Annotated in this window: 47 protein-coding genes, 2 tRNA genes, 1 pseudogene and 1 riboswitch (2 of these 51 running past the window's edge); of the genes and pseudogenes, 27 read left to right on the top strand and 23 right to left on the bottom strand. The window is 73.3% G+C overall.

Going from position 1 to position 56,662, the window contains the following annotated elements:
- A protein-coding gene (locus ACFWAR_RS01735) for an NAD(P)/FAD-dependent oxidoreductase (protein WP_385772275.1) crosses the window boundary here: on the top strand, positions 1–1,520 show its 3' portion. It extends 112 nt beyond the left edge of the window; 1,520 of the gene's 1,632 nt are visible here — the last part of the coding sequence; its start codon lies beyond the left edge, outside the window; the stop codon is at positions 1,518–1,520.
- Between the two features lie 37 nt (positions 1,521–1,557).
- Here ACFWAR_RS01735 and ACFWAR_RS01740 read toward each other — a convergent pair whose 3' ends face one another.
- Together ACFWAR_RS01740 and ACFWAR_RS01745 are read right to left on the bottom strand one after the other, a co-directional pair.
- The gene (locus ACFWAR_RS01740) at positions 1,558–2,334 is read right to left on the bottom strand and encodes a hypothetical protein (RefSeq protein WP_385772276.1); all 777 of its coding nucleotides are present in this window, start codon (positions 2,332–2,334) and stop codon (positions 1,558–1,560) included.
- Between the two features lie 133 nt (positions 2,335–2,467).
- The gene (locus ACFWAR_RS01745) at positions 2,468–3,007 is read right to left on the bottom strand and encodes a hypothetical protein (RefSeq protein ID WP_385772277.1); all 540 of its coding nucleotides are present in this window, start codon (positions 3,005–3,007) and stop codon (positions 2,468–2,470) included.
- 245 nt (positions 3,008–3,252) lie between these two features.
- Here ACFWAR_RS01745 and ACFWAR_RS01750 point away from each other — a divergent pair, with 245 nt between their 5' ends.
- On the top strand, positions 3,253–4,623 hold the full coding sequence (locus ACFWAR_RS01750; RefSeq protein WP_385772278.1) for a M20/M25/M40 family metallo-hydrolase: 1,371 nt from the start codon (positions 3,253–3,255) through the stop codon (positions 4,621–4,623).
- A 38-nt stretch (positions 4,624–4,661) separates the two neighbouring features.
- Positions 4,662–6,176 carry a YfcC family protein gene (locus ACFWAR_RS01755; protein ID WP_385772365.1) on the top strand — a complete coding sequence of 505 codons (1,515 nt, stop codon included), beginning with the start codon at positions 4,662–4,664 and terminating at the stop codon, positions 6,174–6,176.
- An 84-nt stretch (positions 6,177–6,260) separates the two neighbouring features.
- Here the strand turns inward: ACFWAR_RS01755 and metG are convergent, their stop codons facing one another.
- Positions 6,261–7,979 (bottom strand): methionine--tRNA ligase, encoded by a 1,719-nt coding sequence (gene metG / locus ACFWAR_RS01760; RefSeq protein ID WP_385772279.1) that lies wholly within the window; start codon positions 7,977–7,979, stop codon positions 6,261–6,263.
- Between the two features lie 255 nt (positions 7,980–8,234).
- The gene (locus ACFWAR_RS01765) at positions 8,235–10,181 is read right to left on the bottom strand and encodes a hypothetical protein (protein ID WP_385772280.1); all 1,947 of its coding nucleotides are present in this window, start codon (positions 10,179–10,181) and stop codon (positions 8,235–8,237) included.
- Positions 10,182–10,513: 332 nt separating this feature from the next.
- Between ACFWAR_RS01765 and ACFWAR_RS01770 the strand changes: the two genes are divergently transcribed.
- The 3 genes and pseudogenes from ACFWAR_RS01770 (at position 10,514) to ACFWAR_RS01780 (ending at position 13,639) form a co-directional block, all read left to right on the top strand.
- Complete coding sequence (locus ACFWAR_RS01770; protein ID WP_385772281.1) at positions 10,514–11,113, top strand: RNA polymerase sigma factor; 600 nt, start codon at positions 10,514–10,516, stop codon at positions 11,111–11,113.
- A gap of 911 nt (positions 11,114–12,024) precedes the next feature.
- Positions 12,025–12,744, top strand: a pseudogene (locus tag ACFWAR_RS01775) (IclR family transcriptional regulator C-terminal domain-containing protein); the annotation flags it as partial.
- 319 nt (positions 12,745–13,063) lie between these two features.
- On the top strand, positions 13,064–13,639 hold the full coding sequence (locus tag ACFWAR_RS01780) for a TetR/AcrR family transcriptional regulator (RefSeq protein ID WP_385772282.1): 576 nt from the start codon (positions 13,064–13,066) through the stop codon (positions 13,637–13,639).
- Between the two features lie 37 nt (positions 13,640–13,676).
- Here the strand turns inward: ACFWAR_RS01780 and ACFWAR_RS01785 are convergent, their stop codons facing one another.
- A complete protein-coding gene (locus tag ACFWAR_RS01785) occupies positions 13,677–14,216 on the bottom strand; it encodes a GNAT family N-acetyltransferase (RefSeq protein ID WP_385772283.1) in 540 nt (179 codons plus the stop codon).
- 117 nt (positions 14,217–14,333) lie between these two features.
- Here ACFWAR_RS01785 and ACFWAR_RS01790 point away from each other — a divergent pair, with 117 nt between their 5' ends.
- The gene (locus ACFWAR_RS01790) at positions 14,334–15,635 is read left to right on the top strand and encodes a M48 family metallopeptidase (RefSeq protein ID WP_385772284.1); all 1,302 of its coding nucleotides are present in this window, start codon (positions 14,334–14,336) and stop codon (positions 15,633–15,635) included.
- 83 nt (positions 15,636–15,718) lie between these two features.
- Here the strand turns inward: ACFWAR_RS01790 and ACFWAR_RS01795 are convergent, their stop codons facing one another.
- Complete coding sequence (locus ACFWAR_RS01795) at positions 15,719–16,288, bottom strand: TetR/AcrR family transcriptional regulator (protein WP_354380808.1); 570 nt, start codon at positions 16,286–16,288, stop codon at positions 15,719–15,721.
- Positions 16,289–16,445: 157 nt separating this feature from the next.
- On the opposite strand from ACFWAR_RS01795, the gene ACFWAR_RS01800 reads away from it, so the two are divergent.
- The 6 genes from ACFWAR_RS01800 (at position 16,446) to ACFWAR_RS01825 (ending at position 22,900) form a co-directional block, all read left to right on the top strand.
- Entirely contained in the window at positions 16,446–17,462 is a 1,017-nt protein-coding gene (locus ACFWAR_RS01800) for an agmatine/peptidylarginine deiminase (protein WP_385772285.1), read from the top strand.
- 109 nt (positions 17,463–17,571) lie between these two features.
- The gene (locus ACFWAR_RS01805) at positions 17,572–19,242 is read left to right on the top strand and encodes an ABC transporter substrate-binding protein (RefSeq protein ID WP_385772286.1); all 1,671 of its coding nucleotides are present in this window, start codon (positions 17,572–17,574) and stop codon (positions 19,240–19,242) included.
- Entirely contained in the window at positions 19,239–20,198 is a 960-nt protein-coding gene (locus ACFWAR_RS01810) for an ABC transporter permease (protein ID WP_385772287.1), read from the top strand. Before ACFWAR_RS01805 ends, ACFWAR_RS01810 begins: the two co-directional genes overlap by 4 nt.
- Positions 20,195–21,049: an ABC transporter permease gene (locus ACFWAR_RS01815; protein ID WP_385772288.1), complete on the top strand. Its 855-nt coding sequence runs from the start codon at positions 20,195–20,197 to the stop codon at positions 21,047–21,049. Before ACFWAR_RS01810 ends, ACFWAR_RS01815 begins: the two co-directional genes overlap by 4 nt.
- The gene (locus ACFWAR_RS01820; RefSeq protein ID WP_385772289.1) at positions 21,046–22,023 is read left to right on the top strand and encodes an ABC transporter ATP-binding protein; all 978 of its coding nucleotides are present in this window, start codon (positions 21,046–21,048) and stop codon (positions 22,021–22,023) included. The genes ACFWAR_RS01815 and ACFWAR_RS01820 overlap by 4 nt, the downstream gene beginning before the upstream one ends.
- A gap of 67 nt (positions 22,024–22,090) precedes the next feature.
- A complete protein-coding gene (locus tag ACFWAR_RS01825) occupies positions 22,091–22,900 on the top strand; it encodes an ABC transporter ATP-binding protein (protein WP_385772366.1) in 810 nt (269 codons plus the stop codon).
- Positions 22,901–22,955: 55 nt separating this feature from the next.
- On the opposite strand, the gene ACFWAR_RS01830 is transcribed toward ACFWAR_RS01825, so the two are convergent.
- Positions 22,956–23,612, bottom strand: coding sequence for a TetR/AcrR family transcriptional regulator (locus ACFWAR_RS01830; protein WP_385772290.1), 657 nt, complete (start codon positions 23,610–23,612; stop codon positions 22,956–22,958).
- Between the two features lie 204 nt (positions 23,613–23,816).
- On the opposite strand from ACFWAR_RS01830, the gene ACFWAR_RS01835 reads away from it, so the two are divergent.
- Positions 23,817–25,022, top strand: a complete 1,206-nt coding sequence (locus tag ACFWAR_RS01835; RefSeq protein WP_385772291.1) for an agmatine/peptidylarginine deiminase — start codon at positions 23,817–23,819, stop codon at positions 25,020–25,022.
- A gap of 223 nt (positions 25,023–25,245) precedes the next feature.
- On the top strand, positions 25,246–26,325 hold the full coding sequence (locus tag ACFWAR_RS01840; RefSeq protein WP_385772292.1) for a BTAD domain-containing putative transcriptional regulator: 1,080 nt from the start codon (positions 25,246–25,248) through the stop codon (positions 26,323–26,325).
- Between the two features lie 4 nt (positions 26,326–26,329).
- On the opposite strand, the gene ACFWAR_RS01845 is transcribed toward ACFWAR_RS01840, so the two are convergent.
- From ACFWAR_RS01845 to ACFWAR_RS01870, 6 genes are all read right to left on the bottom strand, one after another.
- Complete coding sequence (locus ACFWAR_RS01845) at positions 26,330–27,349, bottom strand: alpha/beta hydrolase (RefSeq protein ID WP_385772293.1); 1,020 nt, start codon at positions 27,347–27,349, stop codon at positions 26,330–26,332.
- A gap of 82 nt (positions 27,350–27,431) precedes the next feature.
- A complete protein-coding gene (locus ACFWAR_RS01850) occupies positions 27,432–29,891 on the bottom strand; it encodes a penicillin acylase family protein (RefSeq protein ID WP_385772294.1) in 2,460 nt (819 codons plus the stop codon).
- 200 nt (positions 29,892–30,091) lie between these two features.
- Positions 30,092–30,179 (bottom strand) — tRNA-Leu (locus ACFWAR_RS01855).
- Between the two features lie 150 nt (positions 30,180–30,329).
- On the bottom strand, positions 30,330–31,352 hold the full coding sequence (locus ACFWAR_RS01860) for a glutathione S-transferase family protein (RefSeq protein ID WP_385772295.1): 1,023 nt from the start codon (positions 31,350–31,352) through the stop codon (positions 30,330–30,332).
- Between the two features lie 162 nt (positions 31,353–31,514).
- Positions 31,515–31,602: transfer RNA gene (locus ACFWAR_RS01865), tRNA-Leu, on the bottom strand.
- A 232-nt stretch (positions 31,603–31,834) separates the two neighbouring features.
- The gene (locus tag ACFWAR_RS01870; protein WP_385772296.1) at positions 31,835–32,776 is read right to left on the bottom strand and encodes a beta-ketoacyl-ACP synthase III; all 942 of its coding nucleotides are present in this window, start codon (positions 32,774–32,776) and stop codon (positions 31,835–31,837) included.
- A 220-nt stretch (positions 32,777–32,996) separates the two neighbouring features.
- Between ACFWAR_RS01870 and fdhD the strand changes: the two genes are divergently transcribed.
- Positions 32,997–33,830: a formate dehydrogenase accessory sulfurtransferase FdhD gene (fdhD, locus tag ACFWAR_RS01875; protein ID WP_385772297.1), complete on the top strand. Its 834-nt coding sequence runs from the start codon at positions 32,997–32,999 to the stop codon at positions 33,828–33,830.
- A 175-nt stretch (positions 33,831–34,005) separates the two neighbouring features.
- Complete coding sequence (locus ACFWAR_RS01880) at positions 34,006–34,665, top strand: SRPBCC family protein (RefSeq protein ID WP_385772298.1); 660 nt, start codon at positions 34,006–34,008, stop codon at positions 34,663–34,665.
- A 27-nt stretch (positions 34,666–34,692) separates the two neighbouring features.
- Here ACFWAR_RS01880 and ACFWAR_RS01885 read toward each other — a convergent pair whose 3' ends face one another.
- From ACFWAR_RS01885 to ACFWAR_RS01895, 3 genes are all read right to left on the bottom strand, one after another.
- The gene (locus tag ACFWAR_RS01885) at positions 34,693–35,085 is read right to left on the bottom strand and encodes a hypothetical protein (RefSeq protein WP_385772299.1); all 393 of its coding nucleotides are present in this window, start codon (positions 35,083–35,085) and stop codon (positions 34,693–34,695) included.
- A 96-nt stretch (positions 35,086–35,181) separates the two neighbouring features.
- A complete protein-coding gene (locus tag ACFWAR_RS01890) occupies positions 35,182–35,598 on the bottom strand; it encodes a (2Fe-2S) ferredoxin domain-containing protein (protein ID WP_385772300.1) in 417 nt (138 codons plus the stop codon).
- A gap of 9 nt (positions 35,599–35,607) precedes the next feature.
- Positions 35,608–36,660, bottom strand: coding sequence for a bile acid:sodium symporter family protein (locus ACFWAR_RS01895; RefSeq protein WP_385772367.1), 1,053 nt, complete (start codon positions 36,658–36,660; stop codon positions 35,608–35,610).
- A gap of 186 nt (positions 36,661–36,846) precedes the next feature.
- On the opposite strand from ACFWAR_RS01895, the gene ACFWAR_RS01900 reads away from it, so the two are divergent.
- The 7 genes from ACFWAR_RS01900 (at position 36,847) to ACFWAR_RS01930 (ending at position 46,213) form a co-directional block, all read left to right on the top strand.
- On the top strand, positions 36,847–37,707 hold the full coding sequence (locus ACFWAR_RS01900; protein WP_385772368.1) for a LysR substrate-binding domain-containing protein: 861 nt from the start codon (positions 36,847–36,849) through the stop codon (positions 37,705–37,707).
- 392 nt (positions 37,708–38,099) lie between these two features.
- A complete protein-coding gene (locus ACFWAR_RS01905) occupies positions 38,100–39,914 on the top strand; it encodes an AMP-dependent synthetase/ligase (RefSeq protein WP_385772369.1) in 1,815 nt (604 codons plus the stop codon).
- 111 nt (positions 39,915–40,025) lie between these two features.
- The gene (locus ACFWAR_RS01910; RefSeq protein ID WP_385772301.1) at positions 40,026–41,300 is read left to right on the top strand and encodes an ABC transporter substrate-binding protein; all 1,275 of its coding nucleotides are present in this window, start codon (positions 40,026–40,028) and stop codon (positions 41,298–41,300) included.
- Between the two features lie 10 nt (positions 41,301–41,310).
- The gene (locus ACFWAR_RS01915; protein ID WP_385772302.1) at positions 41,311–43,989 is read left to right on the top strand and encodes an ATP-binding cassette domain-containing protein; all 2,679 of its coding nucleotides are present in this window, start codon (positions 41,311–41,313) and stop codon (positions 43,987–43,989) included.
- Complete coding sequence (locus ACFWAR_RS01920; protein WP_385772303.1) at positions 43,986–44,804, top strand: ABC transporter ATP-binding protein; 819 nt, start codon at positions 43,986–43,988, stop codon at positions 44,802–44,804. Before ACFWAR_RS01915 ends, ACFWAR_RS01920 begins: the two co-directional genes overlap by 4 nt.
- 153 nt (positions 44,805–44,957) lie before the next feature.
- Positions 44,958–45,800 carry an aldo/keto reductase gene (locus ACFWAR_RS01925; RefSeq protein WP_385772304.1) on the top strand — a complete coding sequence of 281 codons (843 nt, stop codon included), beginning with the start codon at positions 44,958–44,960 and terminating at the stop codon, positions 45,798–45,800.
- 5 nt (positions 45,801–45,805) lie between these two features.
- The gene (locus ACFWAR_RS01930) at positions 45,806–46,213 is read left to right on the top strand and encodes an RICIN domain-containing protein (RefSeq protein WP_385772305.1); all 408 of its coding nucleotides are present in this window, start codon (positions 45,806–45,808) and stop codon (positions 46,211–46,213) included.
- Positions 46,214–46,262: 49 nt separating this feature from the next.
- Here the strand turns inward: ACFWAR_RS01930 and ACFWAR_RS01935 are convergent, their stop codons facing one another.
- Complete coding sequence (locus tag ACFWAR_RS01935) at positions 46,263–46,997, bottom strand: class I SAM-dependent methyltransferase (RefSeq protein WP_385772370.1); 735 nt, start codon at positions 46,995–46,997, stop codon at positions 46,263–46,265.
- Positions 46,998–47,032: 35 nt separating this feature from the next.
- A complete protein-coding gene (locus ACFWAR_RS01940; RefSeq protein ID WP_385772306.1) occupies positions 47,033–47,338 on the bottom strand; it encodes a 4a-hydroxytetrahydrobiopterin dehydratase in 306 nt (101 codons plus the stop codon).
- Positions 47,339–47,438: 100 nt separating this feature from the next.
- On the opposite strand from ACFWAR_RS01940, the gene ACFWAR_RS01945 reads away from it, so the two are divergent.
- The gene (locus tag ACFWAR_RS01945) at positions 47,439–48,293 is read left to right on the top strand and encodes a helix-turn-helix domain-containing protein (protein WP_385772307.1); all 855 of its coding nucleotides are present in this window, start codon (positions 47,439–47,441) and stop codon (positions 48,291–48,293) included.
- On the opposite strand, the gene ACFWAR_RS01950 is transcribed toward ACFWAR_RS01945, so the two are convergent.
- From ACFWAR_RS01950 to ACFWAR_RS01960, 3 genes are all read right to left on the bottom strand, one after another.
- Positions 48,279–48,683, bottom strand: a complete 405-nt coding sequence (locus tag ACFWAR_RS01950; protein WP_385772308.1) for a hypothetical protein — start codon at positions 48,681–48,683, stop codon at positions 48,279–48,281. The genes ACFWAR_RS01945 and ACFWAR_RS01950 overlap by 15 nt on opposite strands.
- Positions 48,684–48,840: 157 nt before the next feature.
- Positions 48,841–50,373, bottom strand: a complete 1,533-nt coding sequence (locus ACFWAR_RS01955) for a peptide MFS transporter (protein WP_385772309.1) — start codon at positions 50,371–50,373, stop codon at positions 48,841–48,843.
- 156 nt (positions 50,374–50,529) lie between these two features.
- On the bottom strand, positions 50,530–51,375 hold the full coding sequence (locus tag ACFWAR_RS01960) for a bifunctional 5,10-methylenetetrahydrofolate dehydrogenase/5,10-methenyltetrahydrofolate cyclohydrolase (protein WP_385772371.1): 846 nt from the start codon (positions 51,373–51,375) through the stop codon (positions 50,530–50,532).
- Positions 51,376–51,451: 76 nt separating this feature from the next.
- Positions 51,452–51,561: riboswitch (ZMP/ZTP riboswitch) on the bottom strand.
- Positions 51,562–51,642: 81 nt separating this feature from the next.
- Here ACFWAR_RS01960 and ACFWAR_RS01965 point away from each other — a divergent pair.
- Complete coding sequence (locus tag ACFWAR_RS01965) at positions 51,643–52,407, top strand: class I SAM-dependent methyltransferase (RefSeq protein ID WP_385772310.1); 765 nt, start codon at positions 51,643–51,645, stop codon at positions 52,405–52,407.
- Positions 52,408–52,620: 213 nt separating this feature from the next.
- Complete coding sequence (locus tag ACFWAR_RS01970; protein WP_385772311.1) at positions 52,621–54,192, top strand: RNA polymerase sigma factor; 1,572 nt, start codon at positions 52,621–52,623, stop codon at positions 54,190–54,192.
- A 118-nt stretch (positions 54,193–54,310) separates the two neighbouring features.
- On the opposite strand, the gene ACFWAR_RS01975 is transcribed toward ACFWAR_RS01970, so the two are convergent.
- Positions 54,311–55,681 carry an amino acid permease gene (locus ACFWAR_RS01975; protein WP_385772312.1) on the bottom strand — a complete coding sequence of 457 codons (1,371 nt, stop codon included), beginning with the start codon at positions 55,679–55,681 and terminating at the stop codon, positions 54,311–54,313.
- 81 nt (positions 55,682–55,762) lie between these two features.
- Positions 55,763–56,662, bottom strand: partial view of an alkaline phosphatase family protein gene (locus ACFWAR_RS01980; protein ID WP_385772372.1) — the final stretch only. The gene runs 1,167 nt beyond the window's last position; 900 of the gene's 2,067 nt are visible here — the last part of the coding sequence; the start codon falls outside the window, past its right edge; the stop codon is at positions 55,763–55,765.

A 56,662-nucleotide genomic window follows, 5' to 3' on the forward strand; every position in this document is an offset into this window, starting at 1 on the left:
GTGGCCCGGCGGCCGACGGCACGACGGTCGGTGACCCGGCGGCCGCCGGGCGCGGTACGCCGACCACGCGGCGGGAGGCCGTCGTCATCGGTGGCGGCCTGACCGGAATGCTCGCCGCCGCGGCGCTCGCCCCGTACGCCGACCGGGTCACGGTCATCGAGCGCGACGTCCTGCCCGCCACCCCCGCGGCCCGCGCCTTCCTCCCCCAGGCCCAGCACGCGCACCTGCTCTGGTCGGGCGGCGCGGAGGCCATCGAGGGCCTGCTGCCCGGCTTCTCCGAGCGGCTCCTCGCGGCGGGCGCGCACCGGATCCCGCTCACCTCGGGCATGGTGGCCCTCTCCCCCGGCGGCTGGTACCGCCGCTGGCGGCCCACCCACTACCTGTTCGCCGCGACCCGGGACCTGGTCGACTGGGCCGTGCGCGAGCAGGTCGCCGCCCTGGCCAACGTCCGCGTCGTCCAGGACACCCGGGTACTGGGGCTCACCGGTGACGCCGGGCGGGTCACCGGGCTGCGGATCACCACCGCGGAGGGCGACGAGGAGCGCCTCGCGGCCGCCCTCGTCGTGGACGCGAGCGGCCGCGGCACCCGTACCCCGCAGTGGCTGCGCGAACTCGGCGTGCCGCCGGTGCGCGAGGAGCTGGTGGACTCGGGCCTGGTGTACGCGAGCCGCCTCTACCAGGCACCGCCCGGCACCGAGAAGAACTTCCCCGTGGTCAACGTCCAGTCCGTGGCCCACGATCCGCGCCCCGGCAAGACCGCGGTCATCATCCCCGTCGAGGGCGGCCGCTGGCTGGTCACCCTCTCCGGCACCAGGGGCGGTCAACCGACCGCGGACGGCGCCGCCTTCGAGTCCTTCGCCCGCTCCGCCCGCCATCCGGTCGTCGCGGAACTGATCCAGTACGCCGAGCCGTTGTCCGAGGTGGCCACCTTCGGCCACACCGCCAACCGGCGCCGCTACTACGAGAAGTCCCGGGTCTGGCCCGAGGGGTACGTCGTCCTCGGCGACGCCGTGGCCTCCTACAACCCGGTGTACGGCCACGGCATGTCGGTGGCGGCCCAGGGTGCGCGGGCGCTGCGCCGGTCGTTGGTGGAGGGCGGCGGGCTGCGTGCGGCCGGGCTGTCCCGGCGGACCCAGCGGGCCGTCGCCGCGCCGGTGTCGGTGGCCTGGGACCTGGCGACCGGGCAGGACATCTTCTATCCGGACGCCGTCGGCAAGCGCCCGGGCGCGGCCGACAGGCTGCTCTCGCGGTATGTGGGCCGCCTGGTGCGGACCGCCACCGCGGACTTCGTGGTGGCGACCGCGCTCACCGAGGTGATGACGCTGTCGGCGCCGATCACCACGCTGGTGCGGCCCCGGGTGCTGCTGCACGCGCTGCGCGGGCCGCGGATGCCCCAGCTCACCGGCCCGCCGCTGACGGAACGGGAGCTGGGCTTCACCCGGCGCGCGGAACGGGCGGCCGAGCGGCCCGGAGCGGATCGCACCGGGCCGGTGGAGCCGATGGAACCGGCCGGGACCTGACGGTCGGCCCGGCTCGGCCCGACCCGGCTCGCCCCGGCTACTTGCCGAGGGCGAACGCCAGCGAGGGGAACAGGTCCTGGAACGGGGCCGCCGAATCGATTCCCTCCCGGCCGTAGGGGGCGTCGAAGCTCCACACCATGAACAGCAGGAAGACGATCAGCCCGCTGAAGAGCCCGGCCAGCAGCAGTTCGCGTCCTGAGCGGCGGATCTGCAGCGTGAAGATCAGCCCGATGGTGACCACACCGCCGGCGAGCAGCCCGAACCAGATCACGCCCGGCAGGGTGGCGCCCGAACTCTGGGTGCGCGAGTGGCGGGCGTCGTCCGCGCCGGCGATCTGGTCCAGCAGCGGCTGGTAGGCCTGCGCCTGGAGTTCGTTCGCCGGGCTCTGGTGGGTGACGTCGCTGCGCAGGGCGCCCAGCAGGGTGGCGCCCTGCGGGGAGGCGTTCGCGCCGGAGGTCATCAGCGGCCAGTCCACGTTGACGGTGTGCGTGACGTACGCGTCCACCTCGCCGCGGATCCGGTCGCGCACCGGCGCCGGGTAGACGTCGGCGCGCTGGGTCACCTCGTACAAGGACTGCGCCTCGCGGCGCACGTTGTCCTCGGCGGCGCCGCGCGCCTCCCAGACGCCCGCGATGGCCAGGCCGAGCACGATCGCGTAGACCACCCCGACCATCATCGTCATGTACTCGATGACGTCGGGGGTTTCGCTGGTGTCCTCGTCGGCGGCGACGCGGCGGTGCCGCAATGCGGTGCAGGCGAGGACGAGCGCGCAGACGAGCGCCATCGCGATGGCCAGGACCAGCCATTCGGACATGCGGGATCTCCCGTGGTGTGGATCGGTCGGTGGTTCGGTCGTGCGCGGGAGCCGGGGTCCGGCTCGGCGGCGGGGTGCGGGCGGCAGGGTGCGCGCGGCGCGGTCGAAGGGGCGACCGCTCGGTCGGCGCCGCTCAGCCGGTACCGCTGCGGCCGCTGCGCCCGCGCGGGCGCAGTACGGCGGCCGCGAGGACGGCCGGGGTCGTGACGACGACCAGGAGCATCATGGTCGACATCCCGCCGGCGGCCCGTCGTTGGAGGGCCACCGGACGGTACGGGCGCACGTGGAACCCGGCGGTCGGCAGCGCCGCGGCCCGGGCGACGGGCGCGGGACCGGGACCGGGCGCCGCGGGGGCCGGAGCGGCCGGTGGCGGCTCCGGCCGCGCCGCGACGGTCGCGGGCCGGGGGACGGCGGCGGGGCTCGGGTGGAGGGCGGGCTCCGGCGCGGGCCGGGCCGGGTGCCGCACGGTCGGCCCGGCGGGACCCGGCAGGGCCCCGGGGACGACGGCCGCCACCGAGGGTCGGGCCGTGGGCGTCGGCGGGGCCGCGGGCTCGTGCCGGGCGGGGACGCACAGGTCCGCGCGAGCGCCCCCGGGCGGCACGTCCACGTGTCCCTGGAGCGGACAGCAGGCGACCACCAACCCGGCCCCGGCGAAGTACTGCCAAGCGGTCACCGCGCTGCCTCCTCGTCGTGCGTGCTCCCGGATGAAGAAACGATTTCGGGACGGCTTCGACACGCGGTGGATCAGTCAAGATCGCCACTGCAGGGTCGACTTCCGGCCATCCGGACCGCGCGGCCCCGCCGGGCCCGGCCCCGTTCACCCGCGCGGCCCATTCCGCCACGGCACCGCACCCGCCCCCGGCCCATCATCGAGGGAGCAGAACCGCAGCTCAGCGGGGATGAGAGGGACGGTGCCGGGTGGAAGCGAGCAGTCGGGAAGACCTCGGAGCGCGGGTCGACGCGCTGATGGACGGCCTGGTGGCCGACCTGGAACGGCTGGCGGCGATCCCCTCGATCGCCTTCCCCGGCTACCCGCCGGAACCGGTCGAGGAGGCGCACGACCTGATCGTCTCGCTGCTGCGGGACGCGGGCGTGACGCACGTGGAGCGCATCGACCTGCCCGACACCGCCCCGGTGATCTACGCCGAGATCCCGCCCCCCGAACCGGACGCCCCCACCGTGCTGCTCTACGGGCACTACGACGTCCAGCCCGCCGGCGCCCCGGGCCTGTGGCTGTCCCCGCCCTTCGAACCGACCCCGGTCCCCGGCGGCCTGCGGGCGCGCGGCATCGCCGACGACAAGTCGAACGTGATCGCGCACCTGGGCATGCTGCGGGCGTACGGAGGCCGACCGCCCGTCGGGATCAAGATGGTGATCGAGGGCCAGGAGGAGTACGGCAGCGCCTTCGACGACTACCCGCCCAGCGACCCCGGCCGGTTCGCGTGCGACGCCATGGTGATCGCGGACCTCGGCAACCTGCGGCCCGGCACGCCCACCCTCACCACCGGGCTGCGCGGCGCCTGCGAGGTCACCGTGGAGGTCCGCACCCTCGCCGAGCCCCGGCACAGCGGGGAGTTCGGCGGCGCCGCCCCCGACGCCCTGCTGGTCCTGCTGCGGGCCCTGGGCACGCTGCACGACGACGCGGGTGACGTGGCCGTGCGCGGCCTGCGGCGGGACCCGTGGGACGGGACGACCTACACCGAGGAGGAGTTCCGTGACCTCGCCTCCGTCCGGGGCGACCTGCCGCTGATCGGTACGGGCTCGCTGGGCGAGCGGTTGTGGAGCGGACCCGCGATCACCGTGATCGGTCTGGACGCCCCGAGCGTGGACCACGCGGCCTCGGCGGTGGTCCCCTACGCCCGGGCCAAGCTGAACCTCCGCTTCCACCCGCACCAGGACCCGTTGGAGGCGCGGGCCGCACTGGTCTCGCACCTGCGCGCGCAGCGCCCCTTCGGCATCCCCCTCACCGTCACCCCGGGCGACACCGGCCCCGGTTTCGAGGCGCGCACCGGCGGCCCCGCCTACCGGGCGGCGCTGACCGCGCTGAAGGAGGCCTGGGGCGCGGAGGCCTCGTACGTCGCCACCGGCGGCTCGATCCCCCTGGTCAACGGACTGGCCAAGGCTGCCCCCGGGGCCGAGGTGCTGCTCTTCGGCGCGCAGGACAGCATGTGCAACCTGCACGCCCCCAATGAGCGCGTGCTCTTCTCGGAGCTGCGCAACACCGTGGTCGCGATGGTCGCGTTCCTGCGCGAGTACGCCGCGGACCACCGTGCGGGAGGCGCCCGGTGAGCGCCGCGAGCCCGGCTCCCACCCCCGCCGGGCCCGAGCTGGAGCCGGGGGCCGGCGGCGAACCGCCGCCCGCGCGGAAGTTCACCTTCCCCAGCGCGCTGACCATCCTGGCCCTGGTCACGGTCGCGATCTGGCTACTGGCCTTCCTCATCCCCTCCGGCCAGTACGACCGCAACGACAGCGGCGCCCCGATCGCGGGCACCTACCACCGGGTCCCGGGCACGCAGAGCTTCACCGACCGGCTGAACGACCTCTTCCTCGCCCCCGTCAACGGCCTCTACGGCCTCCAGGACACCACCACCGGGCAGGTCGGCCCGAGCCTGACGGGTGCGCTCTACGGCAGTGCGGGCGTCTTCCTCTTCGTCCTGGCCATCGGCGCCTTCATCACGGTGGTCTTCGCGACCGGCGCCCTCGACCGGGGCATCTCCCGCCTCGCCCACCGGCTGCGGGACCGCGGCGCGCTGCTGATCGCCGCCGTGATGGTGGTCTTCGCCGTCCTCGGCACGGTGGAGGGCTTCGCGGAGGAGACCCTCGGCTTCTACGGCCTGCTGGTGCCTATGATGCTGGCCCTCGGCTACGACCGCCTCGTGGCCGTCGGCGCCTCGATCCTGGGCGCGGGCATCGGCGTCCTGTGCTCCACGGTCAATCCGTTCGCGACCGGTGTGGCCTCCTCGGCCGCCGACATCTCCCTGGGCGACGGGATCGTGCTGCGGTTCCTGATGTGGATCGTGCTGACGACGGTGACGGTCCTCTACGTGATCCGCTACGCGAAGCGGGTCCAGAAGGACCCGACGAAGTCCCTGTGCGGCTTCCTGCCCGGGGACCGGGAGCAGAAGGCGACCGGCGACGAGGTGGCGGAGCCGGAGCTGACCCGGCTGCACAAGACGGTGCTGGTGCTGCTGGTCCTGGTCTTCGCCTTCATGATCTTCTCGGTGGTGCCCTGGTCGAGCGCCCTCACCGGCAAGGCGGACGCGACGCCGTACGGCTGGGAGCTGGACTGGTCCTTCCCGCAGCTCTCGGCGCTGTTCCTGTGCGCGGCCGTACTGGTCGGCCTGGTGGCGCGGATGGGCGAGGCCGCGCTCAGCTCCACGATCATCCAGGGCGCCGCCGACTTCATCTCGCCCGCCCTGGTCATCATGCTGGCGCGCGGGGTCACCGTGATCATGAACAACTCGCAGATCACCGACACCGTGCTGCACTCCATCGAGGGCGTGGTCAAGGGCACCTCGTCCGGGGTCTTCGCGGTGATCGTCTTCCTGGTGAACCTGCCGCTGGCCTTCCTGATCCCGTCCACCTCGGGCCACGCCACGCTCGCCATGCCGATCCTGGCCCCGCTCGCCGACTTCGCGGGGGTCTCCCGCGCGGTGGTGGTGACGGCCTGGCAGTCGGCCAGCGGCTGGATGAACCTGTGGGTCCCGACCACCGCGGTGACCATCGGCGGCGTGGCCCTGGCGAAGGTCGGCTACGACAAGTACCTGCGGTTCGTGTGGCCGCTGCTGGCGATCCTCTTCGTCCTGATCTGCGGCTTCGTGGCCCTGGGCGCGGCCCTGTAGCGGGCGGGCGCCGGGTACGCGAAGGGGCGCGGCCACCGTGCGGTGGCCGCGCCCCTTCGTGTCGTACGGGTCGTGCTACGGGCCTCAGGCCTCGGCGTCGCTGCCGCCGAAGCGCTCGCGGTAGGACTCCAGGTCCTCCTCGGTGATCTTCGCGAAGAGCACCGGCGGCACGGTGAACGGGGTGCCCGCGGGGACCGCGTCCAGCGACTTCGCCTGCTCCGGGGTCACCCAGGTCGCCGTGTCGTCGGCCAGCTCGAAGGCGGAGCGCATGGCGCGCGTCGAGGCGGGGATGAAGGGCTCGGAGACCACCGAGTAGAGGTGGATGAGGTTCATCGCGGTGCGCAGGGTGAGCGCGGCGCCGTCCAGGTCGGTCTTGACCTCCAGCCAGGGGGCCTTCTCGTCGAGGTAGGCGTTGCCCGCCGACCACAGGGCGCGCAGCGCGGCCGCGGCCTTGCGGTACTGGAGCGCCTCCATGTGGCCCTCGTACTCGGCCAGCAGTTCGGCGATCTGCTCGCCGAGGCGGGCCTCCGCCTCACCGGCGGCGCTGCCCGCGGGGACCTCGTCGCCGAACTTCTTGCGCGAGAAGGTCAGCACGCGGTTGACGAAGTTGCCGAGGGTGCCGCCGAGGTCCTTGTTGACGGTGGAGGCGAAGTGCTCCCACGTGAAGGACGAGTCGTCGGACTCGGGGGCGTTGGCGATGAGGAAGTAGCGCCAGTAGTCGGCGGGCAGGATCTCCAGCGCCTGGTCGGTGAAGACGCCGCGCTTCTGCGAGGTGGAGAACTTGCCGCCGTAGTAGGTCAGCCAGTTGAAGGCCTTGACGTAGTCGACCATCTTCCACGGCTCGCGGACGCCCAGCTCGGTGGCGGGGAACATCACGGTGTGGAAGGGGACGTTGTCCTTGGCCATGAACTGCGTGTAGCGCACGTCCTCGGCCTGGTACCACCACGACTTGTAGTCGCGGTTCGCCGGGTCGGCGTCCGCCCACTCCTTGGTCGCGGCGATGTACTCGATCGGGGCGTCGAACCAGACGTAGAAGACCTTGCCGTCGGCGGCCAGCTCGGGCCAGGTGTCGGCCGGGACCGGCACGCCCCAGTCGAGGTCACGGGTGATCGCGCGGTCGTGCAGGCCCTCGGTCAGCCACTTGCGGGCGATGGAGGAGGCCAGCTGCGGCCACTCCTCCTCGTGCTCGGCGACCCAGGCCTCGACCTCGCCCTGGAGCTTGGACTGGAGCAGGAAGAGGTGCTTGGTCTCGCGGACCTCCAGCTCGGTGGAGCCGGAGATGGCCGAGCGCGGCTCGATCAGGTCGGTGGGGTCCAGGACGCGGGTGCAGTTCTCGCACTGGTCGCCGCGGGCCTTGTCGTAGCCGCAGTGCGGGCAGGTGCCCTCGACGTAGCGGTCCGGCAGGAAGCGGTCGTCGACCGGCGAGAAGACCTGCCGGATCGCGCGCTCCTCGAGCAGGCCGTTCTCCTGGAGCCGGCGCGCGAAGTGCTGGGTGATCTCGCGGTTCTGCTCCGAGGAGCTGCGGCCGAAGTAGTCGAAGGACAGCTCGAAACCGTCGTAGATCGCCTTCTGCGCGTCGTGCGCCTGGGCGCAGAACTCGGCGACCGAGAGTCCGGCGGCCTTGGCGGCCAGCTCGGCGGGGGTGCCGTGTTCGTCGGTGGCACAGATGTAGAGGACCTCGTGGCCGCGCTGGCGGAGGTACCGGGAGTACACGTCCGCCGGAAGCATCGACCCGACCATGTTGCCCAGGTGCTTGATCCCGTTGATGTAGGGAAGCGCGCTGGTGATCAGGTGTCGAGACATCCTCGGATGCTCCATTTCATACGTGCGGCGTGTGAAGGATCGTGAAGGGGCTCATCGTATCGAACCGACGAAACGCCACGTGCCGCATTTTCAAGGGGTGGGCCTTACACGAAAGCGAGGGCTGTGACCTCTGCGTCACCGCCCTCGCGCTCGCGGTCATGCTACAGGAGCGCTGATCACGCCCCGGCCGAGCAGGGACCGGCCGGGGCGGGGGTCGGGCCGCGCGACCGGAGCCGCACGGCGGCGGGATCGCGGTCAGTCGCGGCCGCCGCCGGCGCCGTCGAGGGCCGTGATCCGGGCGCCGCTCGCGAGGCGGGCGGTCAGGGTCACCGGCGCTCCCTCGGGCCCGGCGGGGGCGGTGAGGCTGCGGCCGGCCGCCTCCGCGCGGACCGCGCCGGTGGCCGTGATGGCCGCCACCTCCCGGCTGCCGGCGGCCAGTTCGTACCAGTGTCCGGCGGCCGTCCTCCACCGGGTGCCGACCAGCAGGTGCTGGCCGAAGCGGCCGCAGGCGGCGGTGGAGCGGGCCCGGGCCACGTCCTGCGCCGGGCCCGCGGGCGGTCGCAGCCGCACGAGCACGTCGCCGGGCCCGGCCCAGCCGGAGGCCCGGGTGCAGGACCAGACGGCCCGGCCGCCGCCTTCGGGCAGCTCGGACGCGGCGAAGTCCCAGACGTTGACGGCCCGCACCGCGCCCCCGCGCAGTTCCCGCAGCCCGCAGGCGAGCGGCGCCCACGCGGCGCGGGCGGCGGGACCGGTCGCCTCCCTTGGCTGGCGCGCGGGCACGGCGTTGGGCCCGTCCGGCAGTGGCGTGTAGGTCAGGTGTACGGGCGACAGCGCGCCGAGGTCGGCGAGCACGAAGGAGTGCTTCTCGACGATGCGGGTGGACGAGGTCAGCGCGAGCACGGGCCATCCGGCGCAGGCCCCGGAGGCCCCGGGCACCGCGGCGGCGGCGGTGACCCCGTCGGCGGCCACGGCCAGCGGCTGCCCGGCGTCCGCCGGCCGCAGCAGGTCCAAGGTGGCGGCCGTGGCGATCCAGGGGGCCAGCAGATAGCGGACCCGGCCGCCCGCCCGGCTCACCACGAGGGCGCCCGCGGTGGTCACCCCGGCCTCGTCGGTACGGGCGAAGTCGAGCGCCCGCTCCCGCGGCCCACCGGCGGCTTCGCCGTAGCGCACCACCCGGTCGGCGTCGAGCAGGAGCACCACGGCCCGGCCCTCGACGTCCCCGGCGTAGAGCAGTTGCGGCGGCCGCCCCGGCGGGTCCGTCGGGGTCCCCGGCGCGGCGCTCACCGGCACCTGCGCGGACCTGCTCGCCCAGGCCCCCAGCGCCCGCGCGAGCAGTGCCCGGTCCCCCGCCCGCGCACCGCGGGCGGGCCAGGCGGTGAAGTCGACCCGGGCCGTGTCGGACCAGGCGGCGGCCGGGATCCGCACCAGGCGGTCCGGGTCGAGCGCCCCGGCGGCCACGGCTCCGGCGGCGGGCCGCACGTCCGGTCCCGGCGGCGCCCCGTCGGCCACCGCGACCCCGGCGACCAGGGCCAGTACGGCGGCGGCCGCCCAGCCGACCCGCACCCGGCGGCGTCGGCGCAGCAGGTCGGTGGGCCGGGTGTTGACCACGCAGGCGTCGAACTCCGTGGTCCGCAAAAGCGTTTCGCCGACGGGCAGGGCCAGGGCCAGGCGCACGCTCTCGGCCGGATCCGCCACTCCCGCGGCGGCCAGCACCCGGACCGTCCCCGCCTCGGCGAGCCCGTCCAGCCGGTGCAGCACGAAGGCCGCGCGGACCGCCGCGGGCACCCCGCCGAGCAGCCGGGCCGTCTCGTCGATCCCGCCCGCCGGGGGCCAGAGCCTGAGCCCCCACACGAAGGGGGGCGCGGGCGGCCATCCCCACCGGGCCAGGGCCGTCCCGGGCCGCCCGCCCGGGGCCAGCGCGGCCCGCAGCACCCGGGCCCGCACCTCCCCGAGCGGCCCGCCGGGGCCGGGGGGTGCGCCGGGGCCCGGGGGTGCGCCCCCCGGACGCCCCGGCTCGTCACCGGCGCGCGCCCGGGGCAACCCCCGCTGCACCGCCCGGTGCGCGCGCAGCACCCGGGCGTGCCGCCCGAGGCCGTCGGGGAGCGTCAGGTAGGCGAGCCGTACCAGGTGGGGGTACTGCTCGACGAGGACCGCCTCGGCTGCTTCGACGGCGGTGGAGCCGAATCGCTGTGATGTGCCCACGGTCCGACAAACGAGTGAATCTTGGGATGGTCACACGCCGCGCCCGGGGCGCTCGCGGGCCGCTCGCCGGCAGCCCGCCGGAGAGCGCCCCGGAAGGCGCCCCGGCTCCGCCGGTCCGCCGCCGACCGGCCCCGACCACGGGAAACGTCCGTCGGCATATGCACAACCGTCAGTTCGTCGCCGTGCCGATCGAAGTCGATCACGAAACGCTCCGCATCGGACGGGCCGTCAACTTCCTTTCCCCGCTTGGTCCGCGGCCTTCTCGCGGCCGCGCGAACGCTGGCAGGGTGGGGGCGAGCACCTCCAGTGCCACGAGGGGGAGAGGTGGAGCGGTGAGCGATGGCGGACCGGAGGAATCCGGTGGGGCGGTGGGCCTGCCCAGCCGACGGCAGCGCCCGGCGACGCCGATGAGCCAGTGGGACACGCGGGCGCGCCTGTCGTACTGGGCCTTCCACACCGACCGGCGGCCCTCCTACATGAGATTCGCGTACCTCCAGCTGGGCTCCGACACCGACGCGGAGAACGCCGTCGACGCCACCTTCGACGCGATCATGAACGAGTGGCTCCGGATGCTCCACATGGACCGGCTGGAGGCGTACGCCTGGACCGTCCTCAAACACCGCATCGTCGATCAACAGGGCAAACGCGACCGGCGGCCGCGGCCCATGGACATCAGCGCCTTCGAGGCCGCGCTCAAGGACGCCGCCGTCGATCCGTACGACGTGCTGACCGACAGCATCCAGTTCTACTCGGCGGTCTCCCGGCTGGCCGAGCGGCAGCGCGACGCCGTGCTGCTGCGCTACGGACTGCACTGCACCACCGGCGAAGCCGCCCGCGTGATGGGCGTCGAGGAAGCCACCGTCCGCTCCCACCTCACCCAGGCGCGCCGCAGGCTCACCCGGCTCCTCGGCGGAGAGGGCGGCGCGCCATGAGCCACCACGGCGAGCACGCGGACCCCGCCGAACTCCCGGGCCCCGCCGAACTGCCGGCCCGCGCGGACCGCGGGGTCGGCGACCCCGCCCGCACCCTGGAACACTTCCTGGCCCGGGCCCGGGTCCCGGACCGCTATCCGCACTACGACCTCGGCGCCGCCGAGACCCGACTGCTGCTGCGGACCCGGGCCGCGGCCCGGGCCGCCGACGCCCGCGCCCGCCCGGCGCCGCCCGGCTGGAGCGATCCCGCGCGGGACCGGCCCGTGGAGGCCGAACAGGCCCGGCGCGACCTCAAGGCGGTCAGCCTGGCCGTGGTCTGCGGGCCCGGAGCCGCCGCCCGGCTGGGCGAGTTCATCGCGACCCGGCACGGCGACCCGCCGGGCGCCCTGGTCTTCGGCTGCCTGCTGCACCTCGCCGGACTGCGGGACGGCGCCCGCTTCTGGTGGCAGTTCGCGGCCGGTTCCGGCGCCGCGCACACCGGATCCGCCGCCTACTGCCTCTTCCTCGACCACTCCCGGCGCGGCGAACACCAGGACGCCCGGGTCTGGGCGGCCGAGCTCGCCCGCTCCGGCTACCTGCCCGGGGGGCCGCGCGACCTGCGCGAGATCCGGCTCTGCGCGCAGGCCCGGGTGCTGCGCCACGTCGACCGGTTCGAGGACGTCGACCTCGGCCCGGTGCCGCTGCCCCGCCCCGGCCTGCCCGAGGTGCTGCCCGCCTTCCTGCCCACCGCCCCGGCCCGGGAGCCGGACCCGGCGGCCGGGTCCGATCCGCGGCCGACCCCCCGCGCCCGCGCGGACGGCGACCTCGCTCCCCCGCCCCTTCCGGTGCGCCACCCCCCGTCGCCCCCGCCACCGCCACCCGCCGCGCGCCGCCGCGCGCCGGGCCCCGCGGACCCGGACACCACCGGCGCACTGACCCGGGCGCGGCGCGCGCTGGCCGTCGTCGGCGTCCTCGAACGGCACCCGCTCGGCGTCGACGCCGCCCGGATCGGGCGGGAGGCGGGGCTGGCCAGCGCGGAACTCGGCCCGCTGCTGGCCATGCTGTGCGAGGAGGGGTACGCCTGCCGCCCCGCGGCGGGCGTCTACGGGCGCGGCCCCGCGCTCGACCGGCTCGGCGCACCCGGCGGGCACGGGCTCGCCGCCCAGCTCCAGCACACCCTGGCGCTGGCCCGGGACAGCGCGGGCGCCGCCTTCTACCTGAGCCGCTACGCCGAGGGCGAGGTCCGCATCACGCAGATGGCCGAGGGGCCCGGCACCCCGCCCGTCGAGGAATGGGTCGACTTCCGCGCGGCGGCCCACGCCAGCGCGGTCGGCAAGTGCCTGCTCACCCAGCTCGACCGGGACGGTCGGGCCGACCACGTGGCGCGCCACCGTCCCGCCCGGCTCACCGCGCGGACCATCACCGACAGCCGGGTGCTCTTCCACGCCCTGGACGCGCTGGCCCCGGGAGAGCCGGTCTTCGACCTCAGCGAGTACTCCCCCGGCGTGGTCTGTTCGGCGGTCGCGCTCGCCACCGGCGGCGCGGCGAGCAGTCTGGCCCTGTCCCTGCCCGCGGGGCACGCCCACCGGCTGGGCGCCGCCACCGCCACCCTGCGCCGCAAGGCGGTACCGGTGTTGCTCGCCCTGCTCCTGTCCGGCGCGATCCCCCCGGACGGGGCGGCCGCGGCGATCGTCCCGGACTCGCCCGCACGGACCCTGCGCCACCTGCGCAGCGTCTTCCGCACCCCGCACACGCGCGCCACCGCCTCGCCGGGGCCCCACCTGGTCAGCGATCCGGCCACCGAGGCGGCCTACCTCTTCGACGCGAGTCCCCGTCCGCGGGGCTGCGACGGCCCGGCCCTCGTCCTCCCCCGCACCTTCGCGCCCCTGCCGCCGCTGGGGCCGGGGGGCGACCTCGTCGTCCTGCACACCTGACCGGGCCCGCCGGTCGCCCCGGGTAGGGTGTCCGATTGTGGCTGACCGTCGAACATCGATCATGGAGGGTGCCGCGCGGGTGATCGCCCGGCGCGGTGTGCGCGGGCTGCGCGTGGAGGAACTCGCCGCCGAGGCGGGCGTGTCCACCGCGTTGATCTACTACCACTTCAAGGACCGCGCCGGAATCCTGCGCGCGACGCTGGAGTTCATCAACGACCGGGCGGGCCGCTACACGACGGAGCGCTCGCCCGACCTCCCCCCGCTCGACGCCCGCGGCGAGCTGGAGCAGACGCTCCTGCTCGAACTCCAGGACGCGCCCGACGTCCGGGAGAACAGCACGGCCTGGGGCGAACTGCGGGCCTGCGCCGTCTTCGACCCCGACCTGCGCGACGATCTCGCCCGGGCGACCCGGGTGTGGGTGCGGGAGGTCGCCGAACTGGTCGGCCAGGTCCACCCGATGGCCTCCGAGGCGGCCCTGTCCGGTGCCGCCGAGCGGCTGACGGCCCTGGTGGAGGGGCTGAGTTCGCGCTGGCTCAGCGGCAGTCTGCCGCTGGCGCACGCCCGTGACCTGATGTTCTCGGCCATCACCGCCGAACTGGACCGCCTGGGCTGAACCGCCCCGGGCCCCCGCGCCGGTTTCGACGCGGGTCTCAGGCCGCTGTCGGTCGGGGGAGGCGGAAGAGCACGTTCGGGCGCAGCGGGCCCTCGGGCGCGTCCGGGTCGTCGAAGTCGTCGGCCGGGTCGCGGGTCATGCCGATCCTGCGCATCACCGCCTGGGAGCGGAGGTTGGTGGCCGTCGTCACGGCGAGCACCTCGGGGAGCTGCAGCACGTCGAAGGCGTGGGCCAGTACGCTCTGCGCGGCCTCGGTGGCGTAGCCGTGGCCCCAGGCCGACCGGGCGAGGCGCCAGCCGATCTCCACTCCGGCGAACGGCAGCCCCGCGTCCACCTCGTCCAGCCCGGCGAAGCCGATGAACTCGCCCGTGGCCCGGACCTCGACGGCCCACCAGCCGTAGCCGCGCCGCTCGAAGCCGGCCTCGAAGCGCGCCACGGAGGCGTCGCTCCCCTCCCGGGTGAGCACCTCGCCCAGGTGCTCGCGGACGGCGGGATCGGCGTTCATCGCCGCCCACGGCTCCAGGTCGCTGTCGCGCCAGCGGCGCAGGGTGAGGCGTTCGGTGTGCAGTGCGTTCATGCCGCCCAGCCAACGCGATCCCGCGCTCCGGGACAAACCTTTTCTCGGGACCCTGCCGCCTCGGCTACTCTGCCGTAGCCGCGCGCCCGGGGGGGGGTCCGCCGGGGAAAGGCGATCATGGAGCTCGACAGCGCGGTCAGGACGATCGAGGGGCGGTCGTGCCCCGAGTGCGGGCAGGTGCTCGACGCCGCCGACGAGCGGTTCACCGTGTGGTGCGCCGCCTGCGACTGGAACGTGGACCCGGCCGTCCCGGACCCCGAGCCCGGCCGGATCGCCGCGGTGCGCCGACGGCTGGCACGGCGGCACGGCGAGGAGCTCGCCGCCACCATGTCCGGCGGGGACCCCGGTCCGGCGCGCAGCGACGCGGCGTCGCTGCTCGCCCTGGGGATCGCGCTGCTGGTGCACGGGCTGACCCTGGTGCTGGCGGTCGCGGGGGTGCTGCTGATCGCCCTGGGGTGGGACACCGGGGTCCAGCCGGTCGCGGGCGTCGTCCTGCTGGTGGTGGCCTTCGTGCTGCGGCCGCGGTTCGGCCGACTGCCCGGGCACGGACCGGCGCTCCACCGGGCCGACGCGCCCCGGCTGTTCGAGCTGATCGACGAGGTGGCCGGGGTCACGGGCACGACCGGGGTGCACGCGGTGGTGGTCGACGGCGCCTTCAACGCCGCGGTGACCTCGTACGGACCGCGCCGGCGCCGCGTGCTGATCCTGGGACTCGGGCTGTGGGAGGTGCTCGCGCCGCAGGAGCGCGTGGCCCTGCTCGGCCACGAGCTGGGGCACTTCGCGGGCGGCGACGTCCGGCACGGCCTGGCCATCGGACAGGCCCTGCGCACCCTGGCCCTCTGGCTGGACACCCTGGCCCCCAGCCGCGCGCACTCGGTGTGGGACACCCTGTTCAACGTGGTGACGTACCTCCCGCGGTGCGCGGCCTACGGCCTGCTCCTGCTGCTGGACCGGTCGACGCTGCGCGCCACGCAGCGCGCCGAGTACCGGGCCGACCTGAGTGCGGCGCGGGCCGGCTCGACGGCGGGCGCGGTGGGGCTGATGGAACGGCTGCTCGTGGCGGGGTCGGTCGAGGACGCGCTGCGCCGGGAGCGGGTGAACGCCCAGATGAAGGGGGGCGCCGCCGGGCGGGAGGTCCGGGAGGCCGCCGAGCGGGAACTCTGGGAGCGGATCGCCGTCCACGCGCGCTCCCTGCCGGCCCGCGAGTACGAGCGGCTGCTCCGGGTCGCCGCACGGCGCGGGCACGGCGTCGACGACACGCATCCGCCGACGCACCTGCGGCGCCGGTGCCTGGCGCTCGGCGAGCCGCTCCCGGCGCGGGTGGACTACGACGACGCGCGGGCCGCCGCGGTGGCCGCGGAGCTGGCTCCGGCCCGGGCCGTGGTGGCGCGCCTGATCGTCCGCGGCGACGCGTACTGACGCGGCCGCTCCGCCGGGCGCCCGGCGCTGCGTGCGCGAGACGGCCTACGGCTGCGACCCGGTGGACCTTCCCGGTCACGGCACTAGGCGGACAGTTCGTGTTCGATCGCGTCCGTCAGGAGCTGTCGGGCGTGGTCCAGCGGCAGCGAACCGCTCAGCCAGCGGACGCTGAGGCCCTCCAGGAGCGCGGTGAGCCGCTCCGCCGCGGCCGCGTGCGCGGGCGCCGTGCCCAGGGGGCGGGCGTGGGCCAGTAGGTCCGCGATCTCGTGGACCCAGGTGTGCGTGGCCTTGGCGACGTCCTCGCGCAGCTCGGGGTCGAAGACGGCGCTGGCCCGCAGCTCGCCCCAGGCCGTGCTGTTCTCGCGCACCTCGGGGGTGTCCTGGAGCTCCAGGAGCAGGACCTGCGTCAGTTCCGTGCGGGGATCTTCCGGGTCCTGCCCGGGATCGCGCTCGGCGGTGTAGCGGTCGGCGCGGTCGCTGATGAACTCCAGGGTCCGGCGGAGGATCCCCGCGCGATCGGTGAAGTGGTAGTAGATCAGCGAGGTGGACACGCCCGCTTCGGCGGCCAACTCTCCCACGCGCAGCCCGCGCACGCCGCGTCGCGCGATCACCCGCGTGGCGGCCCTGAGTATCTCTGTTCGACGGTCTGACACGAGGGATCACTCTACCCGTGGCCGGATCGATAACTCCTTGGCCAGAAGCATTGACTGAATTTTCAGTTCGGAGGAGGATGCGGGACACATCACCGTTACGTTCATCCCCACCCTCCCTTCCGCTTCCTGCTGACTGAATATTCAAACAGGAGAGATCATGACGCGTTTCCGGATGCCCGCCGAGTGGACCCCGCACGAGCGCTGCCTGATGGCTTGGCCCACCCGGCAGGATCTGTGGGGTGCGGTCTTCGACACCGTCAAGTACGAATATGCGCAGGTGGCGACCGCTATCGCCACCTTCGAGCCGGTCACCATGGTGGCCCTGCCCGGCAGCGGGGCCGAGGCCCGGGAGCTCTGCGGCGCGGGAGTGGAGGTCATCGAGCTCCCCCTCGACGACTCCTGGTTCCGCGATTCCGGGCCGATCTTCGTGCTCGGGACCGACGGGGAGCGGGCGGGCGTCGACTTCCGCTTCAACGCCTGGGGCGGCAAGCACCACCCGTACGACACCGATGACAAGATCTCCGCGGCCCTGCTGGACCACCTCGGCGTGGAGCGCGTCGACTCGCGGATGATCCTCGAAGGCGGCTCCATCACCGTCGACGGCGAAGGAACGCTGATCACCACCGAACAGTGCCTGCTCCACCCGAACCGCAATCCGGGGATGAGCAAGCAGGAGATCGAAGCGGAGCTGATCGCCCGCCTCGGCGTCACCAAGGTCATCTGGCTGCCGTACGGCGGGCTGCTGGACACCGAGACCGACGGCCACGTGGACGGCGTCTGCGCCTTCGTCGCCCCCGGCAAGGTGCTGGTCCAGCTCCCGGACGACCCCACCCACCCCGACTACGAGCGGATGCGCGCGAACCGCGCCGTGCTCGAGGCCGCCACCGATGCCGCGGGCCGCCGGCTGGAGGTCCTGGAGCTGCCGCAGAGCGCCTTCGTCCAGGTCGACGGCAAGGAGACGGAGGTCGGCTACCTGAACTTCTACATCGCCAACGGCGGCGTGGTGGTCCCGGTCGCGGGCCTGCCCGGGGACGAGGGCGCGCTCGCCGTCATCGCCGCCGCGCTGCCCGACCGCAAGGTGGTCGGCGTCCGCACGCGGGTGATCGCCTACGGCGGTGGTGGCGTCCACTGCATCACCCAGCAGGTACCGTCGGCGGTCTCCCTCACCGCCTGACCTGCTCCTCCCTCCCCCGCGTCCGGGTCCGCACGCCTGCGGCCCGCAGCGCGCCCAACCGTCGGCCCAGCCGCCACCTCCCCCGTTGAGCATGGAAGAGAGAGCACCGATGTCCCGGTCCCGACCCCTGCCCCGGTCCAGCGCCCGCAGGTCCCCGCGCAACCGCTCCGCGCTCCCCGTCGCGGCGCTCGCCGCGCTCGCCCTGATCACCGCCTGTGCCGGTCCGCCCAAGAACGACGCGGCCACCAAGGACGCCCCGTACAAGCTCTCCGCCGGCACGCCGGCCGCCGCCGGGCCGCTGGACTCCTTCACCTGGGCCGTGTACGCCGAGCCGCCCACGCTGGACTACATCTCGGCCTTCGACTACCCGCAGAACACGATCCTGTCGAACGTCTGCGAGAGCCTGATGCGGTGGACCCCGCAGCTCACCATGGCCCCGGGGCTGGCGGAGAAGGCCACCAACCCCGATCCGAAGACCTGGGTGTACGACCTGCGCGCCGGGGTGCACTTCCACGACGGCGCGGTGATGAGCGCCGACGACGTCGTGTACAGCCTCGGCCGCCAGATGAACCCCGACAACGGCGCCGCCTGGAACAGCGAGTTCGTCAACGTCGAGAGCGTCGCCAAGACCGGTCCGCTCCAGGTGACGGTCAAGCTCAAGCAGCCCGACGCCATGTTCCCGCAGTACATGGCCACGGCCGCGGGCGTCGTGGCCTCCCGCGCCGGGGTGGAGAAGGCGGGCAAGGACTACGGCACCTCCGGCAGCCTGGACTGCACCGGCCCCTTCAAGCTGGGCACCTGGAACAAGGGCCAGTCGATCGAGCTCCAGCGCTTCGACGGCTACTGGGGCACCAAGGCCAAGTCGGCCAAGGCCGTCTTCACCTTCCTCACCGACCCGTCCGCCCGGACGAACGCGCTGCTGAACGGCGAGGCGGACGGCGGCTACCTGATCCCCACCGAGAGCTACGACCGACTGAGCAAGAGCGGGGCCGGGACGCTGTTCTTCGGCGAGGGCCTGAGCACGGTCAACGTCAACATGACCAACATGAAGGGAGTGCTCGGCGACGTCCGCGTCCGGCGTGCGCTCTCCCTGGCCCTGGACCGCCGCGGCTTCGTCAAGGCGGGCCTCGGCGGCGCGGGCACCGCCACCTCCTCGCTCACCACCAAGGCCGTCTGGGCCGGGGCCCCCGAGAAGGTCCGCGACTCCGCCTTCGCCGGCCTCCCCTCGCCCGACCAGAACGTCGAGGCCGCGAAGCGGCTGGTCGAGGAGGCGGGCGCCACCGGCAAGACGGTGGTCATGGCCACGAGCTCGATCGGGCAGGACGTCTCGCTGCTGGCGACCGCGGTCCAGGACGCGGGCACCCGGATCGGGCTGAAGGTCCAGCTCAAGACGATCGCCCCGAACGCCTTCACCTCGCTGTTCACCGACCCCGCGGCGCGCGAGGGCATCGACATGTTCCCCGAGACGTACTACGACTCCGTCACCGACCCGATGGACCTGCTCAGCAACTTCCAGACCGGGGCCTACCAGAACTACGCGGGCTACAGCGACCCGGCCTACGACGCGCTCGTCGACAAGGCCAAGTCCACCTACGACACGGCCGAGCGCATGACGACCGCCGCCGAGCTGCAGAAGAAGGCGGCCGACCAGCTGCTGTGGATCCCCGTCGCCGAGTGGCCCACCGCGGTCTTCCTGGGCAAGCGGATCACCGGGGCACCGACCACCATCTCCTACCTCTACTACCCGTGGGCGGCCGACGTCGGGGCGGCCGCGCGATGAGCTTCCTCAGATTCGCCGTCCGACGGCTGGCCGAAATGGCGGCCACCCTGCTCTGCGCCTCCTTCGTGATCTTCGGCGCCATGTACCTGGCACCGGGCAACCCGGCCAGCTTCCTGCTGGGCGGCCGGTCGGCCTCCCCGGAGGCGCTGAAGGCGATCAACGCGCAGTACCACCTGGACGACCCGTTCGCCGAGCAGTACGTCCGCTGGCTCGGCCAGGTGCTGCACGGCGATTTCGGCCGCTCGATCACCTACCGCACCGACGTGTCCCGACTGCTGGCCGACCGGCTGCCCAGCACCCTGCTGCTGATCTCCATGGCGCTGGTGCTGGTCGTGGTCCTCGGGCTGCTGCTCGGCTGGATCGGCGCGGTGCGCGGCGGCGGCGCCGACGCGACGATCCTGGTCACGACCACCTTCGCCATCGGCACCCCGTCCTTCGTCGCGGCGGTCCTGCTCCAGGGCCTGTTCGCGGTGAAGCTGCACTGGTTCCCCACCGGGGGCAGCGGCGACGGCCCGCTCGACATGCTGTGGCACCTGACGCTGCCCGCGATCGCGCTCGCCCTCTACCTGATCGGCATGCTCGCCCGCGTCACCCGCGCCTCGATGCTCGACGTCCTCGGGCAGGAGCACGTCACGGTCGCCCGCAGCCGCGGCGTGTCCGAGGGGCAGGTCATCCGGCGGCACGTGTTCCGCAACGCCCTGGGCACCGTGCTCACCACCGGCGGGCTCATCGTCTCCACCCTGCTCGTCTGCACCGTCCTGGTGGAGTCGGCGTTCAGCGTGGGCGGCATCGGCCAGCTCCTCGAACTCTCCACCACCACCAAGGACTTCCCCACCGTGCAGGCCATCTCCCTCATCATGGTCGGGCTGTTCATGACGGTGAACCTCCTCGTCGACCTGATCCACCCGCTGGTCGATCCCCGGGTCTCGCTCGGTCCCGGGAGGTCCGCCGCATGAGCACCACCTTGATCCGCCGCCCGGGTTTGGCCCGGATCCGGACCGGCCGGGCCCCGCTCGCGCTGCTCTGCCTGGGCTTCGTCGCCGTCGTCGTCTGCCTCGCGGTGCTCGCCCCCTGGATCGCCCCGTACGACCCCAACGCCGTCGACCTGGGCAACGCGCTGGCCGGTCCCTCCGCCGACCACCTCCTCGGGGTCGACGCGTCCGGCCGCGACACCTTCTCGCGGCTGGCGCTGGGGGCCCGTACCTCGCTCCTCGGACCGCTCGGCGTGGTCTTCTTCTCCACCGTCGTGGGCGTCGCCATCGGTACGGCCGCCGCCTGGCGCGGCGGCTGGCTGGACTCCGTCCTGTCCCGCAGCACCGAGCTGGTCTTCGCCTTCCCCGGCATGCTGCTGGCCATCCTGATCGTCTCGGTCTACGGCGAGGGGCTGCTCGCCCCCGTCATCGCCCTGGCCATCGCCTACCTCCCCTACGTCAGCCGACTCACCCGTTCCCTGGTGCTCGCGGAGCGCGCCCGGCCGTACGTGGAGGCGTACCAGGTGCAGGGGCACTCGGGGCTGCAGATCTGCCTGCGCCACGTCGTCCCCGCCGTCGCGCCGGTGGTCCTCGCGCAGTCGACGGTCAACTTCGGCTACGCCCTCATCGACCTCGCCGGCCTCTCCTTCCTGGGTCTGGGCGTGCCCGCCCTCACCCCCGACTGGGGACGCATGGTCTTCGACGGCAACGCGGCCATCCAGTCCGGCTACCCGCTCTCCGCGATCATCCCCTGTGTGACCATCGTGCTGACGGTGGTCGCCTTCAACGTCGTCGGCGAGCGCTGGGCCGACAAGGTCGCCAGGAGGGACCGATGAACACCCTCGACATCCAGGGGCTGCGGCTGCACCTGCCGAACACCGTGCGGCCGGTGCTCGACGGCGTCGACCTGACCGTGGGCGTGCGCGAGACCGTGGCCCTGGTCGGCGAGTCCGGCTCCGGCAAGACGCTCACCTCGCGCAGCGTGCTGCGGCTGCTGCCGCCGGGCGCCCGCACGGAAGGGTCCGTACGGGTCGTCGGCGACGACGTCCTCACGATGTCCTCCGGCAGGCTGCGCGCCCTGCGCACCAGCACGGTGGCCATGATCTTCCAGGACCCGCGGGCCGCCATCAATCCGATGCGCCGCGTCGGCGACTTCCTCACCGAGAGCCTGCGGCTCACCGCCAGGATGCCCAAGCGGGCCGCCGAGGAGCGGGCGGTCACGATGCTGGACGCCGTCGGCCTCGGCGCCGACCTGCTGCGCAAGTACCCCGGCCAGCTCTCCGGCGGCATGCTGCAACGGGTCATGATCGCGGCCGCCCTCATGGGCGACCCGGCCCTGATCCTCGCCGACGAACCGACCACCGCCCTCGACGTCACCTCCCAGGCCGAAGTCGTCTCGCTCCTGGGCGACCTGCGCGAACGCTTCGGGACGGGGTTGCTCTTCGTCACCCACGACCTCGGACTCGCCGCCGCGATCAGCGACCGGGTCTACGTGATGTACGCGGGCCGGATCGTCGAGACCGGCCCCGCCGAGGCGCTGTTCGCCGCGCCGCGCCACCCGTACACGGCGGCGCTGCTGGCCTCCACCCCGCGCCTGGACGCGCCGCAGGGGCGGCTCGCCGCCATCGAGGGCCGGCCGCCCGGCCTGCGCGAGGAGCTGACCGGTTGCCCCTTCGCCGCGCGCTGCGCGTACGCCACCGAGGTGTGCGCCGAGGAGGCGCCCGCCCTGCTCCCGGTCGCCGGCGAGCCGGGGCGCGGCACCTCCTGCCATCACAGCGAGCAGCTCGCGGGAAAGGTCGGTCATGGCTGAGACGGTGGTGAAGGTGGTGACGACGGCGCGGGGCGCCGCGGCGCCCAGCCCGGAAGGAGAGCCGCTGATGAGCGGGAACACCGACGCGAACGTCCTGGAGGTCGTGGACCTGCGCCGGGCCTACGGGGGCGTGCGGGCCGTGGACGACGTGTCGTTCGCCCTGGCCGCGGGCCGGTCGCTGGGCATCGTCGGGGAATCGGGGTCGGGCAAGACGACGACCGCCCGCATCGTCGTGGGCCTGGAGCGGGCCGACAGCGGGCGCGTGCTGATCAACGGCCGGGACCGCGGCGGCCACCGGCGCGGCGCGGCCGCCCGGCTGGCCCGGGCCCGCGAGGTGCAGATGGTCTTCCAGGACCCCTTCCTCTCCCTCGATCCGCGCACCACCGTGGGCGGTGCGCTCCGCGAGACCCTGCGGTTGCACTTCCCCGGTACGGACCACGCCCGGCGGATCGCCGAGCTGCTGGAGCAGGTCGGCCTCGGCGCGCGGGAGGCGGACGCCCTGCCCCGGCAGCTGTCCGGCGGGCAGCGCCAACGGGTGGCCATCGCCCGGGCGCTGGCCGTCGAACCGGCCGTCCTCGTCCTCGACGAGGCGGTGGCCGCGCTGGACGTGTCGGTGCAGGCGCAGATCCTCAACCTGCTCTTCGACATCCGTGCGGAGACCGGGATCGGGTACCTGTTCATCACGCACGACCTGGGCGTGGTGCGCTGCGTGACCGACGACGTCATCGTGATGCGGCGCGGTCGGATCGTGGAGGCGGGTCCGACCGCGCAGGTGCTCGCCGACCCCCAGCACCCCTACACCCGGCTGCTGTTGGAGTCCGTGCCCCGGCCCGGCTGGGATCCGCGGCGGATCGCGGCCGCCCGGCGCGCCCTGTGAGGGGCGCGCGCTAGGGCGGCGGGGGCGGCCGGCCAAAGGGCGCGCGCCGCTCCGGTCAGGGGCGCAGGGCCACCGCGGTCAGGCCGTCGACCAGCGCCCGCACGGCCGCCTCGGCCTCGACCCGGGAGTCCAGTGACTGGATCGCGGCCAGGCCGTCGGCCGCGGCGGCGAGCGCCGTGCCGAGCGGGACCGGGTCGACGGCGCCGCCGTGCTCCTCGGAGAGCACCTGGAACAGCCGGACGAAGCAGTCGCGCCACCGCTGGTACTCGGCGTCCAGGGAGACCCGGACCCGCTCGTCGTTCAGCGCGAACCAGTGGAGCGCGGAGTGCAGCCGGGAGAGGTCCGGCCCCTCCGGCCGGTTCAACCGGACGACGACCCGCTCGGCGCGCTCGGCGAAGGTGCCGGGGGCGTCGACCGCGCGTTCCATCGGGGTGATCCACTCGCCCCGGATGTCTTCGACGACCGCGACGATCAGGTCGGTGCGGTCGTGGAAGTGGTAGTGGCACATCCCGTGCGAGATCCCGCAGAGGGCGGCGACGTTGCGGGTGCTGAAGCGTGCGAACCCCTCGCCCGCGAGGAGGGTCCGGGCCGCGGCGATCAGTTTCGCGCGGGTCTGGGCGCCCTTCGCCGAGGTGCGGGACCTGCTGGTCCTCGCGTCGGCCGGGCGGGGTTCGGGCGTACCGAGGTGATCGTCCTGAGCTGCTGCTGCCACGCGGTCACTGTAACGACTGCGGGGTGCGCGGCACGGGCCCGGCGATCAACTGGGGCCGTGATCCCCGCCGTTTCCGGCCCGGATGTTCCTCTTCATCATGGTTCGTCATGCACGTATCCAAAATTATTGACCGAGCGCTCGGTCAGTAATACGTTCCCGCCCATCGGCGGAGCGCGATCCGCCCAGGCTGACCGGAGGTCAGAAATGAACGACCACGCTGGAACGCAGGAAGGGGCCGGGGCGCCCCGGGAAACCTCCCGCCGGACGCTGGACCGCAGGGGCTTCCTGACCGCGGCCGGGCTCACGGCCGCCGGGGCCGCGCTGGCCGCGGTCGGCGGGGAGGCCTTCGCGGCCGTCCGTCCCGCACTCCGGGGCAACGCCGTCGCCGGGGCGGCCGCCGCCGGGGGCTTCGCCGTCCCGATCGACACCGTCCGGCACACCCGGACCTGGATGGCCTGGCCCGACAGCTCGGCCATCTGGGGGCGTTCGCTCTCCGGCGTCCAGGCGAACATCGCACTGATCGCCAAGACGATCGCGAAGTACGAGCCCGTGATCATGTGCGCCAACTCCGCCTCCGCCGCGAAGGCCCGCAGCGCCTGCGGCTCGGCCGTCACCGTGATCACCACGATCCCCGTCGACGACTGCTGGATGCGCGACAGCGGTCCGGTGTTCCGCACCAACGGCGCGGGCGGCCTCGACGCCGTGGGCCTGAACTTCAACGGCTGGGGCAACCAGCAGACCCACGCCAAGGACGCCCTGGTAGCCGGGCGGGTCGCGGCCTACGTCGGAGCCTCCTTCAGCACGGCCGGGTTCATCGGCGAGGGCGGCGCGGTCGAGACCGACGGCGCGGGCACGCTCATGGCCACGCGCAGCAGCATCATCAACCCTGACCGCAACCCGAACCTCTCCCAGGCCCAGATCGAGGCGGCCATGTGCAGCGCCTTCGGCGCCTCGAAGGTCGTCTGGTTCAAGGGGGTGCTCGGCCGGGACATCACCGACGACCACGTCGACGCCACGTCCCGCTTCCTCGAGGAGGGCAAGGGCCTGGTCCAGATGCCGCTGGCGAGCGACACCGACGCCTGGTCGAACGACGCGCGCCAGCAGTACCAGATCCTCTCCTCCACCACCAACGCCCAGGGCCACCAGGTCGCGGTCACCAAGCTCCAGGGCCCCGACTACAACAAGATCCGGTCCACCAACCCCAATTTCGTCGGCGCCTACGCCAACTACTACGTGTGCAACGGCGCCGTCATAGCGCCCCAGTTCGGCGACTCCGGCGCGGACGCCGCGGCCAAGAGCACCCTCCAGCGCGCCTTCCCCGGCCGGGTCGTCGAGCAGCTCAACATCGACAGCCTCGGCGGGGGCGGCGGCGGGATCCACTGCGTCACCCAGCAGCAGCCCGTCCCGTAACCCTCCCCCTTCACTCCCCCACCCTCCGCACTCCCCTCCTCCCCTTCTCCCTCCCCTCCTTCCTCCTCCCCTTCTCTCCTGCTCGTCCGAAGGCCCCCGGCGCACCGTCGGGGGCCTTCGCCCGTGTCACTCCGGATCGTTCCGGAGGCTCGTCCCGGGCGCGCGCCACTACCTTGTCGACGGCGTCCGCCAGAGAGTCCAGCCCGGAGCCCGGGGAGCAGCGATGCAGACGAACGCCACCGCCGACCGAGCCCCCGCACCCGCGGGCCCGGACCTGGAGCACGAGGTGCTGCGCCGGGTCGGCTGCGGCCTGCGGGACGACGAGATCGCCGCCGCCCTCGCCCTCCCCGAGCACGCCGTGGCCGGGCAGCTCGCACGGATCCTGGCCAAGCACGGGCTGCGCGACCGGGCGGCCGCCATCGTCCACGCCTTCGACTGCGGCCTGGTCGTCCCCGGCCGCGGCCCCCGTACCCGGGCGCTCGGCGCGGCGGCGCGGGGCGGCGCCGCCCGGGCACTCGCACCGGGGGTGCGCATCGGCGTGCTCGGCCCCTTGCAGGCCGCGCGCGACGGGCAGCCCCTGGACCTGGGGCACCTGCGCCAGCAGGCCGTACTGGCCGCGCTGGCCCTGCGCCCCGGGCGGACCCTGAGCCAACAGGAGCTGCGCGACGGCGTCTGGGGGGCGGAGCCACCGGTCACGAACGTGGTGCCGGTGTACGTCTACCGGCTGCGCAAGACCCTGCGCGGTGGCACCGGCCCGGGCGGACCCGATCAGGTCATCGCCCACGAGCGGAGCGGGTACCGGCTGGTCGCCGGGGCGGTCGACCTGGACGTCGCCCGCCTGGAGGAGCTGGTCGCACAGGTCGAAGCGGCCGATCGCGCGGGCGAACCGGCCGAGGTGGTACGGCTGTGCTCCCGGGCCCTGGACCTGTACCGCGGCGAGCCCCTGGCCGGCCTGCCCGGGCCGCTCGCCGAATGGGAGCGGTTGCGGCTCACCGAGCGCAGGATCGCGCTCGCGCAGCGCAAGTCGCAGTGGCAGCAGCGGCTGGGCCGGCACTCCGAAGCGATCGCCGAGCTGTTCGCGCTGTCCGCGGCGCACCCGCTCGACGAACCGGTGGCCGCGATGCTGATGCGCGCGCTCCACCGCACCGGCCGACGGGCCGACGCGGTGGGCGTGTTCGACCGCGCCCGCCTCCGGCTGGCCGAAGACCTCGGGGTGGGCCCCAGCCGGATGCTGCGCCGTACGCACGAGTTGATCCTGCGCGGGGACGAGGTCGCCCTCGTCCCCACCAGGTCCCTGAGGTGAACGGTCAGGCGGCGAAGGCCCGTTCCAGCCTGGGGATCAGGTCCCGCAGGTCCTGTTCCCAGCAGCCCGCGTTGTGGCCGCCGTTGCACTGGGTGCCCCACGCGGAGCCGTCGCCGTAGTTGACGTAGTAGTAGGGCAGACCCCGGGCGTCCAGGGCGTCCTTGGCGTGCTTGGTCGCGCTCTCGACCCAGAACTCCAGGTCGCCGGGCGAGCCCCCGCCGTTGCCCACGTAGAGGGAGACCCCGACTCCGGCGAGCCGGTCCATGTGCTGGCCCGGGTCGACCTCGTTGAACCGCCAGTCGGCGTTGAAGACGGGGTACGGCGATCCGAAGGCGGCGTCGCTGTCGACGCCGGGCGCGTAGCCGACGAGGGAGGCGACGACGGCCAGCCGCAGGTCCATGGACTTCACCGACAGGTCGATGTCCCCCGACAGGGAGGCGGTCTGGCCGAACAGGTCGGGCCGGACCTGCGCGAAGTGCAGGGCCCCGAAGCCGCCCATGGAGACGCCCGCGACGGCCCGGGACTTCTTGGCGGCGATGGTCCGCAGGTTCGCGTCGATGAACGGGATCACCTGATTGAGGTGGAAGTTCTCCCAGTTCTGGGCACCGGCCGCGGTCCGCTGGTTGAGCCAGTTCGCGTACCAGCCGCGGGCACCGCCGTCCGGGACGACGGTGATCATCTCGTTCGAGGTGGTCAGCGCCGGATAGTTCTGCTGGATCGGGTCGTCGGGCGAACCGTGCAGGAAGTACAGCACGGGGTAGCGCCGACCCGGGTCGTCGTAGTAGCCGCTCGGAAGAATGATCTTTATGTGGTGCTTGCCCGCCACCTCGGGCGTGGTCACCGTGATGTAGAAGTTGGTGGGGCCGCCGACGGTGGAGTCGACCTGGGTCAGGCCGAACCCGTCCGTCATCTTCGGCGGCGCGGTGCCGTCGGCGGCCTGCGCCGACCCCGCCGGCACCGCCAGTCCCACCACGGCGACCATCAGCGCCATCCACAGGCGCCATCGGTTCGATGTCCTCGTCACAGCACGCTCCTTCGTGAGCCGTTCGGTCAGCTGTCGCGCGAGCTCGTTCGTGTCCTTGTCCATATGCGGGTTCGCGGGCCGTTCAGTCCAGGACCTTGACCTCCAGCTCCGGCGAGGCCGCGATGTCGTCCTCGGTGAAGCGTTCGGTCACCCACCGACCCGCCGAGAAGAGCTTGGTCTGGTCCGCGTAGTGCGGTGAATTCGGGTTGGCCGACTGCGAGTACGCCAGTACCGAGGACGCCCGCGGCGGCCCGTCGGCGGTGAAGCTCACCTGCTGGACGAAGCTGGACCCGAAGGTGATGTCGAGCTTCCCGTCGACCTGGCCGGGGGTGACCACGTTCAGCACGCCCAGCTCCGACACCGAGCCGTGGATCGGGATCGACTCGCCGTTGCGGGTGATCTTCTGGACGTCCGACAGCGGCGCGTTCAGCGGGATTCCCGCATTGCGCAGCGCGAGCACCGCACGACCGAAGGCATCGCGGACGGCGGAGCTCCCGGAATCGAGCGAATTCGGCGTGTGCACCGGGTCCTTGGGGTCGAAGGGGACCCGCCACGGCAGCTTCTCGATCGACTGGCCGTTCAGCAGGAACGCCCAGTAGTTCTCGAACAGCCACGAACCCCTGCTGCCCGCCGTGAAGTCGTGGTCCTTCCAGGCCGCCAGGATCGGGCACGCCTCGCTGACGTTGACGAGGTTGCCGTCCACCAGGATCAGCCCGAAGGGCTGGCTCTGGCACATCCGCACGGTGGCGTCGAGGGCCAGGTCGGCCGCCCTGCTGTTGTCGGCGAAGAGCAACTGCCGCATGTTCTCCGGCGTGAAGCCCCTGCCGGGCAGGCCGTCGGTGCCGTTGATCCGGTTCTGCGCGGTCAGGATCAGCTCCTGGGTGCGCAGCGAACGCGGCGCAGCCGTGTCGCCCATCACCCGGGGGAAGGCCATCGGTTGCTCCGGATTGGCCAGCCAGGCGCTGTCGTTGGCGTTGCCGACGAAGTCGGACCGGATCAGGCGCGGCTGCTTGTGCGGGTCCAGCAGCCCCGGCGCCACCGCGTTCGGGTCGTCGGGCCAGGCGCAGGCGCCGCGCTTGCCGTCGAAGATCGAGACGGGCGGTACGTTCGGCAGCCGTAGCACCTGGTTGAACAGGAGCTTGCCGGTCTCGGTGAGGCACGACTGCGCGTGCGCGTCGGTGATGTTCGGGGTGGCCTGGATGTCCGCGTAGAGCGCCTTGCCCTTGCGGTCGGCGGCGACGGTGTTGAAGAAGGGGACGCCCTCGGTGGTCTCCAGCGTGTTCACCACCTCGCCCACGTCCTTGGCCTGGTCGAGGTGGAACCAGGTGTTCAGCGCCCGCAGGTTGCCCATGTTCGCGTCGCGCACCGCGTGCGCGCTGACCACCCAGGGCAGCGGGATGCCCAGGATGGAGGTGGCGATCGGGCCGTACCGGGTGGACCACAGGGTCCTGGTGACCTTGCCGAGGGAGCCGTCCGGCTTCAGTACGTCGACGCCGACCTGCTGCGAGGTCATCGACTGCCAGGCCCCGTCGACCAGGTACTTCGTCGGGTTGAGGGGGTCGACCTGTACGTCGAACAGCCCGAAGGGCGCCACCGTGGCGACCGTGTGGCTCCAGGCGACGTCGTCGTTGTGCCCGATGTTCACCGCGGGGAAGCCGAGCAGGCTGGCCCCGGAGACGTTCAGCCGCCCCGGGATCGTCAGCTGGCTCTGCCACATCCGGTTCTTGCCCTGCCAGGGGAAGTGCGGGTTGGCCAGCAGCATGGCGGTGCCCCCGGACACCCCCTGCGAGCCGACCGCCAGGGCGTTGCTCCCCATGCTCTGCCGGCGGTTGACGGCGAGCGCGTCGCGGATCTTCGTCGCGGTCTCCTCGGCCGAGGAGGCCGCCGGGGCGGCGGCCGCGGCGCTCGCGCCGGGCGGCGCCGCGTTCACCTCGCCGTCCAGCAGGGGGTCGGCGCTGCCCATGATGATCTCGGCGTGCGCGTGCCGGTAGACGTCCAGTTCCGTGATCGGCCGCACCCAGGCCGCCCCGCGGCAGGCCGGATCGGTGATGTTGTCCACCCCGGTCTCGGCCAGGTACCTGTTGTACCCCCGCACGTAGCCGCGGATGGCCTCCTTGACCTCGGGCTCGGGCCCGTCGGGGGCGGGCCGGTCGATCTGCCGCTCCACCACCCGGTCGTCGTTGATCCGCTGGAAGTACAGGTCGCTGTTGAGGTTGGTGGTGACGTTCTGGTTCTCGCCGGGACTCGCCCGGCCGTCGGGGCCCAGGTAGCGGGACCGCTGCGCGTTGACCATCAGGTAGGTGCCGGCCAGCGTGCAGATGTTGTCCTTGGCCGCCGCGTAGCCGTACCCCGTGCCCAGCCCCGTCCAGTCCGAGGCGACGATGTGCGGGATCCCGTACTCGGTGTACCGGATCGTCGGCTTGTCCGGCCCCGCCGCCCCCGCGTGCCCGCCGGCGGGCGGGCCCGCGGCCGCCATGGTGCTCATCACCGCTACCGCGACCGCGGCCGCCACCGGCAGCCGCGCCCTGAATCTCCGCGCCATCGAGCCGTCCTTCCCCTGCGCTGCGCACGCCCGTCCGAACGCGGCCACGCTAAGGAGGCACGATGAAATCCCGATGACACCCGCGCTCGCGGGGAGAAGAAGAGGAGCTCCGCCTGCCCGGGCGGCGCGAGGGAACAACGACAGAGCCGGTCAGAGCGACGCCTTCTCGCTCTGACCGGCTCCATGTGGTCGATCGACCCTGGTGTCCGAGGGGGGACTTGAACCCCCACGCCCGATAAAGGGCACTAGCACCTCAAGCTAGCGCGTCTGCCATTCCGCCACCCGGACAAGGTGGTCGGCCGCGGTCTCCCGTGGCGACAAGGGAAACTCTATCAAGGGCTCACAGCTCTACTGACCAGGTATTTCGGCTACGAATCCGGCGCGCCCGTGAGGATCCGGCAGCTCCCGTCGGTCGCCGACCCGCTTGTTCCCGTGCCGTCAGCTCCCGCCCGCGGGGGCGGGGGCGGGAGCTGGGACCGCCTCGCCGGCGGGTGCGGGTCCGGGCGGCGTCCCGGTGTCCCCGAAGGGGCTGCCGCCGAGGCCCTCTCGGTGGTGCGGGGTCCGCCAGCCGGACGGCTCGGGCCCCGCCGGTACGATGCCGGTCGGGTTGATGCCGCTGTGCACCTGGTAGTAGTGACGCTTGATGTGGTCGAAGTCGACCGTGTCGCCGAACCCGGGCGTCTGGTACAGGTCCCGGGCGTACGCCCACAGCACCGGATCCTCGGCCAGCTTCGACCGGTTGCACTTGAAGTGGCCGTGGTAGACGGCGTCGAAGCGCACCAGCGTCGTGAACAGCCTGACGTCCGCCTCGGTGATGTGGTCCCCCATGAGGTAGCGGCGGTCCGCCAGCCTCCGGGACACCTGGTCCAGGCGACTGAACAGCGTCGCGTACGCCTCCTCGTACGCGCTCTGCTCCGTGGCGAAACCGGCCCGGTACACCCCGTTGTTGACGTCCCGGTAGATGCCCTCCATCACGTCGTCGATCTCCGCGCGCTGCGGCTCCGGATAGAGCTCGGGGGCGCCGGTGCGGTGCAGGGCCCGCCACTCGGTCGCGAGGTCGAGGGTGATGCGCTGGAAGTCGTTGGTCACGACCCGGCCGCTCGGGACGTCCACGATCGCGGGGACGCTGACACCGCCGGAGTAGTCCCGCGCGCGGGCGTCGTAGGCCTCGCTGAGATAGCGGATGCCGAGTACGGGATCCCGTCCCCCCGGGTCCAGGGTGAACCGCCAGCTGCGGTCGTCCTGGATCGGGTCCGCCACGGCCAGCGACAGGGCGTCCTCCAGACCCAGCAGTCTGCGGACGACGAGCGCGCGGCTCGCCCACGGGCAGGCGCGGCTCACCACCAACCGGTAGCGGCCGGCCTCGACGGGCCAGCCGTCCCTACCGTCCGCCGTGATCCGGTCCGCGAAGAAGGCGTCGGAACGGACGAAGGTCCGCGTCCCGTAGTGCGCGTTGCCCATGATCGCTCCCAAGAGGTCGCCGGGCCCGGGTGGTGTTCCCCGGTGGTACGGCTGGAGTCGCCGTGCGCCTACCCCGGGACGGGCCGGGGATTCCCCCGCGCAGACCCCGCCTGCTCCGCAGAAACACGTATGGCCCCCTGCGAACCGCAGGGGGCCATACATTGGTGTCCGAGGGGGGACTTGAACCCCCACGCCCGATAAAGGGCACTAGCACCTCAAGCTAGCGCGTCTGCCATTCCGCCACCCGGACAAGGTGGTCGGCCGCGGTCTCCCGTGGCGACAAGGACAACCATAGCAAAGCTTCGGAGTGCTCTTCGCCCATATAAACGGTGGTCAGCAGCCTGCCGGGGCATCTCACCGGGCGAAGGTCCCTCGTGCGGCCGTCGGGTGCACAGCCTGTTGCGCCGCTGGTACGCGCAGTGCAACACGCCGTGCGCCCGACGGGCCGACGCGGTCACGGGCAGGCAGTCACGGGCAGGCGGTCACGGGCAGTGGATGACCTGGCCCGCGTAGGAGAGGTTGCCGCCGAAGCCGAAGAGCAGGACGGGGGCGCCCGAGGGGATCTCGCCGCGCTCGACCAGCTTGGACAGGGCCATCGGAATGCTGCCGGCCGAGGTGTTGCCCGAGTCGACGACGTCGCGGGCGACGACCGCGTTGACGGCCCCGATCTTGGCGGCGAGCGGCTCGATGATGCGCAGGTTCGCCTGGTGCAGGACGACTCCGGCGAGGTCCTCCGGGGTGATCCCGGCGCGCTCGCAGGCCTTGCGCGCGAGCGGCGGCAGCTGGGTCGTGGCCCAGCGGTAGACGGACTGGCCCTCCTGGGCGAAGACCGGCGGGCTGCCCTCGATGCGGACGGCGTGGCCCATCTCCGGTACCGAGCCCCACAGGACGGGGCCGATGCCCGGCTCCTCGCAGGCCTCGACGACCGCGGCGCCCGCGCCGTCACCGGTGAGCACGCAGGTGGTGCGGTCGCTCCAGTCGGTGATCTCGGTCATCTTGTCGGCGCCGATGACCAGCGCGCGGGTGGCGGACCCGGCGCGGATGGCGTGGTCGGCGGTGGCCAGGGCGTGCGTGAAGCCCGAGCAGACGACGTTGATGTCCATCACGGCGGGGTTGCCGCCCATGCCGAGCTTGGCGGCGACGCGGGCCGCCATGTTGGGCGAGCGGTCGATCGCGGTCGAGGTCGCGACGAGGACGAGGTCGATGTCGTCGGGGGTCAGTCCCGCGCTCGCCAGGGCCTTGCCCGCGGCTTGGAAGGCCAGCTCGTCCACGGGTTCGTCGGGACCGGCCATGCGGCGGGTCTTGATCCCCACCCGCGAGCGGATCCACTCGTCGTTCGTGTCGACCATGGCCGCGAGGTCCTCGTTGGTGATCACTTTCGCGGGCTGGTAGTGCCCCAGAGCCACCACGCGTGAACCGGTCATGGGCAGGATCCCCCTCGTACGGCAGTCAGGATCACCCAGCTTCGCCTGCTACTGACTGGTACGAGGGCGCGTGACCCGACAGGTTCGTGCGGCGGAATTTGGAGATTCCGGAGGATCTTCCTGCGGAGCACGTGTATGGAGCGATACGGGAGAATGGACCTGACAGCCCGGTGCCGGCCTCCGCACCGGCGAGAACGAGAGAACGGGTGGACTGATCACCATGGGACGGGTCACCGAACGTCGCCGCGTCGTCCGGATCCGGGACGGGGTGGTCGGGACGCGCCCGGACACCCTGGTCGCCGAGGAACCGCTGGAGATCCGGCTGAACGGGAAGCCGCTGGCGATCACCATGCGCACCCCCGGCGACGACTTCGCACTGGCGGCTGGCTTCCTGGTGAGCGAGGGCGTACTGGCGCACACCTCGGACGTCCGGGCGGTGACCTACTGCGAGGGTCAGGCCGAGGACGGCAGCAACACCTACAACATCGTCAACGTCCAGCTGGCCGCCGGGGTTCCGGTGCCGGACATCACGCTGGAGCGGAACGTCTACACGACGTCGTCCTGCGGGTTGTGCGGAAAGGCCAGCCTGGACGCGGTGCGCACGGCGAGCCGCTTCCCGGACATCATCGGCGCGGACCCGCTGCGCATCACGGCCGATCTCCTCGCGGAACTGCCGGACCGGCTGCGCGCCGCGCAGAAGGTGTTCGACAGCACGGGCGGTCTGCACGCGGCCGGGCTGTTCACTGCGGCGGGCGAACTGGTCGACGTGCGCGAGGACGTGGGCCGCCACAACGCGGTGGACAAGATCGTCGGTCGAGCGCTGCGCGAGGGTCGGCTGCCGCTGGCCGGGTCGGTGCTGCTGGTGTCGGGTCGGGCCTCCTTCGAGCTGGCACAGAAGGCGGTGATGGCCGGGATCCCGATGCTGGCCGCCGTCTCCGCGCCCTCCTCGCTCGCCGTGGACCTCGCGGTCGAGTCGGGACTCACCCTCGTCGGCTTCCTGCGCGGCCGGAACATGAACGTCTACGCGGGCGAGGAACGGATCCTGCTGCCCTAGCCCCGGTGGGGGCGCGGACCCCCAGCGCGGGCCCTCGCTATGGGCCCTCACTACGGGCCCTCACTGCGGACCGCCATTGATAAAAGTTAGAAGGTATCACGCAAACTATTGCCCTTCGCTGCGATGGAGTTATATCCTCTAACCATCGATTGAGCCACTAAGCGGAGGGACCTCCATGTTCGGCATCCGCCGCCAGGGCGCCATCCGTGCCGCCCTGTTAGCCGCACCGCTCACCATCGGCCTCCTCGGGACCGCCGCGGCCCCCGCCGGGGCTGCCAACGCGACCGACCCGCACCCGCCGTCCGCCCGGTCACTGACCTGCCGCGGGGTCGGCGTCGACCCCGACGCCCGCGTGCGACACCGGGCCGAGATCTTCATCGACGCACCGCTGAGCACGGTCTGGAAGCTGCAAACCGATGTCGAGGGCTGGCCCGCCTGGCAGGCTCCCGTGACCACCGCCGAACGCCTCGACCACGGCCCCCTCCACAAGGGCTCGGCCTTTCGCTGGACCACACCGGTCCCCCCGAACCCGACACCGGCCAGGAGCCTGGAGATCACCTCGACGATCGAACAGCTCAGCCCTCGTTCCTGCATACGCTGGACGGGACCGGCGGTCGGCGAGGGCCTGCGCATCGACGGCGTGCACGTGTGGAACTTCACCGCGACCCGCGGTGGGGTGCGGGTCACCACCGAGGAGACCCATACCGGCCCCCAGGTCGACGCCGACGTCCCCACCGCTACCGCGCTCCTCCGCCAGGGCCTCGAAGCGTGGCTGGCGGACCTCAAGGCCGCTGCCGAAGCCGAAGCCGGAGCCGCCGCCGGAGCCGGAACCTGAGCCGATCTCGGCGCGTGCCGCAGCCCGTCAGCCCTGATCCGGGGCGGGGCGTGGTGGGAGCGCTGGCCGGGTCACGTATGCATCGGTGAGGATGCTGCACGTGCACCAGTCACCCGTGCACGGGGCGCCCGCTTCGGCGCCGTAAGGGCCGAGACCGGCCATGGCCGCGAGCACCTGCGCGCGCTCCGGCGCACCCAGCACCGGGAGCACCGACCGGGGCGGGAGCCGCCAACCGGTCGGAGCGTCGTCCACGTCGGCGATGACCCGCGCGTCGATGAAGAGGGTGAGCAGGGGATGCTCGGGAAAGTCGTTGAGTCGCAGGACCAGCCAACGCCCCTCGACCCGCGCCGCGTAGGGGAAGACGTGGTTGCCCGTGTCGTACCACGCGACCTGCGCGGGCACCGCGGGGAGAGCGCTCATCACCGGAGCTCCGGGGTCGTGAGCGACCGACCGAACGGCTCGACGCACGTTCGGCCGGACGGTCAGACGGTCAGGCGGTCGGTCAGGCGCACGCGGCTAGAGTCTGCGGCCGCGGGCGGTCTTCTTCGGGCTGGGGGGCTCGATGCGGTGCAGGTCGAGGGCGTCCGGCGGGAGGGCGATGCCGGGGCCGCCGGCCAGTGCCCAGCCGACGATGTCGTCGGTCGCGGTGTCGTCCATGACCCAGCCGAACCAGGTGGCGCGGGCGCCCTTGCGGCGGGCCTCGGTCGCGGGCTGCACGACGATCACGTTGGCCTGGGCGCAGGGGCCGAGGCAGTCGACGGTACGGACGGCGAGGCGGCCCTCGGAGTCCTCGGCGGCCGCGCGGAGCCGGGCCAGTTGACCGGCGTGGTCGGTCCCGGGGTTCTTGCGCGGGTCGCCGCAGCAGCAGCCGCGGCACACCACCAGGGTGCAGGGGCGTTCGGCGCGGGCGGAGTGGGGGCGTATCCAGGTCACCGACGCACGTTACCGGGCTCCGGGGGCGGGGTGTTGGGCCGTGCGGGAGACCTCCACCACACGGTCGGAGGGGAGTTCGGGGTGCGGGTCGGCCGCCCGGCGGCGGGCGAGCACGGCGCAGACCATCAACTGCATCTGGTGGAAGAGCATCAGCGGGAGCACCGCGAGGCTCGCCTGGGCCCCGAACAGCACGCTGGCCATCGGGAGTCCGGCCGCCAGGCTCTTCTTGGACCCGGCGAACTGGATGGCGATCCGGTCCGCCCGGTCGAAGCCGAGCCGCCCGGCGCCGTACCAGGTGACCAGCAGCATGACGGTGAGCAGCACCGCCTCCACCGCCATCAGGGCGCCGAGCCGGGCCACGCTCACCTGGTGCCAGATCCCGGCGACCATGCCCGCGCTGAAGGCGGCGTAGACCACGAGCAGGATCGAACCGCGGTCGACGTAGCCGAGGACCGCCCGGTTGCGGGTGAGGAAGCCGCCGACCCAGCGGCGGAGCGACTGACCGAGGAGGAACGGCAACAGCAACTGCAGGACGATCTTCAGCAGGGAGTCGAGGGAGAAGCCGCCCGCGTCGTGGCCGAGCAGCCCGGCCGCGAGGAGCGGGGTCAGGAAGATGCCGGCGAGGCTGGAGAAGGATCCGGCGCAGATGGCGGCGGGCACGTTGCCGCGGGCTATGGAGGTGAAGGCGATCGAGGACTGGATCGTCGACGGGACCAGGCAGAGGAAGAGCAGGCCGCTGTAGAGCGGGGGCGTCAGGAGGGTGGGGACCAGGGCCCGCGCGGCCAGACCGAGCAGGGGGAAGAGGACGAAGGTGCAGGCCAGGACAGCGAGGTGGAGCCGCCAGTGGCGCAGGCCGTCGAGGGCCTCGCGGGTGGAGAGCCGGGCCCCGTAGAGGAAGAAGAGGAGGGCCACGGCGGCGGTGGAGGCACCGTCGGCGACGGGCGCGACCGCGCCGCGTGCGGGCAGGAGCGCGGCGAGGGCGACGGTGGCGAGCAGGGCCAGGACGTAGGGGTCCAGCGGGAGCCAGGAGGGCGGCGCGGGAAGCTGCGGGCGGCGGCGCATGGCGGTACTCACTCCCCTGCCGTCGGGCACTCGCTGTCGGGCACGTGTGGTCGGGCGGTTCGCGCCCGGGTGGTCGCGCCGCTCCTTCATGGTCGGGGGCGCGGTGGCCATCGGGAAACACGCACACCGCTCTGACTGTCATCACGATCTGCGATAGCGTGGAGGGCCATGACCGGTATGACGGGCATGTACGACCCGGTGCAGTTGCGCACGTTCCTCACGGTGGCCCAGACGCTGAGCTTCACGCAGGCCGCGGGGCGGCTCGGGGTGCGCCAGTCCACGGTGAGCCAGCACGTGCGGCGACTGGAGGAGGCCACGGGGCGGCCGCTGTTCCTGAGGGACACGCACCACGTGGAGCTGACCGAGGACGGCGAGGCGCTGCTCGGCTTCGCCCGGACCATCCTGGCGGCGCACGAGCGGGCGGCCGCCTTCTTCAGCGGGACGCGGCTGCGCGGGCGCCTGCGGTTCGGGGCGTCGGAGGACTTCGTGCAGACGCGGCTGCCGGAGATCCTGGAGGGGTTCCGGCACGCGCACCCCGAGGTGGACCTGGAGCTGTCGGTGGAGCTGTCCGGGACCTTGCACGAGCGGTTGGACGCGGGGCGCCTGGATCTGGTGCTGGCCAAGCGGCGCGGGCCGGGGGACGAGCGGGGGCGGCTCGTCTGGCGGGACCGGATGGTGTGGATCGGTGCGGCCGGGCTGCGGGTGGATCCGGACCGGCCGGTCCCGCTGATCGTCTACCCGCCGCCCGGGATCACCCGGGCCCGGGCGCTGGAGGTCTTGGAGCGGGAGGGGCGCGCGTGGCGGATCGCGTGTACGAGCGGCAGCCTGAGCGCTCTGATCGCGGCGGCCCGGGCCGGGCTCGGGGTGATGGCCCACACCCGCGGCCTGATTCCCCCCGGCCTGGTCCCGGTCGCGGACCGTGCGGGGCTGCCGGAGCTGGGGCGGGTGGAGTTCGCGGTGCTCCAGGGGCGCCGCCCGACCCCCGCCGCGGACGCCCTGGCCACCGCCATCCTCACCGGCCCGGCCCGCCTGACCCGCCCGGACTGACACCCGGGCCGACTCCCTGGCTGACGCCCGGGCCGACTCCCTGGCTGACGCCCCCGCCCGTACGCCCCCGGGCCTGCACTGCGGGCCTGCACCCCGTGGCCCAGCCCTGCACCCCCGCCCGTACGCCCCGGGCCAGCGCCCCGGGCCTGCGCCGCGCGCCCCGTGGCCGGGCCTGCGCACCCCGCCACCCGTGCGCGCAGCGCGCAGGTCTCGTGGAGATTCGCCGCAGGTCTTCCCCCTCGGGGCGTTCGCGCCTTGGCACTCCCCGCTGACCAGTGATGATGGCGGCGAAAGAGATCGCCCGGACCCCTCCCCCCGGGACCCGACCCGGAGTACCGTCACCGGCGCTGTACGGAGCGGAGTCGTGCCGAGAGGAGTCGGCTGTGCGCGAGATGACCGTCCCACCCGTCGTGACGGCCGCGCCCGTCGGGGGCCTGGCCGATGCCGTCTTCCAGTACGCCCGCGAGGACCCGGACCGGGTGGTGCTCGGCCGCAAGATCGACGGGGTCTGGACGGACGTCACCTCGGCGCAGCTGTGCGCGCAGGTGCTGGAGCTGGCGAAGGGCCTGCTGGCGCAGGGGATCCGGTTCGGTGACCGGGTCGGCATCATGGCGCGCACCCGGTACGAGTGGACCCTCTTCGACTTCGCGCTCTGGGCGGTCGGCGCGCAGCCCGTGCCCGTCTACCCCACGGCCGCCGCCGACCAGGCGTACTGGATCCTCTTCGATTCCGGCTGCACGGCCGTGGTGGTCGAGGACGAGAACCAGGCGATGACGGTGGGTTCGGTGATCGAGGGCCTGCCGCGGCTGCGGCGGCTGTGGCAGCTGGACGCGGGCGCCCTGGACCAGCTGGTCGCGGACGGGCGGGGGGTGTCGGACGACGTCGTGCACCGCCACCGCGGCGCGGTCACCCCGGACGCCGTGGCCACGGTCATCTACACCTCGGGCACCACCGGCCGCCCCAAGGGCTGCGTGCTGACCCACGCCAACTTCATGTACGAGGCGGACACCCTGGTGACGCGCTGGGAGGCGGTGTTCCGGGCGAAGTCGGGCGAGGAGCCCTCCACCCTCCTCTTCCTCCCGCTCGCCCACGTCTTCGGGCGGATGGTGGAGGTCGCGGCGATCCGGTCCCGGGTCAAGCTCGGGCACCAGCCGGTGTTGGCGGCGGCCGAGCTGCTGCCCGACCTGGCGGCGTTCCGGCCGACCTTCGTGCTGGGGGTTCCGTACGTCTTCGAGAAGGTGTTCGCGGCGGCCCGGCGCAAGGCGGAGGCCGAGGGGCGCACCGGTCCCTTCGACCGGGCGGTGGAGACGGCCGTGCGCTACGCCGAGGCCCGCGAGCAGAAGGCCTTCGGCAGCGGTCCCGGCCCGTCGGCGGCGCTGCGGATGGAGCACCAGTTCTTCGACAAGCTGGTGTACGGGAAGGTCCGCGAGGCGCTGGGCGGCCGCATCCGCTACGCGATGTCGGGCGGCTCCGCGATGTCGCGGCGGCTCGGGCTGTTCTTCGACGGCGCGGGGGTGACCGTCTTCGAGGGCTACGGGCTGACCGAGTCCTGCGCGGCGGCGACCGCCAACCCGCCGGGGGCGACGAAGTACGGGACGGTGGGCCACCCGATCCCGGGCACCTCGGTGCACATCGCGGACGACGGAGAGGTCTGGCTGAGCGGGGCGCACGTCTTCTCGGGCTACCTCAACGACCCGCCGTCGAGCGGGGCCGTGCTGCGCGGGGGCTGGTTGGCGACCGGGGACCTGGGGCGGCTCGACGCGGACGGCTACCTCACGATCACCGGGCGGAAGAAGGAGATCCTGGTGACCTCCAACGGGAAGTCGGTGTCGCCGACGGCGTTGGAGGAGCGGGTGCGGGCGCACCCGCTGGTGTCGCAGTGCGTGCTGGTGGGCAACGACCGGCCTTACATCGCGGCCCTGTTGACGCTGGACACGGAAGGGGTCGCGCACTGGTTGGCGATGCGCGGCCGCCCGCAGCTGCCCCCGGCCGAGCTGGTGCGGGACGAGGACCTGATGGCGGAGGTGCGGCGGGCGGTGGTGACCGCCAACACCCGGGTGTCCCAGGCGGAGTCGATCCGTACCTTCCGGCTGCTGCCGGAACAGTTCAGCGAGGAGCGGGGGCTCCTGACCCCTTCGCTCAAGCTCAAGCGGCGGGCGATCGAGGCGGCGTACGAGCAGGAGGTGGCGGCGCTCTACCAGCACTGACGGACCGGACCCCCTTCACCTGACGGTTCGTCACTTTGCCTGTCATTGATATTGACGAGTCGTCAGGTCGCGCACAGAATGCGGGGATTCCGACCGGAGGGGACTCCATCCATGCTGCGTCCGATCCGCACCCTCGCCGCCACCGCGGCGGCGCTCGCGCTCGTCTCCGCCTGCAACTCCGCCGCCAAGAGCACCTCCTCGCCCTCCGGTACGGGCTCGGCCGCGGGCGCCGCGGCCGCCCGCGGGGTCAGCGGCACCTCGATCAAGGTCGGCGGCATCGTGTCGATGACCTCCGCCAGCGGCTACAGCAAGAAGGACACCGACCTCGGGGCGAAGGCGCGCTACCTGCGGGCCAACGCGGAGGGCGGGGTGAACGGGCGCAAGATCGACTACATCGGCGCGGAGGACGACGGCCAGGACCCCGCCAAGAACCTGGCGGCCGCCCGCAAACTGGTGCAGCAGGACAAGGTGTTCGCCGTCTCCCCGATGAGCTCGGTGACCTTCTCCGGCGCCGATTTCCTGGAGCAGCAGAAGGTCCCCACCTTCGGCTGGGGCACCACGCCCGCCTTCTGCGGACCGAAGCACATCTACGGCTTCAACGGCTGCCTGGTCCCCACCCCCGGCGGCACCCTCAACCAGACCTGGCCCGAGGGCATCGGCCAGGTCCTGGGCGGGGCGAAGGGCAAGTCCGTCGCCGTCATCGCCAATGACAGCGACGCGGGCAAGTTCGGCGTGCGGACCTTCTCGCAGGGCTTCGCGAGCGCCGGTTTCACCGTCTCCTACGCCAAGGCGAGCGTGCCGGGCACGGCCGTGCCGAGCGACTGGTCGGCGTACGTGAAGGACATCCTCTCCTCCAACGGCGGCAAGGCGCCCGACGCCGTCGTCTCCGTGATGCAGACCCCGAACAACATCGGGCTGTTCACCGCCCTCAAGCGCGCCGGCTACCAGGGGCTGCTGTCCGACCCGACCGACTACGACCCGGGGCTGCTCGCCAAGGACGCGACCAAGCAGGCCCTCGACGGGGTGTACGTCCTGCTCCAGTTCGAGCCCTTCGAGTCGCCGGACGCGAAGATGGCGCAGTTCAAGGCCGACATCAAGGCCGCCTCGGGCGGCAAGGACATCCCCCTGAACATGCACATGTTGACCGGCTACATGTCGGCGGACCTCTTCGTGTCGATCGCGAAGAAGGCGGGCCGGGAGCTGACCGTGGACTCCTTCCAGACCGCCGCCCAGTCCTTCTCCGACACCGGGACCCTGGTCGGTGACCGGGCCGAGCCGCTGGGGCAGAAGAACAGCTTCGGCTGCGGGGCGCTCGTACAGCTCAAGAACGGGGCGTACGAGGTCTCCGTCCCGTTCAAGTGCTACGAGCCGATCCCCTTCAAGTAGGGGCTGACCCATGGTCGATCTGCTCGTCTTCGTACTGAGCGGTCTGGTCTCCGGCGCCCTCTACGCGCTGCTGGCCACCGGGCTGGTGCTGTCCTATTCGGCCTCCGGCCTCTTCAACTTCGCGCACGGCGCCACCGCCTACCTGTGCGCGCTCACCTTCTACGAACTGCACTCGGGGCTCGGTTGGCCGGCCGTCCCGGCGGCCCTGCTCGTCGTCCTCGTCCTGGCCCCCGGTCTCGGCTGGGGGCTGGACCGGCTGATGTTCCGGCGCCTCGCCCGGGTCGGGGAGAGCGCGCAGATCGTCGCGACCATCGGACTGCTGGTCGCGCTGCCCGCCGCCGGGCTGTGGGTGGTGGGCCTGCTGGCGGACGCGGGCGCCGACGTGGTGCCCGCGGAGAACCAGTTCGGGCTGCCCGGGGTCGGTCCGAGCCCCGCGCGCTCCTGGGAACCCCTTCCCGGGGTCGGCATCGACTCCGACCAGCTGATCACCTGGGTGGTGACGGCCGTCGTGGCGGTGGCCCTGTGGGTGCTGATGCGCCACACCCGGCTCGGGCTGCGGCTGCGCGCCTGCGTCGACGACCGCTCGCTGACCGAGCTGCGCGGGATCGGCGCCGACCGCCTCTCCTCCATCGCGTGGATGATCGCCTCGGGCCTGGCCGGGCTCGCCGGGGTGCTCGCCACTCCCCTGCTCGGCCTGTCCGCGCACGACTTCACCCTGTTCCTCTTCGTCTCCGCGACGGCCGCGGTCATCGGGCGGTTCGTCTCCGTACCGCTGGCCTTCGCGGGCGGGCTGGGCCTGGGCGTCCTGCAGAACCTGGTCGCCGGGTACGCGGACTTCACCGACCGGATCACGGGCCTGCGGACCGCCGTGCCCTTCCTGATCCTCTTCGTCGGACTGCTGGTGCTGACCCGGCGGGCCCGGGCGGCCGGCACCGCCGCGGCCGACGCGCCGCCGCCCGACCACCTGGCGGGAGCCCCGTGGCGGCGGCGCTGGGGGCCGTGGGCGGCGGGCGCGGTGCTCGTGTGCGTGGCGCTGTACACCGTGACCACGCCGTTCTGGAGCGGGCTGATCGCCCAAGGGCTGGCGATCTCGCTGGTGTTCATGTCCTTCACCGTGCTCACCGGGCTCGGCTCGATGGTCTCGCTCGCCCAGGCCACCTTCGTGACCGGCGCGGCGCTGGTGGCCGGGCTGTTGATGAGCCACGGCTGGCCCTTCTTCCTGGCCCTGGCGGCCGGCACCCTCGCGGCCGCCGTCCTCGGCGCGCTCGTCGCGCTCCCCGCGCTGCGGCTCGGCGGCCGGTCACTGGCGCTGGCCACCCTCGCCCTGGCCTTCCTGGCCGACCAGGTCCTCTTCCAGCTGCCGTGGCTGCGCAACGGGGACACCGGCTGGTCCGTGCCGCGCCCCGTGATCGGGCCGGTGGACCTCTCCGACGACCGGGCGCTGGGCGTGGCCCTGATGGTGCTGGTGGCGCTCGTGGCCGCCGCTCTGAGCGCGCTGCGCGGCTCCCCGTCGGGGCGGGCGATGCTCGCCGTACGGTCCGCGCCCGCGGCGGCCGTGGCCTCGGGGGTCTCCGTGCTGCGCACCAAGTTGCTGCTGTGCACGCTCTCGGCGGGGCTGGCCGGTTTCGGGGGCGTGCTCTACGCCTCGTACAACACCCGGATCACGGCCACCGACTTCAGCGCGATGACCGGGCTGGTGTGGCTGGCCGTGGTGGTGGCGGCGGGGGTGCGCAGGCCGCAGTACGCGGTGGTCGCCGGGCTCGTCTTCGCGGTGGCTCCGCGGGTGCTGGCGGACTACGTGACCACCTCGCCCCACCTGCCGGTGATCCTCTTCGGGCTGGCCGGGGTCGCCCTCGCCAACGATCCGGACGGGTACTGCGCGGCGCTCCCGGGCCGCCTCGCCCGGCGGCGCGCCGCGGCCCGGAGCGACCCGGCGACCGCCGCCCCCGGGCCGGAGCCGGTCGCGGCGGTGCCCGCGCCCGGCGCGCCCGACCCGGACGCCGCCCTCGAACTGCGCGGGGTGCACGCCGGTTACGACGGCGCGGCCGTGCTGCACGGGGTGGACCTCACCGTCCGGCGCGGGGAGATCCTGGCCGTGCTCGGTCCCAACGGCGCCGGCAAGAGCACCGCTTGCAAGGTCGCCGCCGGGCTGCTCGGGGCCTCGGGCGGGGCCGTGTACGTCGGCGGGCACGACGCGACCCGCGACGGACCCGTGCGGCGGGCCCGGGCCGGGGTGCTGCTGGCACCGGAGGGGCGCGGGATCTTCCCCTCGCTCACCATCGAGGAGAACCTCGCCCTGTACCTCCCCGACGCCCGCGCCCGGGAAGCCGTGTACGCGCGCTTCCCCCGGCTGCGCGAGCGCCGCGCGCTGGCCGCCGGGTCCCTCTCCGGCGGGGAGCAGCAGATGCTCGCGCTCGCCCCGCTGCTCCAGCGACCGCCCGAGGTGCTGATCGCGGACGAGCCCTCGCTCGGGCTCGCGCCCCGGGTGGTGGAGGAGGTGTACGGGCTGCTCGCCGAACTGCGCGACGCGGGTACGGCGCTGCTGCTGGTGGAGGAGAAGGCGGCCGAGATCCTCGGCATCGCCGACACCGTCGCCTACCTGTCCCAGGGCCGGGTCTCCTGGTGCGGACCGCGCACCGAGGTGGAGGCGGACCGGCTCACCGAGGCCTACCTGGGGATCGGCACATGACACGGATCACGACGGTGGGAACGACCCGGGCCGCCGCGCCGGACGGGGACGCGTACGTCCTGGAGGCCCGCGGGGTCAGCGTGCGCTTCGGCGGGGTCCGGGCGCTGACCGGCGTGTCGCTCGGCGTCCGGGCGGGCGAGGTGTGCGGGCTGATCGGGCCGAACGGGGCGGGCAAGACCACCCTCTTCGACGTCCTGTCGGGCATCCGGCGGCCGGACGAGGGCCGGTTGCTCCTCGACGGGGCGGACGTCACCCGCCGCTCCCCCGTCTGGCGGGCCCGGCACGGGATGCGCCGCACCTTCCAGCGCCAGCAGCTCTTCGGACAGCTCAGCGTCGCCGACAACCTGCTGGTGGCCCAGGAGTGGCGGGGCGGGGGCGGCGGGCTCGTCGCGGACCTGGTCGGCTCGCCGACCCGGCGCCGCCGCGAGCGCGAGCGGCGGGCCCGGGCGGAGCGGGTGCTGGCCGACTGCGGGCTCGGGGCGCTCGGGGAGCGGTACGCGGGCGGCCTGCCGGTGGGCCGGGCCCGGATGGTGGAGCTGGCCCGGGCCGTCGCGGATCCGCCGCGCGTGCTGCTGCTGGACGAGCCGGCCTCGGGGATGTCGGCGCCGGAGCGGGAGCAGCTGGCCGCGGTGGTGCGCCGGCTGGCCGAAAAGGAGGGGTGCGCGGTGCTGCTGGTCGAGCACAACGTGGCGTTCGTGATGGAGCTGTGCGCCCGGGTGGTGGTGCTGGACCTGGGAACGGTGCTGGCCGAAGGTACGGCGGCGCGGGTGCGGGCGGACCCGCGGGTCCGGGAGGCGTATCTGGGCGGCGCGTGAGGCGGCGGGGTGCGCATGGCGGGAATAGAGTGCTCGGGTGCCCGGTTGTCGCCGGTCGTACGGCACCTCGGGCCCGTACGACGGAGGGGCCCGCGCGGGTTCCGTACGACCGCAGCACGCACCAACCGCACCGAGTCGAGGGAACGACCAGACGTGAACCAGGTCCCCACCATCAAGCTCAACAACGGCACGCTCATGCCCCAGCTCGGCTACGGCGTCTGGCAGGTCCCGGACGCCGAGGCCGAACGGGCCGTCGGGAGCGCCCTGGAAGCCGGGTACCGCAGCATCGACACCGCCTCGATCTACGGCAACGAGGCCGGCACCGGCAAGGCGCTCGCCGCCTCGGGCCTGCCCCGCGAGGAGCTGTTCGTCACCACGAAGCTGTGGAACGGTCCGTCCGAGACCTGGGGCCGCGACAACGTCCTGCGCGAGTTCGACTCCTCGCTCGCCAAGCTCGGCCTGGACCACGTCGACCTGTACCTGATCCACTGGCCGCGCCCGATGCGCGAGGACTACCTCGCCATCTGGAAGACCTTCGAGGAGATCGCCGCGAGCGGCCGCGCCAAGGCCGTCGGCGTGTCCAACTTCGGGCAGCCGCAGCTGGCGCGCCTCGCCACCGAGAGCTCCCTGGTCCCGGCCGTCAACCAGATCGAGCTGCACCCGCTCTTCAACCAGGCCGAGCTGCGCGCCGTGCACGCCGACCTCGGGATCGCCACCGAGGCCTGGTCCCCGCTGGGCCAGGGCAAGGAACTGCTGACCCTGCCGGCCGTCGCCGCGATCGCCGCCAAGCACGGGCGCACCGGCGCCCAGGTGGTGCTGCGCTGGCACCTCCAGCTCGGGAACGTCGCGATCCCGAAGTCGGTCACCCCGGCGCGCATCCGCGAGAACCTGGACGTCTTCGGCTTCGAGCTGGACGCCGAGGACCTCGCCGCGCTCGACGCGCTGTCCACGGCGGGCGGGCGGATCGGCCCCGACCCGGTCGGCTTCGACGCCTGAGCCGCGTGTACCTCATCCGGAACGTCGCCAGCGGTCTGCTGCTGGAGGTCGAGGGCACGTGGCGGGTGCGCGTCGGGCCCCAGGGGCCGCCGCCCCTGCCGGACACCCAGCGGTGGGAGGTCGCGCCGGTGCACAGCGGCGGCGCGGTCTTCCACGTGGTGAGCGCGCTGAACGGCAAGCGGCTCGACGTCGCGAACGCCTCGACGGAGAGCGGCGCCCGGGTCCAGCTGTGGCGGGCGAACGCCTTCGGCGCGCAGGAGTGGCTGGTCGAGGAGCACCTGGACGCGCCGGGCGTCGTCTCGCTGGTCGCCTGCATCAGCGGGCTGCCGCTGGAGGCGGCCGAGGACGGCCGGGCCCGCCAGGCCGAGGACACCGACTCGCCGGCGCAGTGGTGGCGGTTGGAACCCGCATGACGCCCGCGGGGCGGGACGGCGCCACCGGCCCCGTCCCGCCCCGCGGCCCTCAGTCGCGGGCGAAGGCCAGGATCCGGTAGGCGGGGTCCGCGCGCGGCCGGTCCGGATCGGGCAGCGCCTCCAGCTCTTGCGCGAGCTGCGCCGCCGTGACCCCGCGCGGGCCGACCCGCGAGGCGAAGCGGCCGGCGAGCAGGGTGGCCGCGGCCTGGCGCGGGGAGCGGCCCTGGCCGTGGCCGGTGAAGGCGGCCTCCGCGTACGGGCGCAGGCCGACCGCGGCGGCGTACGCCGTCACGTCCGCGCCCGCGTCGGCGGGAGCCGGGGTGAGGTGCGGGGCGAGCACGGCGTCGATGTCGCTGCCCACGTCGTGCGCGGCGTCCTTGTCCACGGTCGTCAGGAACACCCCGCCGGGGCGCAGCACCCGGGCCGCTTCGGCGACCAGCGCCTCGACCACGCCCGGTGCGCGCAGCAGGTGCAGCAGCCACACGGCGCCGACCGCGTCCAGCGCGGCCGTGCGCACGGGCAGCCGGGTGCCGGAGGCGAGGACCACGGGGACCCCGCGCTCGGCGGCCCGCGCGGCCATCCCGTACGAGCTGTCCGCCCCGATGACCCGCAGCCCCGGCCGGGCGAGCCGGGCGGTGACGATGCCCGTGCCGCAGCCGAGGTCGAGCAGGGTGCGGGTGCCGGGCGGCAGCAGGCCGAGCAGGGCTCCGGCGGCGGCCTCGGCGCGCGGGACCCCGCCGCGGGTGGCGTCGTAGTCCCGGGCCTCCACGTCGTAGTCGAGCAGGGGTTCCGGTAGCTGCGGGGCCTGCCGGACGGGCATCAGCTCGCGCCGTGGGCGGGGGCGAGGGCCTGTACGCGCTGGGCGAGTTCGAAGTCGGTCTCGGTCACCGCGTCGCCGGCGCTGTGGGTGTTCACCGCCAGGCGGACCGTGTCGTAGCCCAGGCTCAGCTCGGAGTGGTGGTTCAACTCGTCCTGGACCGCGGCGATGTGGGCGACCAGGGCGCTGGCCGCGACGTGCGTGCCGAGCCGGTAGGTGCGGACGATCCGGTCGTCCTCGAAGGCCCAGCCGGGGAGTTCCCGCAACCGGTCCTCGATCTCCTTCTGCGACAGCGGCTGACTCGACATGCGCCGGCTCCTTTGTCCCGTGACGTGGAGTCAAGGTTCGCACAGCGCACGCCGGAGCGAACCGTTCGCGCGGTGGCGCGCCCGGGTTAACGTCGCTCGTATGACAACGTCCGTGGGACCCCTGCTCCGCTCCTGGCGGGAGCGGCGGGGCATCAGCCAGCTGGAGCTGGCGGGCCGCGCCGATTCCTCCGCCCGGCACATCAGTTTCGTCGAGACCGGCAGGTCCCGGCCGAGCGAGGAGATGGTGGTCCGGCTGGCCGAGCGGCTCGACGTGCCGGTGCGCGAGCGCAACGCCCTGCTGCTCGCCGCCGGTTACGCGCCGCGCTACCCGCACACGCCGCTGGACGCGCCGCAGATGGCGGCCCTGCGGGAGGGGCTGGAGCGGTTGCTGGCGGCCTACGAGCCCTATCCGGCGCTGGTGGTGGACGGTACGTACACGGTCGTCGCGGCCAACCGGGGCATCGCCGTCCTGCTGGACGGGCTGCCGGAGCACCTGCTCGCGCCGCCGCTGAACGCGATGCGGATCACCCTGCACCCGCAGGGGCTGGCGTCCCGGATCCAGAACCTCGCCGAGTGGCGGGGACACCTGCTGGCCCAGATGGAGCGGCAGGTGGCGCTGGCCCGTTCGGAGCCGCTGCGGGCGCTGTACGAGGAGGTGTCGGCGTACCCCGTCGCGTCGCCCGGGCCGCGCCCGACGGACCACCCCGATCGGGCGGGTCACCCTGACCCATCGGGCCAGGCGGGTCCCACCGATCCCTCCGAGCCCGCCGATCCGGCACCGGCGCCCCTCGCGCTCCCGCTGCGGATCGTGCACGAGGGGCAACTGCTGTCCTTCGTCTCGACCATCGCCACTTTCAACACGCCGATGGACGTGACCGTCGCCGAGCTGGCCATCGAGACCCTGCTGCCGGCCGATCCGGCGACGGCGAAGTACCTGCGCTCACTGGGCCCTTGAGTCCCTCGCCGTCCACTGGAGGAAGGCGAAGGCGGCGACGACCGCGGCCTGCGCCGGGATCCACACCGTCCCGGCGACCGTCGGCTCCCACCACAGGGCGAGCGAGAGCAGACTCAGCACCACCCAGGCGCAGTTGATCTCGATCACCGCCATGACCAGGGCCGGGGCCGGACGGGCGCGGGCGGCGAGCAGGCCGACGGCCGCGCCGTAGCCGGCCAGCAGCACGCCGAGCACCAGCAGCGGGGTGCGCTCCACCCCGAGCAGCCGGGCGAGGGGTCCGGCGAGGAGGGCGTAGGCGAGCCCGTTGGAGCCGGTGACGACGGCGTCCAGGGCCAGGTACCGGCGCAGCGGGGTCAGCGGCGCGCGGGTGGTGAGCGGGGTCGCGGACATGACGGATCGGCCTCCGTGGGGTCGGGGTTCGGGCGGTGCGGCGGGTCGGGATCCCGCGAGCCGGCTCCCGGCCGCCGTGCGGCGCTCCGGGATCCGGTGTGCCCCCACTCTCGCGTCCGCCGCCCGCCGGGTCGATTACCCCGCGGGTCATGCCCGTTCAGGCCGCGGCGACGACCGCTTCCCGGGCGGCGGCGGCCTCGCCCGTCAGGACCTTGAGGCGGCCCGCGAAGAAGACCATGACCGCGCCCGCGGCGATCACCGCGGCGCCCTGCCAGAGGAAGTTCAGGCTCTGGCCGATCACCGCGTCGAGGCGGGGCAGCTGGGCGCCGATCGCGTCGCCGGTGGCGGCGGCGAGGAACCACACGCCCATCATCTGGTTGGTGAAGGCGCGGGGCGCCAGCTTGGTGGTGACCGAGAGGCCGACCGGGCTCAGGCACATCTCGCCCATGACCTGGATCACGTAGACCCCGACCAGCCACATCAGGGAGACCTTCACCCCGGTGGAGGCGATGGCGGCGGCGCCCGACATGACCACGAAGGAGGCGCCGGTCAGCAGCAGGGCCAGGCCGAACTTGAGCGGCGTGCTCATGTGGCGGCCGCGGCGCACCCAGAACGCGGCGAACACGGGGGCCAGGACGATCACGAACAGGCTGGGCAGGGACTGGGTCCAGCTCGCCGGCACGTGCCAGCCCAGCAGGCTCAGGTCGGTCTTCTGGGCGGCGAACAGGTTCAGCTCGTTGCCCATCTGGTCGTAGACGAGCCAGAAGAGGGTGGCGGCCAGGAAGAGCCAGACGTAGGCCCGCAGCCGGGTCCGCTCGACCGGGGTGATCTTGGGGCTGCGGTACATCGAGAGGAGCACGCCCGCCGGGACCACGACGGCGACGAGGGTGAGCACGAAGGTGATGTTGTCGATGCTCAGCGCGTGCCCGGCGGCCAGCAGGGCGATCAGGACGGCGGTGGAGACGACGCCGTAGGTGCCGGTGCGGCGCACCCGGCGGCGCTCGGCGGGGGTCAGCCGCACCACCGGCTCGGCGCGCAGCTGCGCGCTCAGGCGGCGGCCGCCGAGGACGTACTGGAGCAGGCCGAGGGCCATGCCGACGGCGGCGGCGCCGAAGCCCAGGTGCCAGTTGACCTCCTCGCCGAGGTAGCCGACGACGAGCGGGGCGATGACCGCGCCGAGGTTGATGCCCATGTAGAAGATCGAGTAGCCCGCGTCGCGCCGCTGGTCGTCGTCGGCGGCGTAGAGCCGGCCGACGAGGGCGGAGATGTTGGGCTTGAGCAGGCCGGTGCCGATGACGATCAGGACCAGGCCCGGCCAGACGAAGGCCGGGTCGGGGACGGCCATCAGGACGTGCCCGGCCATGATGACGACGCCGCCCCACAGGACGGCGCGGCGGGCGCCGAGGAAGCGGTCGGCGATCCAGCCGCCCGGGAGCGCCAGCAGCGAGATCATCGCCATGTAGACGCCCTCGACCGCCTCGGCGGTGCCCTCGTGGAGGCCCATGCCGCCGTGGCCGCGCGAGGCGGCGAGGAAGTGGACCAGGATGGCGACCATGCCGTAGAGGCTGAAGCGCTCCCACAGCTCGGCGAGCACGAGGGTGGCCAGCCCGCGGGGGTGGCGGGCGCGGCCCGCGCCGGTCACCGGCGCACCCGCCCGGTCCGGCTCCGCCGCGGAGCCCTGCTTCTGCATATCCATCGATCCGTTCACATATTCATTGCAGCGCCCCGGCGGGGTGCCCGGATCGTCCTTTCGGCCAGTGCGGGGGCACGCGGAACGCCCCGGACCGTTGGGCCCGGGGCGTTCGTCGTGCGGAAGGCCCCGCAGGGGGCAGGAGGTCCCGGCGGGTCAGCCGAGGTCGGCCAGGTTCAGCCCGGCCTGCGCCGCGGCGGCCTGCACGGTCTGCTCCAGCAGGACGGCGATGGTCATCGGGCCGACGCCGCCGGGGACCGGGGTGATCAGCGAGGCGCGCGCGGCGGCCGACTCGAAGTGCACGTCGCCGCGGTTGCCGTCGTAGCCGGCGTCCAGGACCACGGCGCCGGGCTTGATGTCCTCGCCGCGGATGAACTCGGCCTTGCCGACGGCGGCGACCAGCACGTCCGCCTGGCGGATGATCGAGGGGAGGTCCTCGGTGCGGGAGTGGCAGTAGGTGACCGTGGCGTTCTGCCCGAGCAGCAGCATCCCGGCGGGCTTGCCCAGGATCGCGCTGCGGCCGACGACCACGGCGTGCTTGCCGGTCAGCTCGACCTCGTACTCGGCGAGCAGCCGCATGATCCCGCCCGGGGTGCAGGACACGAAGCCCGGCAGCCCGAAGCCCATGGCGGCGAAGGAGTGCATGGTGACGCCGTCGACGTCCTTGCCCGGGGCGATGGCCTCGAAGGCGGCGCGCTCGTCGATGTGGTGCGGCACCGGGTGCTGCAGCAGGATGCCGCTGACCTCGGGGTCCACCGAGAGCGCGGTGAGGGTGGTGATCAGTTCCTCGGTCGTGGTGGAGGCCGGGAGCTCGACGTGGCGGGAGGTGATGCCCGCCTTGGCGCAACGGTTCTGCTTCATGCGTACGTACGTCACGGACGCGGGGTCCTCGCCGACCAGGACGGTCGCGAGGCAGGGGGCGGTGCCGGTGCGTCGGGTCAGCTCGGCGGCGAGGGCGCCGGTGCGCTCCGAGATGCGGCGGGCGAGGGCGGTGCCGTCCATCAGCTCGGCGGTGCGGTGCTGCGCCGGAACGGTCTGGGCAGTCGTCACGGGGTCTCCTGAACGTCGCTGCGGGATCGCGGATCGCCCAGGCGCGCGGCAGTCGACGGAGCGGGACACCTCGGTGCCGCACTGCGTCGGGCCGCTCCCCGGTGGTGATCCACCCAAGCGCCAGTCACGGCCCACCGACCACTGTAGTCGAAGCCCGAGGTGGGCCACGAGGCGGAGAATCAAGTGGATCACAAGGCGTGCAGCTGGGACGATCGCGGCATGACACCTCATTTCGATCGTCTCGTCGCCGAGGCCGAGTCCGTGTCCGTGGACGGCTGGGAATTCTCCTGGCTGGACGGCCGGGCGACCGAGCAGCGCCCCTCCTGGGGCTACCAGAGGCTGCTGGGCGAGCGCCTGGCGGGCGTACGGGCGGCCCTGGACATCCAGACCGGCGGGGGCGAGGTGCTCGCGGGAGCGGGCCCCCTGCCGCCGCTGATGGTGGCCACCGAGTCGTGGCCGCCCAACGTCGACAAGGCGACCCGGCTGCTGCACCCGCGGGGCGCGGTCGTGGTCGCGGATGCGGACGAGCCGCCGCTGCCCTTCGGCGACGCGGCCTTCGACCTGGTGAGCAGCAGGCATCCGGTGACCGTCTGGTGGGACGAGATCGCCCGCGTGCTGCGGCCCGGCGGCCGCTACTTCTCCCAGCAGGTCGGACCGGCGAGCGTCTTCGAGCTCGTCGAGTACTTCCTCGGGCCGCAGCCGGAGGAGGTCCGGCGCGGCCGGCACCCCGACGACGCGGTGGCCGCCGCGGCCGCCGCGGGGCTGGAGGTGGTCGACCTGCGGTCGGAAAGGCTGCGCACCGAGTTCCACGACATCGGAGCCGTGATCTACTTCCTGCGGAAGGTCATCTGGATGGTGCCCGGCTTCACGGTCCACCAGTACCGGGACCGGCTCCGTGAGCTCCACGAACGGATCGAGCGCGAGGGCCCGTTCGTGGCGAACACCGCCCGATTCCTCATCGAGGCCCGCAAACCGGGACGATGAAGGGGGCCGACGGATTCGCGGCCGAAAGGTTGCACGGACACAGCGTGGCGCAGGTCACTCAATTCATGGCGTAACGAATCGACTCGGGCATGCGATGAACCGACAGGTGTCCTCGCGCGGCGCCGGAATAACGACCCCCCTCGGGCTCGTTCCACGAGTTCGCGCGATGATGTCCCGTCCCGCCCTTATATCTGCCGCAACGAGAGGCTCCTTGTGTCGCTCAGCCCGTCCCGTACGTTCCCTCCGGAGATCGCCGAATCCGAGGCCCTGGTCGCGCTCGTAGAGCGTGGCCGCGAGCAGGGTCACATCAACGGTGACGACGTGCGCCAGGCCTTCGAGGCCGGCCGCATCCCGGTGGACCAGTGGAAGCGGGTCCTGCGCAGCCTGAACCAGGTCCTGGACGAGGAGGGCGTCGCGCTGCACGTCAGCGCCGCCCCGGCCGCGAAGGCCCCCGCCAAGAAGGCCCGCAAGGCGGCGGCAGCGCCGGCCCGCACCGTGACCAAGAAGGCCGCCGCGCCGCGCCCCATCGGCGCGCGCAAGACCGCGGCCACCGCCACCGCGGCGGCGATATCCGCTCCGTCGGCCTCCGTGACCGAGGAGGAGGCGGCGGCCGAGGCCGCCGAGCCGAAGAAGCGGACGGTCAAGAAGACCGCCGCGAAGAAGGCGACGGCCACCAAGAAGACCGCCGCCACGAAGAAGAGCGCCAAGGACGGCGACGAGGGCGAGACCCCCGCGGCCGAGGGCGAGGAGTGGACCGAGGAGGACCTCGCCGACGAGGCGGAGGAGACCACCCCCGCCAAGACCGGCACCCAGGGCTTCGTGCTGTCCGACGACGACGAGGACGACGCCCCGGCCCAGACGGTCATGGTGGCCGGTGCCACCGCCGACCCGGTCAAGGACTACCTCAAGCTGATCGGCAAGGTGCCGCTGCTCAACGCCGAGCAGGAGGTCGAGCTCGCCAAGCGGATCGAGGCCGGCCTCTTCTCCGAGTACAAGCTCGAAGAGGAGGAGGACCACAAGCCCGCCTTCAAGCGCGAGCTGGAGATCCTCGTCGAGGACGGGCGCCGGGCCAAGAACCACCTGCTGGAGGCCAACCTCCGCCTCGTGGTCTCGCTGGCCAAGCGCTACACCGGCCGCGGCATGCTCTTCCTGGACCTGATCCAGGAGGGCAACGTCGGTCTGATCCGCGCGGTGGAGAAGTTCGACTACACCAAGGGCTTCAAGTTCTCCACGTACGCCACGTGGTGGATCCGCCAGGCGATCACCCGCGCCATGGCCGACCAGTCGCGCACCATCCGCATCCCGGTGCACATGGTCGAGATCATCAACAAGCTCGCCCGCGTGCAGCGCCAGATGCTCCAGGACCTGGGCCGCGAGCCCACCCCGGAGGAGCTGGGCAAGGAACTCGACATGACCCCCGAGAAGGTCATCGAGGTCCAGAAGTACGGCCGCGAGCCGATCTCGCTCCACACCCCGCTGGGTGAGGAGGGCGACAGCGAGTTCGGTGACCTCATCGAGGACTCCGAGGCGGTCGTCCCGGCCGACGCGGTCTCCTTCACCTTCCTCCAGGAGCAGCTCCAGTCCATCCTGGGCACGCTCTCGGAGCGCGAGGCGGGCGTGGTCTCCATGCGCTACGGCCTCAACGACGGCCAGCCGAAGACGCTGGACGAGATCGGTCGCGTGTACGGGGTCACCCGTGAGCGCATCCGCCAGATCGAGTCCAAGACCATGTCGAAGCTGCGCCACCCGTCGCGCTCGCAGGTGCTGCGCGACTACCTGGACTAGAAGTCCGGACGGAAGCCCGCGCCGTACCGGCCGCCCGCGTCGCACCTCGCGACACGGGCCGGCGGTACGGCGCGGGCTTCCGCGTACCCGGGGCACGCGGGCCCGCCCGCGCGCTCCCCTACGCGGCGGCGCGCTGCTTGCGGGCCGACATGACGGCGTAGACGAGCACGCCCGCGAAGAGGAAGAGCACGCCCTGGTAGACGGCCTCGTACCCGGAGCCCGCGACCAGCCACATCGAGAAGCCGAAGGCCACGGCGGCCAGGACCCCGTCCCGCACGAGCCGTCCGGGGGCCACCCGCTCCCCCTGGCCCGACACCAGGAAGTAGATCTGCGCGGCGGTGGACAGCAGGTAGGGCACGGTCGCCGTGAAGGTGGTGACCAGGACCAGGACCTCGAAGACCCCCTGGGTGCCCGAGGTGTAGTTGTAGACGGTCAGCGCCGAGGCCAGCACGACGGTGACGACCACGCCGACCACCGGCACCCCGCGGCTCTTGCGTTCGAAGGCCTTCGGGAAGAGGCCGTCCTTCGCCGCCGCGTACGGGGTCTGCGCGCTGAGCAGGGTCCAGCCGTTGAGCGCGCCGACCATCGAGACCACGGCGGCGCAGGCGACGAGCGTGCCGCCCCAGGTGCCGCCGAACATGGCGTTCACGGCGTCGGTGAAGGGCGCGGCGGAGGAGACGAGGGTGTCGTGGGCCACCAGGCCGAAGACGGCCACCGTCCCCAGCAGGTAGACGGTGGCGGCGCCGAGCGTGCCCAGGATGGTCGCGCGCCCGACGTTGCGGGCCGGGTCGCGGACCTCGCCCGCGCTGACCGCGGCCGATTCCACGCCGAGGTAGGAGAAGAGCAGGATCGCGGCGGAGGCCGAGACCGCGCCGATCGCGCTCTGGTCGGTGCCCCGGAAGGGCCCGAGGTTGGCGGGGTCGAAGAAGAAGAGTCCGCCCACCGCCACCAGGAGGAGCGGAGCGAACTTCAGCACGGTGGCCACGAGCTGGACCGCTCCGACGTAGCGGGTGCCCGCCAGATTGGCGAGGGCGGGCAGCCACTGCACGGCGAGGGCACCCAGACACATCGACCACTTGTGCGAGCCGACCGCCGGGAAGAGCACCGCGAGGTAGCCGACCGCGGCCACGGCCAGCGCCGCGTTGGAGACCCAGGTGGTGATCCAGTAGCTCCACGCCGCGAGGAACCCGGCGAAGTCGCCGAAGGCGGCGCGGGCGTAGACGTACGGGCCCCCGGTCTGCGGGAGCCGCCGGGCCAGGCGGCCGAAGACCAGCGCGAGGGCGATCGCGCCGAGGCTGAGCACCCCGAAGGCGACCAGGCTGATCGTGCCGAAGGGGGCGACCGAGGCGGGGAGGAGGAAGATCCCTCCGCCGACGATGTTCCCCATCACCAGGCAGGTGGCGACGGGGAGGCCGAAGCGGCGCGCGTGCGGGCTCGCGCCGGATCCGGGCTGGTCGGAGGTGCTGACGGCAGGGGTGGTGGTGCTCACGGGTGGTACGCCTCGGTCGTTTCATATGGTGGACAGGGGGCAGGTCGACACATGCTCCGGCACGGCAAAGGCCGCACCAAATCAGTGCTTTTCGTCCTGCGCGGCCACCTGTACGGAAGGAAGTGTTCCGCTACGGACGCCCTCGGACCGGTGATCTTCCGCCGGGTGCCGCTCCGCCACCGGGGCCCGGTCCGCCACCGGGACCTGCGGGCCGTCCTCGGCCTCCCGCAGCCAGCGGCGCAGCAGCGCGTGCACCGACTCCGCCCCGACGAGGTCCTCCTCCGGCTCGCTCAGCACCGTGGGCCACATCAGGAACGGGTGCCCCTGCTCCCCGCCCAGCCCGCCGTGCGAACCGATCTGCTCCTCGAAGGCGTGCACGGCGCCGGTCGCCGGGTCGTACGCCGAATTCACCATGATGTCGGCGACGTGCGGGAAGGAGTCCGTGCGCCGCACGGCCTCGGCCGCGCCCGGACCGAAGGCGGCCAGCAGCTCCTCCGCCTCCCCCGGCACCGAGAGCCGCGCCACCGCCCCGCCCGGCCCCAGCACCTGGCCGTCCACCAGCAGGAAGCCCACCCCCGGGTGCTCGGCCAGGGTGCTCAGCAGCGCCGGATGGTCGCGCTCGATCCGCTCCCGGGTCGCCCGCCCGGGCACGTCCGGGAAGGAGACCAGGCCCAGGTTGCCCGAGGCCAGCACCACCGGTTCCGGACCGCGCGCCGGACGGGCCTGCTCGCCCTCCTCCACCGGGCGGTGCAGGGCGGTCAGCACCGCCGCCCGGGCCTCGGCCCCGCTGTGGGTGCGGCCCGCCCGGCGGCGCACCGGGAGCCCGCAACCGGCCCGGACCAGGTCCTTGAGCGTGAGCCCGTACGCCCCGAGGAAGGTCTCGCCCGGGCTCTGGCCGTGGTCGGAGAGGAGCACGACCCGGTAGTCGCGGGGCGCGTGCTCGGCGACCCGGGCGATCAGTGCGAGGCTGCGGTCGAGCCG

Origin of the sequence: Streptomyces sp. NPDC059917 (assembly GCF_042730635.1) — a bacterium.
In the GTDB taxonomy this organism is placed as follows: domain Bacteria; phylum Actinomycetota; class Actinomycetes; order Streptomycetales; family Streptomycetaceae; genus Streptomyces.

Coding starts and splice junctions, on each gene's coding strand:
- metG (WP_385772279.1), bottom strand. CDS start 7,979: ATGTCTCGACACCTGATCACCAGCGCGCTTCCCTACATCAACGGGATC.
- ACFWAR_RS01785 (WP_385772283.1), bottom strand. CDS start 14,216: ATGAACGCACTGCACACCGAACGCCTCACCCTGCGCCGCTGGCGCGAC.
- ACFWAR_RS01915 (WP_385772302.1), top strand. CDS start 41,311: ATGGTCGATCTGCTCGTCTTCGTACTGAGCGGTCTGGTCTCCGGCGCC.
- ACFWAR_RS01955 (WP_385772309.1), bottom strand. CDS start 50,373: ATGCAGAAGCAGGGCTCCGCGGCGGAGCCGGACCGGGCGGGTGCGCCG.
- ACFWAR_RS01860 (WP_385772295.1), bottom strand. CDS start 31,352: ATGGGCAACGCGCACTACGGGACGCGGACCTTCGTCCGTTCCGACGCC.
- ACFWAR_RS01805 (WP_385772286.1), top strand. CDS start 17,572: ATGTCCCGGTCCCGACCCCTGCCCCGGTCCAGCGCCCGCAGGTCCCCG.
- ACFWAR_RS01740 (WP_385772276.1), bottom strand. CDS start 2,334: ATGTCCGAATGGCTGGTCCTGGCCATCGCGATGGCGCTCGTCTGCGCG.
- ACFWAR_RS01835 (WP_385772291.1), top strand. CDS start 23,817: ATGAACGACCACGCTGGAACGCAGGAAGGGGCCGGGGCGCCCCGGGAA.
- ACFWAR_RS01905 (WP_385772369.1), top strand. CDS start 38,100: ATGACCGTCCCACCCGTCGTGACGGCCGCGCCCGTCGGGGGCCTGGCC.
- ACFWAR_RS01825 (WP_385772366.1), top strand. CDS start 22,091: ATGAGCGGGAACACCGACGCGAACGTCCTGGAGGTCGTGGACCTGCGC.
- ACFWAR_RS01950 (WP_385772308.1), bottom strand. CDS start 48,683: ATGTCCGCGACCCCGCTCACCACCCGCGCGCCGCTGACCCCGCTGCGC.
- ACFWAR_RS01900 (WP_385772368.1), top strand. CDS start 36,847: ATGTACGACCCGGTGCAGTTGCGCACGTTCCTCACGGTGGCCCAGACG.
- ACFWAR_RS01965 (WP_385772310.1), top strand. CDS start 51,643: ATGACACCTCATTTCGATCGTCTCGTCGCCGAGGCCGAGTCCGTGTCC.
- ACFWAR_RS01940 (WP_385772306.1), bottom strand. CDS start 47,338: ATGTCGAGTCAGCCGCTGTCGCAGAAGGAGATCGAGGACCGGTTGCGG.
- ACFWAR_RS01810 (WP_385772287.1), top strand. CDS start 19,239: ATGAGCTTCCTCAGATTCGCCGTCCGACGGCTGGCCGAAATGGCGGCC.
- ACFWAR_RS01850 (WP_385772294.1), bottom strand. CDS start 29,891: ATGGCGCGGAGATTCAGGGCGCGGCTGCCGGTGGCGGCCGCGGTCGCG.
- fdhD (WP_385772297.1), top strand. CDS start 32,997: ATGGGACGGGTCACCGAACGTCGCCGCGTCGTCCGGATCCGGGACGGG.
- ACFWAR_RS01790 (WP_385772284.1), top strand. CDS start 14,334: ATGGAGCTCGACAGCGCGGTCAGGACGATCGAGGGGCGGTCGTGCCCC.
- ACFWAR_RS01815 (WP_385772288.1), top strand. CDS start 20,195: ATGAGCACCACCTTGATCCGCCGCCCGGGTTTGGCCCGGATCCGGACC.
- ACFWAR_RS01870 (WP_385772296.1), bottom strand. CDS start 32,776: ATGACCGGTTCACGCGTGGTGGCTCTGGGGCACTACCAGCCCGCGAAA.
- ACFWAR_RS01885 (WP_385772299.1), bottom strand. CDS start 35,085: ATGAGCGCTCTCCCCGCGGTGCCCGCGCAGGTCGCGTGGTACGACACG.
- ACFWAR_RS01960 (WP_385772371.1), bottom strand. CDS start 51,375: ATGGACGGCACCGCCCTCGCCCGCCGCATCTCGGAGCGCACCGGCGCC.
- ACFWAR_RS01920 (WP_385772303.1), top strand. CDS start 43,986: ATGACACGGATCACGACGGTGGGAACGACCCGGGCCGCCGCGCCGGAC.
- ACFWAR_RS01820 (WP_385772289.1), top strand. CDS start 21,046: ATGAACACCCTCGACATCCAGGGGCTGCGGCTGCACCTGCCGAACACC.
- ACFWAR_RS01895 (WP_385772367.1), bottom strand. CDS start 36,660: ATGCGCCGCCGCCCGCAGCTTCCCGCGCCGCCCTCCTGGCTCCCGCTG.
- ACFWAR_RS01800 (WP_385772285.1), top strand. CDS start 16,446: ATGACGCGTTTCCGGATGCCCGCCGAGTGGACCCCGCACGAGCGCTGC.
- ACFWAR_RS01945 (WP_385772307.1), top strand. CDS start 47,439: ATGACAACGTCCGTGGGACCCCTGCTCCGCTCCTGGCGGGAGCGGCGG.
- ACFWAR_RS01910 (WP_385772301.1), top strand. CDS start 40,026: ATGCTGCGTCCGATCCGCACCCTCGCCGCCACCGCGGCGGCGCTCGCG.
- ACFWAR_RS01840 (WP_385772292.1), top strand. CDS start 25,246: ATGCAGACGAACGCCACCGCCGACCGAGCCCCCGCACCCGCGGGCCCG.
- ACFWAR_RS01880 (WP_385772298.1), top strand. CDS start 34,006: ATGTTCGGCATCCGCCGCCAGGGCGCCATCCGTGCCGCCCTGTTAGCC.